Source organism: Paracholeplasma vituli (genome assembly GCF_025446935.1).
GTDB classification, from domain to species: domain Bacteria; phylum Bacillota_I; class Bacilli_A; order Acholeplasmatales; family UBA5453; genus Paracholeplasma; species Paracholeplasma vituli.
In genome coordinates this window covers 1-57671 of the sequence record NZ_JAOEGN010000004.1, presented here as the reverse complement: position 1 = coordinate 57671, position 57671 = coordinate 1, and the positions used below count along the sequence as shown (strand labels likewise).

42 protein-coding genes and 1 other annotated feature (1 of these 43 running past the window's edge) are annotated in these 57671 nt (G+C 35.6%); of the genes, 6 read left to right on the top strand and 36 right to left on the bottom strand.

The genetic code is table 11. The features are described from left to right. The 3 genes from N7603_RS03000 to N7603_RS02990 form a co-directional block, all read right to left on the bottom strand. Positions 1-83 carry the start of a guanylate kinase gene (locus N7603_RS03000; protein WP_262095858.1) on the bottom strand. The gene continues 451 nt to the left of window position 1, outside the view, so only the first 83 of its 534 coding nucleotides appear in the window; the start codon lies at positions 81-83; its stop codon lies beyond the left edge, outside the window. Between the two features lie 64 nt (positions 84-147). Continuing rightward, positions 148-1464 carry a F390 synthetase-related protein gene (locus tag N7603_RS02995; protein ID WP_262095857.1) on the bottom strand — a complete coding sequence of 439 codons (1317 nt, stop codon included), beginning with the start codon at positions 1462-1464 and terminating at the stop codon, positions 148-150. Next, on the bottom strand, positions 1451-2662 hold the full coding sequence (locus tag N7603_RS02990; protein ID WP_262095856.1) for a heparan-alpha-glucosaminide N-acetyltransferase domain-containing protein: 1212 nt from the start codon (positions 2660-2662) through the stop codon (positions 1451-1453). Before N7603_RS02990 ends, N7603_RS02995 begins: the two co-directional genes overlap by 14 nt. 49 nt (positions 2663-2711) lie before the next feature. Between N7603_RS02990 and thpR the strand changes: the two genes are divergently transcribed. Further along, a complete protein-coding gene (thpR, locus tag N7603_RS02985) occupies positions 2712-3230 on the top strand; it encodes an RNA 2',3'-cyclic phosphodiesterase (protein ID WP_262095855.1) in 519 nt (172 codons plus the stop codon). 23 nt (positions 3231-3253) lie between these two features. Here the strand turns inward: thpR and N7603_RS02980 are convergent, their stop codons facing one another. The 7 genes from N7603_RS02980 to N7603_RS02950 all read right to left on the bottom strand — a co-directional run bounded on the left by N7603_RS02980 (position 3254) and on the right by N7603_RS02950 (position 15566). Beyond that, positions 3254-5920, bottom strand: a complete 2667-nt coding sequence (locus tag N7603_RS02980) for a hypothetical protein (RefSeq protein WP_262095854.1) — start codon at positions 5918-5920, stop codon at positions 3254-3256. A gap of 107 nt (positions 5921-6027) precedes the next feature. Beyond that, a complete protein-coding gene (locus N7603_RS02975; protein WP_262095853.1) occupies positions 6028-7647 on the bottom strand; it encodes an ABC-F family ATP-binding cassette domain-containing protein in 1620 nt (539 codons plus the stop codon). Positions 7648-7778: 131 nt separating this feature from the next. Then, the gene (locus N7603_RS02970) at positions 7779-9137 is read right to left on the bottom strand and encodes a uracil-xanthine permease family protein (RefSeq protein ID WP_262095852.1); all 1359 of its coding nucleotides are present in this window, start codon (positions 9135-9137) and stop codon (positions 7779-7781) included. A 166-nt stretch (positions 9138-9303) separates the two neighbouring features. Then, positions 9304-10602, bottom strand: a complete 1299-nt coding sequence (locus N7603_RS02965) for a hemolysin family protein (RefSeq protein WP_262095851.1) — start codon at positions 10600-10602, stop codon at positions 9304-9306. A gap of 127 nt (positions 10603-10729) precedes the next feature. Further along, on the bottom strand, positions 10730-11206 hold the full coding sequence (locus tag N7603_RS02960) for a HugZ family pyridoxamine 5'-phosphate oxidase (RefSeq protein WP_262095850.1): 477 nt from the start codon (positions 11204-11206) through the stop codon (positions 10730-10732). A gap of 10 nt (positions 11207-11216) precedes the next feature. Continuing rightward, positions 11217-14918 (bottom strand): AAA domain-containing protein, encoded by a 3702-nt coding sequence (locus tag N7603_RS02955; protein ID WP_262095849.1) that lies wholly within the window; start codon positions 14916-14918, stop codon positions 11217-11219. Between the two features lie 135 nt (positions 14919-15053). Next, complete coding sequence (locus N7603_RS02950; protein ID WP_262095848.1) at positions 15054-15566, bottom strand: GNAT family N-acetyltransferase; 513 nt, start codon at positions 15564-15566, stop codon at positions 15054-15056. Between the two features lie 367 nt (positions 15567-15933). Between N7603_RS02950 and N7603_RS02945 the strand changes: the two genes are divergently transcribed. Further along, a complete protein-coding gene (locus tag N7603_RS02945; RefSeq protein ID WP_262095847.1) occupies positions 15934-16557 on the top strand; it encodes an IS1634 family transposase in 624 nt (207 codons plus the stop codon). Positions 16558-16743: 186 nt separating this feature from the next. On the opposite strand, the gene N7603_RS02940 is transcribed toward N7603_RS02945, so the two are convergent. The 8 genes from N7603_RS02940 to N7603_RS02905 form a co-directional block, all read right to left on the bottom strand. Then, positions 16744-17925: an endonuclease gene (locus N7603_RS02940; protein WP_262095846.1), complete on the bottom strand. Its 1182-nt coding sequence runs from the start codon at positions 17923-17925 to the stop codon at positions 16744-16746. Between the two features lie 8 nt (positions 17926-17933). Then, complete coding sequence (locus tag N7603_RS02935; RefSeq protein ID WP_262095845.1) at positions 17934-22727, bottom strand: RecQ family ATP-dependent DNA helicase; 4794 nt, start codon at positions 22725-22727, stop codon at positions 17934-17936. A gap of 140 nt (positions 22728-22867) precedes the next feature. After that, entirely contained in the window at positions 22868-23452 is a 585-nt protein-coding gene (locus tag N7603_RS02930; protein WP_262095844.1) for a GIY-YIG nuclease family protein, read from the bottom strand. A 17-nt stretch (positions 23453-23469) separates the two neighbouring features. After that, positions 23470-24429 (bottom strand): HNH endonuclease domain-containing protein, encoded by a 960-nt coding sequence (locus N7603_RS02925; protein ID WP_262095843.1) that lies wholly within the window; start codon positions 24427-24429, stop codon positions 23470-23472. Next, positions 24429-24794: an HIT family protein gene (locus N7603_RS02920; RefSeq protein ID WP_262095842.1), complete on the bottom strand. Its 366-nt coding sequence runs from the start codon at positions 24792-24794 to the stop codon at positions 24429-24431. Before N7603_RS02920 ends, N7603_RS02925 begins: the two co-directional genes overlap by 1 nt. Positions 24795-24955: 161 nt before the next feature. Then, a complete protein-coding gene (locus N7603_RS02915) occupies positions 24956-27034 on the bottom strand; it encodes a hypothetical protein (RefSeq protein WP_262095841.1) in 2079 nt (692 codons plus the stop codon). Positions 27035-27172: 138 nt separating this feature from the next. Beyond that, positions 27173-27499 carry a PadR family transcriptional regulator gene (locus N7603_RS02910; protein ID WP_262095840.1) on the bottom strand — a complete coding sequence of 109 codons (327 nt, stop codon included), beginning with the start codon at positions 27497-27499 and terminating at the stop codon, positions 27173-27175. Beyond that, the gene (locus N7603_RS02905) at positions 27499-29112 is read right to left on the bottom strand and encodes a hypothetical protein (RefSeq protein ID WP_262095839.1); all 1614 of its coding nucleotides are present in this window, start codon (positions 29110-29112) and stop codon (positions 27499-27501) included. Before N7603_RS02905 ends, N7603_RS02910 begins: the two co-directional genes overlap by 1 nt. A gap of 216 nt (positions 29113-29328) precedes the next feature. Here N7603_RS02905 and pdhA point away from each other — a divergent pair, with 216 nt between their 5' ends. From pdhA to lpdA, 4 genes are read left to right on the top strand one after another with little or no spacing between them, the layout of a single operon-like run. Beyond that, a complete protein-coding gene (gene pdhA / locus N7603_RS02900) occupies positions 29329-30411 on the top strand; it encodes a pyruvate dehydrogenase (acetyl-transferring) E1 component subunit alpha (RefSeq protein ID WP_262095838.1) in 1083 nt (360 codons plus the stop codon). After that, the gene (locus N7603_RS02895; protein WP_262095837.1) at positions 30412-31395 is read left to right on the top strand and encodes an alpha-ketoacid dehydrogenase subunit beta; all 984 of its coding nucleotides are present in this window, start codon (positions 30412-30414) and stop codon (positions 31393-31395) included. A 10-nt stretch (positions 31396-31405) separates the two neighbouring features. Continuing rightward, positions 31406-32668, top strand: a complete 1263-nt coding sequence (locus N7603_RS02890; protein ID WP_262095836.1) for a dihydrolipoamide acetyltransferase family protein — start codon at positions 31406-31408, stop codon at positions 32666-32668. Next, complete coding sequence (lpdA, locus tag N7603_RS02885) at positions 32668-34038, top strand: dihydrolipoyl dehydrogenase (protein WP_262095835.1); 1371 nt, start codon at positions 32668-32670, stop codon at positions 34036-34038. Before N7603_RS02890 ends, lpdA begins: the two co-directional genes overlap by 1 nt. Before the next feature lie 31 nt (positions 34039-34069). Here lpdA and lplA read toward each other — a convergent pair whose 3' ends face one another. The 18 genes from lplA to brnQ form a co-directional block, all read right to left on the bottom strand. Continuing rightward, positions 34070-35026: a lipoate--protein ligase gene (gene lplA / locus N7603_RS02880; RefSeq protein WP_262095834.1), complete on the bottom strand. Its 957-nt coding sequence runs from the start codon at positions 35024-35026 to the stop codon at positions 34070-34072. A gap of 11 nt (positions 35027-35037) precedes the next feature. Beyond that, complete coding sequence (pepF, locus tag N7603_RS02875; RefSeq protein ID WP_262095833.1) at positions 35038-36837, bottom strand: oligoendopeptidase F; 1800 nt, start codon at positions 36835-36837, stop codon at positions 35038-35040. A gap of 129 nt (positions 36838-36966) precedes the next feature. Continuing rightward, on the bottom strand, positions 36967-37524 hold the full coding sequence (locus N7603_RS02870) for a hypothetical protein (RefSeq protein ID WP_262095832.1): 558 nt from the start codon (positions 37522-37524) through the stop codon (positions 36967-36969). Positions 37525-37640: 116 nt separating this feature from the next. Continuing rightward, positions 37641-41606 (bottom strand): InlB B-repeat-containing protein, encoded by a 3966-nt coding sequence (locus N7603_RS02865; protein WP_262095831.1) that lies wholly within the window; start codon positions 41604-41606, stop codon positions 37641-37643. Next, entirely contained in the window at positions 41603-41809 is a 207-nt protein-coding gene (locus tag N7603_RS02860; protein WP_262095830.1) for a hypothetical protein, read from the bottom strand. Before N7603_RS02860 ends, N7603_RS02865 begins: the two co-directional genes overlap by 4 nt. Positions 41810-41929: 120 nt before the next feature. After that, on the bottom strand, positions 41930-43225 hold the full coding sequence (locus N7603_RS02855) for a sensor histidine kinase (RefSeq protein ID WP_262095829.1): 1296 nt from the start codon (positions 43223-43225) through the stop codon (positions 41930-41932). A 2-nt stretch (positions 43226-43227) separates the two neighbouring features. After that, positions 43228-43956 carry a LytR/AlgR family response regulator transcription factor gene (locus N7603_RS02850; protein ID WP_262095828.1) on the bottom strand — a complete coding sequence of 243 codons (729 nt, stop codon included), beginning with the start codon at positions 43954-43956 and terminating at the stop codon, positions 43228-43230. A 179-nt stretch (positions 43957-44135) separates the two neighbouring features. Continuing rightward, positions 44136-44591 carry a hypothetical protein gene (locus N7603_RS02845; protein ID WP_262095827.1) on the bottom strand — a complete coding sequence of 152 codons (456 nt, stop codon included), beginning with the start codon at positions 44589-44591 and terminating at the stop codon, positions 44136-44138. 49 nt (positions 44592-44640) lie between these two features. Then, on the bottom strand, positions 44641-45447 hold the full coding sequence (locus N7603_RS02840; RefSeq protein WP_262095826.1) for a hypothetical protein: 807 nt from the start codon (positions 45445-45447) through the stop codon (positions 44641-44643). A 552-nt stretch (positions 45448-45999) separates the two neighbouring features. After that, positions 46000-47610, bottom strand: a complete 1611-nt coding sequence (gene groL / locus N7603_RS02835) for a chaperonin GroEL (protein ID WP_262095825.1) — start codon at positions 47608-47610, stop codon at positions 46000-46002. Between the two features lie 25 nt (positions 47611-47635). Continuing rightward, positions 47636-47896: a co-chaperone GroES gene (locus N7603_RS02830; protein WP_262095823.1), complete on the bottom strand. Its 261-nt coding sequence runs from the start codon at positions 47894-47896 to the stop codon at positions 47636-47638. Positions 47897-48788: 892 nt separating this feature from the next. Next, a complete protein-coding gene (locus N7603_RS02825) occupies positions 48789-50138 on the bottom strand; it encodes an ATP-binding protein (RefSeq protein ID WP_262095822.1) in 1350 nt (449 codons plus the stop codon). Between the two features lie 492 nt (positions 50139-50630). Further along, positions 50631-52478 (bottom strand): AAA family ATPase, encoded by a 1848-nt coding sequence (locus N7603_RS02820; RefSeq protein ID WP_262095821.1) that lies wholly within the window; start codon positions 52476-52478, stop codon positions 50631-50633. 1 nt (position 52479) lies between these two features. Beyond that, complete coding sequence (locus N7603_RS02815) at positions 52480-52854, bottom strand: hypothetical protein (RefSeq protein WP_262095819.1); 375 nt, start codon at positions 52852-52854, stop codon at positions 52480-52482. Positions 52855-53038: 184 nt separating this feature from the next. After that, the gene (locus N7603_RS02810; protein ID WP_262095818.1) at positions 53039-53257 is read right to left on the bottom strand and encodes a hypothetical protein; all 219 of its coding nucleotides are present in this window, start codon (positions 53255-53257) and stop codon (positions 53039-53041) included. Between the two features lie 263 nt (positions 53258-53520). Continuing rightward, the gene (locus N7603_RS02805) at positions 53521-53916 is read right to left on the bottom strand and encodes a hypothetical protein (protein WP_262095817.1); all 396 of its coding nucleotides are present in this window, start codon (positions 53914-53916) and stop codon (positions 53521-53523) included. A gap of 729 nt (positions 53917-54645) precedes the next feature. After that, positions 54646-55323, bottom strand: a complete 678-nt coding sequence (locus tag N7603_RS02800; RefSeq protein ID WP_262095816.1) for a hypothetical protein — start codon at positions 55321-55323, stop codon at positions 54646-54648. 304 nt (positions 55324-55627) lie between these two features. Continuing rightward, complete coding sequence (gene brnQ, locus N7603_RS02795; protein ID WP_262095815.1) at positions 55628-56947, bottom strand: branched-chain amino acid transport system II carrier protein; 1320 nt, start codon at positions 56945-56947, stop codon at positions 55628-55630. 129 nt (positions 56948-57076) lie between these two features. Next, positions 57077-57328 (bottom strand) — a binding site (T-box leader). Positions 57329-57671 lie beyond the last annotated feature (343 nt).

Sequence of the window (57671 nt, the reverse complement as noted above, 5' to 3'; positions counted from 1 at the left end):
CATTTTTTATACCCATAATCACGGTATAAGAGTTTAGCCAATTCAGTTTTCCCACTGGCACTTGCGCCAACTAATACAATCATACGACACTTCCTTCGAAACGATTATAACACGGCTTTTAGAAAAATGCGTGGGCTTTTAAACAGTTCATGGGTTTTTAATTAGGCTTACGAATCGCTTGTATTTATTAAAGTGTGTCGGTAAACTTAAAGGGTTTATTGAAAAGTGAATTTCTACACTTAATCCGAGCTCATTAAGTTCTTTTAAGAGTCTTCTTTCTAATTGTTTTGGATCAAAATCACCGATGAGGTCTAATGTAATTTCAAGTTTTGAAATTGCCTTTTGGGTAACTTGAAATTCTCTAATTTGGTCACTTTCTGTGATAATCCATCGTGAAAATAGATCCGAATAAACGATTCGTGGTTCGTGATTTTGATCATAAAACCATAGATTGTCATCACTTCTACCAATGATTTGTTTAATTTTTCGGAAATGAGACCCACAAGGACATGGGCTATCTAATACAATCATATCGTTCATCTCATAACGAATGAGCGGTTGAGCGAAATTGATTAAGTTCGTAACAATCATTTTATGACCCACCACATTTGGGGTCGTTATCAATCTATTGTTTTGGTCATAAAGTTCGATATAAACCATATCTTCATTGATATGTAAATGACCTAACTTACAAGGAGAAGCCATTTGTCCTTCTGAAGCTTGGTAGATTTCGACTACTTTCGTATTAAATGCAGCTTCAAACTGTGCCTTATCAGCTGCACTTAAGACCTCTGCGTAGGTAATAATCTTCTTGAGTTTTATCCTGATTTGGTCTTTAAATGGTAAGACTTGTCGAATGAATGATGGCGGTGCCATCCAAAGATTGATGTTGTCTTGATTCATCTTTTGAATAACGTCTAGAACTGGTGTCATCGTCGAAATGTATTTGAGTTTGAGTAACGGTGCGTTGATGTCATCAAATCCTTGTGAGAACACTCTTAAGCAAAAAAGTATTCGTAAAGGCAGTTCTTTAAGTTCAATACCACCCCGTGCTAAGAAAACACCCGGTAAGCGTTTGGTCATCGATTTGGGTGTGATGTATAACCCTTTATTCCCTGAAGTACCTGATGATAACCCTACTACATACTTATCTTGATAATACCCTAGATAATCCTTATTAAGTTCCTTTTGAACTGCATAATTCATGACATCTTCTTTATTTAAACCACAGGTGTTAAGGTCTGTAAAATGTTCCATCATAATTTGCTTGTTAATCGTTGGAAGTTTTTGAAAATCTTCAAGTGTTACTATATCTATATTTTGGTATTGATTTTGATAATATGGGCTGTTTGCTTTCGCATACTCTAACATCTTTTGGATTGCTTTCCACTGTAATTGATTAATCGCTTCTTGTGACCTTCTTCGGTTTTTCTTTAAGTAAAAATAGTCTTTAATGAATCCCATCTTTACCCTCTAATGCTTGAAGCTTTGAAGATACTGAGATACGATTAATCATTTGTGAAAATCCCCATTCGAGGCTGTACTTGTAACCTTTAGTTGACCAATACTTTAAAACAAATCCCCAGAGTGTAACATGAATGACTCCAAATATAATTGCTAGAGGAATATCTAGTTTCAAATCGAAAAATAGTGTGATTACACCAAAGATTAAGGCACTCGTAATCTGTTCGAAGAAAAACGGTGTTAAGCCCGCAACGCCAAAACGTTGGATGAATCGTGACACTGGGTTCAGTTTACGTTTTTTAACATCATATAGATAATAAGCGCCTAAAATCATAGCTAAGAATAACCCAATTTGAATGACCATAATGAAATACCATGTTGGGTCAATGGCGCGCTCTAGCATCGTTTCAGGTGCTAGAATGTAGCCAGTTACGCCAATCACGATGTAAAACAGCGCTACCGGAATCATCCATTTACGCATATGGGTATCGTCTTTACGGTTAATGAGTAAGCCCACCCATACGCCAAAGAGCGCGAACGCGAAAAATGGGAAGATTGGATTGTTTTTGGAAACAAAGTAGTTCAATAATACCCATAACACATAATTATTGGAATCTCTCGCATCGAGATAAACGTTATAGAGTGGAATTCTGATATACGATAGCCCCATGAAGAGGGTCGCACCAACTAGAATATAGAGGGCTGCTTTTTCATGGTAGATCCATTTCTTTATTAAATGAAATAAAAGGGTCAATAGCCATATGTTTAACGCAATCATGACCAAACTATCGACATAAAAGAGTCTTTCAAGTGTTAAGGTTTGAAACTTACCATCACGTATTAACGAGACTAAAAGCGATTCGTCCATACTACGGGTATCGAAGTTGATGATGCCAGGACCTGTAAATATAAAATACAGATAAGCAATCACCATCATCAAAGCCCCAGATAAACCCATATGTTTAATGCGTTGTTTTTGGTCTTTAGTATGTAAGAATTGTAGCGTATAAGACGCGCCAGATAACATCGCGAACAAACCCGCAAACATGAGTAAAAAACCGATGAGTGTAATGATTAAACTTGGGTTATCCATATCCACATCATAAATGCCATCAAAATAGTAAAACGCAGTATGCAGGATAATAACAAAGAACACCCCTAAGCCTCTTAATAGGTCAATCGATTGAATTCGTTTCATAGACTACCTCCTTTGATTAAGATACTGTTATAATATAAATGGTGATTCTATGAGACTATTTATTGGTTTAGCACTCAATACAGATTTAAAACAAAAACTGTATACCTTAAGTCAAAATCTAGTGAAAGACACGATGGGTCGTGCAACTAGCGTTGATAACTACCACATCACCCTCGCTTATTTAGGTGAGGTGGATGAAGCCCAATGTGAATTGATAAAGACATCACTTCAAACCCTTGATTACCCACGATTTGAACTCTATACAGACCAAACCAGTTACTTTCAAAAAGGCGAACGCTACATATACTTTACATCCTTAAAACCAAGCGCTGCTTTACATGAACTTTATCAGAAAGTTATCGAACACATCAAACCTTTAAGTTTAACAGTGAGTGGCGCGTTTCATCCTCACATCACGCTCATCCGTCAAGGAAGAGCTCTGCCTTTTTTTAAACTTACATCCCTTGATGAAAGTCTCATTGAAGTATCTAGTATTACATTATTTGAAAGTCATTCCATAGACGGGGTTCTCACATATACCCCCATCTTACACCATAATCTCATTTAAACAAATGCCAGCCTTTCGTTTTTTTATTGTTTTATCTGAATCCATACCTTTTTGAACTTGAATAAATGCTTATACAAGATGACTTCAAAAGTTGAAACACCTGAGGATTGGATGTATCCTGTAGATTTGATGATACTAGGGTCTTTTGATATGAAGAAACACGCCCAAATGGGTTTAAGTTGAAAAGTCGGTAATACGATATGAGTGAGTGCGAACGCACTATTAGTATTGAGTGCTTCTTCTAAGTGCTTGCGTTCAAATTCATAGGTGTAAGCCTCATACCTATGGTCTTTTATTATAAATGTTTCGCTATATGTATTAAAATCTTGTGTATATGAACCGACAAATCGATGGTAAGGTATGATTTCTAAGGACTCGAGTGAAACATCCGATTCAACTTTTTGATTATCGATTGTCCACTTAATATCTACCACAAACCGGTTCACAACACTTTGAGTTTGTAGTTTAAACCTTTTTGTTTGGACGTCATAATTTGGTTTTTGGATTGTGTTCTTAACTAACAATCCGCTTATTGGGTTATTGATAGTTTTAAGTGGTAAAGTGTAGATATGATCGAGACCTAAGACTTTAAACTGGACTTCAAACTGAGGTTCTTTTGAACATACCTTTGTATTATTTAAGTATGGGTTCTCTAAGAATGTATATTTGAGTTTAGGATCAAGTAACGATAATACCGTTTGATTTTGATAAATTTGATAGTAGTCTTGAAAGAATAATACATCTAAACGCTGTGTGTTGATCTTAACAACTTCAAATGTACGTTCGTAATATCGTCTTTCACTTAACTGTATTTTTACTGTAAGGTCTGTCTTGTTCGAATAATCACGAATCGTGAGTACATTGTCATAAAGAATGTCTGCTTGATGGGTTTTCTGATAAATTACCGTAAAGCCTTCTAATATTGGTAACTCTATCCTTGGTAACTTATCTTTTTGAATCTCAACTTCTAAGTTTAAAAACGCATAAAGGAGCTCTGTTTTTGGATTGCCTTGGATACGAATCGATTGGCTATGAGCAGCCACACCATCGATTTCAATGGTAAGATGGGTGTTCGAGCATGTATTCGATACTACATAGACAAAGAGTTCAGAATCATAATACGCATCACTGACGTTAATCGTGACTTTATGTCCAAAAAGTATTAGTGGTTTACCTTCAATGATGCCAGGATACTCGGTCTTAATGGTTAGGAAATCTGCTATATTAGACGTTAGATAATCTCGGTTCATGCCATATCTTAGAAGATAAAATAGTCCCGTTAGAATCGTTATGGGTAACAAAATAATCGCTATTATCCATCTTATAATGAAACAGAGTGGCCAAAGAATCGTTACCATTAAACCATGGGCATTACGCCATTTTTGATTGTATCCTAAGGATAACTTCACTTTTCTAATGTATAAATCGGCTTCTTTAAAAAGATTGATACTTGGTAAATAAGGTAACTTGATGAAGGTGTTTGGTTTAGTAAACAGTGCTTTCAACGTTAATCCTAAATGAATGAACAGTACCTCAATTAAAACACCCCCCAAAAAAAGGATAAATACAGGTAAAAGGATGGGTAACAATAACAATATATAATAATAATCTTTAAAGTCATGGACCAAATCCTTTATGATTCGACTTAGTGGGTAAAGTGCATACCTCAGTTTCGTTAAGCTGTTAGATAGTAAGACAAATCCTTCTAAAATGAGCTCAAATAGTTTAAAGACTAAATGTCTTAATACAATCCAAAGTTTGGTAAATATCCACTTAGGTACTGTATATAGTAGTGTTTTCGGAATCATCCAAAAGATAAAATGAATCCCAAGTGCTGTATAAATAACCATCACTTTTAAACCTAAGTAAAGACTTTCAGGCATTTTACGGTATAGTCTGACTAAAGCATCGATAAGGTAACGAGTGCCTTGGAAGCATTTCTTAAATATCCAAATGATGAAATCAATAGGTTTGCTAATTAAGTATTCTAACCCTTCATAAAGCCATTTGAGAAGCTTGCCGATTTTGCGTAATACGAACCGAATCCCCTTTAAAATAAAGATAAACCCGCCGTATATGAACTTTAGTATCGGCTTAATGAAGCGCCAAAGCATTCTACCAAGTAGAACCATCCAATGGTAGATTTGAATCAAGATATCGATCAGTTTTTCAACTTGTTTAACGAACCCTTTAATAAGCCATTTTAAGATCTTATACATTGGCTTCAAAATATAGAGATACAAATAATGACTAAACTTCGAAAGGACCCAGCTAAGGCCTTGATATATCTTTTTAAGTACCCAATAAATCGGTTTTATGAATACCTTGTAAAAACCGATTGAAAGCCATTTAACCACTTCGTATGACCATAAAGTAATGGTCTTTAAGCCTTTGGATACCGGTATTAAGAGATAGTTATAAAAGAATAATACGATGGCTTTAGCCATAAGATAACCCCATTCGGATAGTTTCTTAAACACTAAATAAATTGGATAGATCAATACCCGATAAATCCCAATCGAAAGCCATTTAACACCTTTAATAATACCTAATATCATAGATTTAAAAAGATGATAAAGCGGAATAAAAACCGCCTTTAAAGCGTGGTACACTCCTTTGGCTAGTACTTTAAAAGGGATCAATAAAGAAATAACTACTTTACCAATGGATTTCGCGATTGTCTTAAGCATAATGCCTCCTAAATGTGGATCGTTTTATTACTTAACATTTTAGCACGTTTTATCTTTATTCAAACGAAAAAAAAATACCTAATGCTTGTGACATTAGGTATAAACTATTATTTTGCAGAGTATAATGCTTTTTGACGTTCTTTTAAGTTTGGATTTGAGATATATTCATCTAATGTACCTTGATACATCATTGACCCTAAATCACCAATTTCAACAATCTTATTACATACGGTATCTAAAAGACGGTGGTCATGTGAGGATAGAATAATCGCACCTTGGTAGTTGGATAAACCGTTATTGACAGCTTCAATTGATTCTAAGTCTAAGTGGTTGGTAGGTGAGTCCACAATGAGCGTATTCGCATTCGACATCATGAGTTTCGAAAACATGCATCGCATCTTTTCGCCCCCACTTAGGTACTTCACTTCTTTTAAAGGTTGATCCCCTGTAAAAAGCATTCTACCTAAGAAGCCGCGAATATAGGATTCAGCCGGGTCCTTCGAGAAACGTCTCAACCAATCGATTAAGTTCATGTTGCTTTGGAAGTAAGGTTCATTATCTGCAGGGAAATACGCTTTTTGAACGGTTTGTCCCCATTTGATTGAACCGGAATCAGGTTCTAGTTCACCCGCTAAAATACGGAGTAATGCAGTCTTCGCTAAGTCGTTTTCACCAAGTAGAGCAACTTTATCGCCTCTAGTCATGACGAACGATACATTCTTTAATAAGGTTTTACCTTCATACGTATAGTTTATGTTTTCCACTTCAATGACGTCTTTACCAAGTTGTTTTTCGATATCGAATCCAATAAATGGGTATTTACGTAAAGAGGGTACGATATCTTCAAGTTGAATCTTTTCAAGGGATTTCTTACGTGAAGTCGCTTGTCTAGATTTGGATAAGTTCGCACTAAAGCGCGCAATGAAGGCTTTAAGTTCTTCCATGCGTTCTTCTTTTTTCTTATTTCTGTCATTCATTAATTTTTGAATGAGTTGTGAGGATTCCATCCAGAAATCATAGTTCCCTGGGTAAAGTTTAGCTTGATAGTAATCGATATCGACCATGTGTGTGCACACGTTGTTTAAGAAGTGACGGTCATGTGACACGGTAATGACGGTATTGTCATAGTTGATTAGGAATTCTTCTAACCAGTGGATCGCTTCGAAGTCAAGGTGGTTGGTCGGTTCATCTAGTAATAAAATATCTGGATTACCAAATAGGGCTTGAGCGAGTAAAACTTTGACTTTGTTCTTAGGTAGGACATCCGACATCATCGCGTAGAAATCTGATTGTGGGACATTCAATCCGTTTAAAAGCTTTTCAACTTCAACTTCAGCATTCCAACCATCGAGTTCTGCGAATCTCACTTCAAGGTCAGCGAGTAAAAAGCCTTCTTCTTCGGTAAAGTCGGTTTTTGAATAAAGTACTTCTTTTTGTTTCATGATATCATAAAGCTCTTTATGACCCATGATTACGGTTTCCATAACCGTAAAATCGTCATAGGCGTTGTGGTTTTGTTTTAGGGTTGCTAAACGCTTGCCCTTATCGATGATGACTTCCCCTTTAGTAGAGTCTTTTTCACCTGCTAAAATCTTGAGGAATGTGGACTTACCAGCCCCATTCGCTCCAATGACACCATAGCAGTTACCTGCTGTAAATTTTATATTGACGTCTTCAAACAATTTTTTATCCGGGAAGACTAAGGATAGGTTACTTACTGTAATCATAGGGTACTCCTTTATTATTTATATAATAACTGTTGACAGCCTTATCAAGTTTAATGCATTTACACCCTTTTGTCAATGTAAAAGGTGACACGGGGTCACCTTTTGCCTTTTAAAAGATTCTTTTATGTAGTTTACTCAGATTTGGTCGAGAAGCGTTCTGCAAGATTTAAAACGAGGTGTAAGACAATCCCGACAATCGCAGCAGTCGCGATGGCTGGTAATTCTAAATTTAAGAATGGAATGTTTCCATTAGGGAATGCATAGTGTCCACCCAGACCTATAATGAGAATAACCGCGATAATCCCTAGGTTTTTGGAGTTAAACATATCGACTTTTTTCTCGATTAGGATTGCAATCCCTTGAGCACCAATGACACCGAATAGGTAGATGGATGCACCACCAATAACAGGGGCTGGAATGGTATATAAAAGGTTCGCAATTGGGCTGATGAAGGCGAGTACCATCGTGATGATGGCAGCACCGATTAGTACGAATACCGAGAAGTTTTTGGTAATCGCCATGGTCGAAATGTTTTCGCCATAGTTGGTCCCTGCAGGGCCCCCAATGAGGGCAGAAACCATATCGCCGACACCATCCCCGATGAGGTTTTGACCTAAGCGGTTTTCAATGTCGTAATGAGGTTTGCCTTTTTGATCGGCAAGTTTATTCACATATAAGTCTAATTGATACAAATGGGCTGTTGATTCTGGAATGGTTGCGAGTGCAATCGGCATAATCGCGATGACTGCTGTCCAGGATGGGACTGGTAACGTGAAGTGTGGGGCTGAAATCACCGCACCACTAAATAAGTCTTGGAACTGTAAGAGGTTATAGCCAAATCCAAAGTCAAGAATCATAGCGAATACATAACCGATTAAGATTCCAAATAGGATTGGCAGTTGTGATAAGACACCTTTTTTGAAGATGACTGTGGAGAGTAAAATCGAGATGAGGGTAATCAGTGCGACCGCCCAGTATCCACCTAAATCAGATGGATTTGACCCACTGAAGCCGGACGCTTGTTGCATCGCAGACCCGGCTAGTGATAACCCGATGATCATCGCGATGGGTCCTGTTACCACTGGGGGTAAGACTTTTTCAATTTTGTTCGCACCGAATTTGTCGATCAAGAACCCGGCTGCGATGGAGACCAAACCAGACATGATGATCCCAAATTGGGCTTGTCCGATTAAAGCATCCGAAGCAGGCACACCAAACTCAGCACCAGTAATGCCGACAATCGCAGCGATGTATGAAAAGCTTGATCCGTAGTATAGCGGGATTTTGCCTTTCGTAACTAAAATGAAACATAAAGTCGCGAAACCACTGGCGAAGATGGTGGTTGAAATGTGAAACCCTGTCAATAAGGCAACCAAAACGGTTGCTGGAAACATAACCATAATGTGTTGTAGTGAGAACAACACCAACTTGCCCAAAGATGGGCGTTCGTCTGGCAAATAGCCAACAAGTACTTCTTTTAACTTATTCATTCTTTATCCCTTTCCGTTAGGTCTTTAACAAAAAAGACACCTATGGGTGTCCTTAACGTTATGGGTATGGGATTGATGCTTATACCTTCTTTTGCTCACAGGCAAACGTTAAAGGACCTAAACTGTTAACAGTATAGTACATCTGTTTTTGAAAAGCAATACCCTTTTACTTTTTTATTTTTAGGATGACTTCATCGATCCAAGTCATCCCGAGTTTCGAAACTGTAAGGACTAAATTGCCCACTTCAATCGTTTCATGAAGCTTAGGCATATGGTCGAGCTGTGCCAATACGAGACCAGCTACCGTATGGAACGGTTGGTCTTCTGAAATTTCTAAATCAAGATAGTCATTCAATTCACGAATGGTTGTGGTCGCGTCGATACGGTATGTATCCTCATCGATTTTTTCAACCTTAACGGTCTTTTCATCGTATTCGTCGTCGATTTCACCCACGAGTTCTTCTAGGATATCTTCAATCGTAACAATCCCTAAGAATCCACCGTATTCATCGACTAAACACGCCATATGGTTACGGGTTGCTTGTAAGTCTTTTAAGACATCATCGATCATCTTATTACCAGGAATGAAGAACGGCTTACGCATAATCATATCGAGTTTGATTTGATTCAAACCGACTTTTTTAGATGCACTTAAAATCGATTTGGTATATATAATCCCAATGATGTTATCAATCGAATCTAAATAGACAGGCACTCTTGAATAATTCTCATCGATGATTTTATGTAAAACTTCAAGATTAAACTGTTTATAATCGACCATGAATACATCCCGTCTAGGAATCATCACTTCAGAGGCTTTGATGTCATTGAAATCCAAGACAGCTGAAACCATCTTCTGTTCATCAGGTTCAATGTCGCCACTTTCCATACTCGCTTCTAAGAGCGCGATGATTTCGGATTTGGTTAAACGGTCTTCGGTTTCTTTGGTTTCCACTCTAAGCAGTTTAAGTACTAGATTGGTGGAAGTCGAGAGTAATTTCACAAACGGTTTAAATACAACCATGATGGTTTTAATCGGCTTAACCGTCCATCGAGATATTTTTTCAGGGTATTTTAAAGCGATTCGTTTCGGAACGAGTTCGCCAAATATCAAGGTTAAAAAGGATAAAACAAATGTAACTAGGATGAAGGCGATGGTTCCACCAATCGCTGGGTCAATCCAGTCTATTTTGCTAATTAAAGCACCTAAATCATCGGTGATATATTTCGCAGCAGACCCTGAGGAGAAAAATCCTGCTAAGGTTATACCAACCTGAATGGTCGATAAAAAGCGGCTAGAATCCTTCGAAATGTCTAAAACCATTTGAGCTTTATCATCCCCTGATTCGCTCAGTGTTCTGAGTTTATTCGGATTCGATGACACCAAGGCCATTTCTGCCGCAGCGAAATACGCATTCACTAAAACCAGTAAAATCAATACTATCGATATCGTAACTATGTCCATATAAGACAAACCACACTCCTTGTTTAAATAGATATCTGAAACGAAACTATTCTATCATAAAATAGAAATAATTCAAATAATTACCGTATGAATAACATAAAAGGGGCTTCAATTTCGCCCCTTTGTGTTATTTACTTTGATGACTGACGCCTTTGATATGACTTACAGTATCCCCTTCGATTTTGAATGCTTGGCCTGGACCTAAGATCAGTTGGCCTTCTTTAGCTTCAAATTCGACAATGGTGAAATCCATTGTGAGGAATGTCGTTACTACTTCACCAAAACGGGCTTTCATCGCTTCTAAGATGTCTTTCGATAGCGTATCTAAAGTCGCTTTAACCTGTAATGAAAGTCGTTTTCTGAAGAAAATGTTTTTTGCTTTCGACTCGTCCTCAATAAATAATAATCCAGCGTTCGGATTGGTTCTTAAGTACTGCGTATGTCTCGCACCATTCGATACCATAACATAAAACTTACCTTCATGTTCGATAAAGGGTGCGTAAGATACATAGGGATAATTGTATTCATCGAGTGTCGATAAAACCACGGTTTTAACGCTCTCAATCAAAAGTGCTTTTTCTGTATTAATTTCAATAATATCCATTTTTAATCTCCTATAAATTATTATTCTTGATACGGTCTTTGATGTCTTTAATAACACTAGTCGGGTTATTATACCAATTCGATTCAAAGATTCGGTAAACTTGCCAACCACGTGATTTCAAGAACCGTTCTTGGTGAAGTAAGTCTCTTCTCGAGTTAAAGTCTTTAGGGTCTAATGCAGTTAATAAGCCCATCAAAAAAAGGTTATTCTCAGAATCCTTTATGGCGAGGTCGACTTTATAGTTGCCAATTCCAACTTTCGCTTCGATCGTGAAACCTTGTTTTTCGAGTTTATCTTTGATGTCTTGTTCAAACTTCGATAAAACTGCTTCACCCGTAGGAATCTCATGTAACTCACTGAGTACAGTTTTCGCTAAGAGGGTATCCTTCTTAGATACCGCGTAACAATAACGCATGAATGATTTTAAGTACCTTGGTCCTAACCCAGCGAGGTCTTCAACTTTGAATTCTTCGGGTAATAACGATGAAACGAAATAAATCTTTTGTTTCGCTCGTGTAATCGCGACATTTAATCGGTTTTGTCCGCCTTCATGGTTTAGCCAACCAAAACGGCGTTCAACAATCCCCGATTCGTTTTTCGCATAACCCATCGAGAAGATGATGATGTCGCGTTCATCGCCTTGAACGTTTTCAATGTTCTTCACGAATAAACTTTGGTCTTCACCGTCTTCTTTTCTAAAGAGTTCCTTTTCAAAACGCGATTGATACACGCCCTGTTTAAAGAGTTCTTGGTCGATGAGATCCATGATTTGATCACGCTGTGCACTGTTAAAGGTAATGACCCCAATCGTTTCGTTATTTGTTCTATCCTTGAGTATTTTCTTTAAAAGATTGATAACCGATTTGGCTTCTTCGAGGTTTCTTCGTTTCTCAAAGGTCCCCTCTTTTACATATACGTATTCAATCGGTGGGATGATTGTGGGTTTCGCGTTTGGCGAAACAAACAACTTCCCATCATAGAAAGCGTGGTTTGAGAAAGCGATGAGTTCTTCATAGGTCGATCGGTAATGGTAGTTAAGAATCGTTTCTTTGTATTTATATCTGGCTAAATCGAGTAAGCTTTTCGCATCCAATCTAATATCTTTAAACACTTCCTGTTCGAAGAGTTCATCGTCATCGGTAATTCGACCAAAACCTAAGGCACTCGGTCTTAATTGTTTTGGATCCCCGGCGATGACTACCTTCTTCGCACGGTAAATTGAAGGAATGCCTTTTTCAACATAAAGCTGTGAAGCTTCATCGAATATGACTAAGTCAAAAATACCGTATTGAAGCGGTAATAACGCCGATACCAATTCCGGGGTCATCATCCAGACTTTAACGTGATTTAAGAGTTCGACTTGATAAGTTGAAATGAAGGTTTTCAAACTTGGTTTATGGTCAAGTTCTAAGATGCGTTTGATTTCCATAATACGTTTCGTATTGGAGAAATCTAACGCGTGTTTGTAGAGTTCCATTTCAAAGGATTCAATTGAAAGCACACGTTTATCTTCAATACGCGATTGAAGAACGGCTTGTTTTTGATGGAATTCATCAATGATGTATAAGTATTTCGAATTCTTCGCTTTAAAGATTTCTAAGAAGCCCGTGTATAACGCATCAAAGATATAAATACGGAGTTTATGGATGTCTTCAATGTCTCTAAATAGCGGGTCATTCAGTAACATACTTAGATAAGACCGTTCGTTTTTGGATAAGTGGTCATGCTTGGTTTGAAGTTTATTTAAATCCTTCAGACTACTTTGCATGAAATTCATAAATTCACTCGATTTAAAGAGCGTATCGATGAAGCGGTACGCCACACGTTTCTTTTTGGATAAAAAGCTTAAGCGTTCGAAATGCGTTTGTTTAAATGTCTTTAAGAGGCGTCGTTTCCGCCAAGCGCCTGCTTTTTCATAAAGCGCTAGGGTTTCAGTTAAGGCATCGTTAAACGCTTGATACTCATTCAAACTACTTCTTGAGATGGCTTTTTCTAATGAATTGATGACTGGATAGTTTTGAAGCATCTTCTCATAGTTTAAATAACTCTTCAGTTGTGTATCCTTATTAAAAGCCACTTCAAGTGACTTGATGATGTTAAAGTCTAAGACTGTGAAGGCTTTTGTGAACGCAGCTGTCACGGCTTTCGGTGAGAGATGATTTAAGACATCTTTATCTTTAATAAAGCGTTCATACATCTGATAAATCGGAATGTCTTGAACCGATTGGTGATACATCAAGTCGAGGGCTTGATCCATCGTTTGTAAAAGTTGATTGATCTCAGTTTCTAATCGGTATATATCATTTTCTACCGTACGCTTTGGCGCAGTGGTATCGAGGATTTGACTGATTTTTTGATAGAAATAGGGTTTATTCTCGATATCATCAATGAACATTACATACTTAGAAGCACTCTTTAAACGCTTGTAAATGACGTCTAAAGCGACTTTCTTCTCAGAGACGATTAAGACATTCTCTCCTTTTAAAACGGAGGAGGCGATTAAACTGGTGATGGTTTGTGACTTACCGGTGCCCGGTGGGCCCCAAACCACGAGTTTTTTCTCCTGGTTTAAGAGATCGATGACCTTTTCTTGAGCATAGTTCAAATCATTGATATAGGATAGTTTTTCTTCTTTGATTGAGGTATTAGAAAGGGCGTAATTGAGGGCTTTTTCAGGCTTATCTAAACCTGACTCTTCAATAAGGCCTTCTAAGAGGCTATTGTATTTGTGTTGTTTTAGGATTAAAGCCATATCCTTTTGAAGTTCAGATGAGAACAAACGGTATCTCCCTAATAAAAGGTAGTTTTGGGTTTCAAAGACACCCTTCTTACGTTTCATGAAGACATCTTTGAGTTCACTCTTAAAGGGTTGATAAGTATATAAATCAACAGCAGATACATCTAACCCATGTTTCTTATAAAAAGGGATGACCACTTCTTTAACGACTTTATCCGAATATTCCTTGATTTCAACAGAATCAACTTGAGTATTCGAAGCATCCATCTTAGAGGCTGCGAGGATTAAATCCTTATTGAGAAGGATATCTTTATCAAAGTCTTTAATGAGTTTAAAAGTACGTTTTTCCCGTTCGAGTTTAACCGGAATGAATAATAAAGGTGCTTTAATCGCGAAGAGGTCTTTTTTATAAATCCCTTCAAGAAATAATGTCGCGATATAAAGATCATAAGACCCGGTCTCTTTAAACGTTTTATTGACTTCACGGTATAGTGTAGTCAAATGATTTAAGTGGGTTTCGGATTCGATTTTAATATGAAATGTCGTCTTTTTAGGAGATTGTAAGAAATAGTGTAATTCTTCATTTAGGATTGAGGTTAAATCAAACGCATTCGATTTTTCAAGTCGACCAATGTACAAGTTTGGATTAGTCTTCGAGATATTGGTTAATCGGTCTTTATAATGGTCTAACACTTTAAAAGCTTCTTTTGAAACTTCCTTTTCTTCAGAGACCACTGTTTGATATAGTTTAATCACATTTAAGAACCGAGTTGCATACCTACTCATAAAGTCTTCATTAATGCCAGCAATCCCTAGAAAATCCGATACTTTCAAAGGCTTTTTAGCAGCAATTTCTTTTAGGACTTCATCACTACAAATAAGTGGGGTTTCACCGGATGGCGTTTTAAATTCAGTTCGTAGTTGTTCACGGGTGCGGTCTAAGGCTTCTAATAATACATTCTTCTTCAGTGCCATGTCTGTGTCCTCCAATCTATGTATCTATTCTAACATTAAGGGGGTGTTTTCCAAAGAATTTATGATTGATTCTTAGAATCTACTTTACTAAACAAAAGAACCCGCTGTTTTGCGGGGTCTAAGTATCGTCTTTTTCTAAATTTCCATTTCGTAATAGACTTGGTCTAAGTCTTTTTGTTGAGTAACTTTGTTGAAACGAACTTGATAATCGTTTCTCACATGGTGCATTCCGAGTTTCTCCATAAGTTTATATGAAGCAACATTTCTTGAATCCGCAGTCGCATAAATGGTTTTGATCTTTAATGTTTTAGCGAATTCGATCATTTGTAGTGCTGCTTGATACATGAGGCCTCGTCTTTGATAGTCTTTATGGATAATCCATCCGATTTCTGCTTTCAAGTTTTCATAATCAACGATTAAAGCAATCCCACCAATGATCTTACCCTCAAATTCTACGCCATACTCATAATGAGTGATTGGGTTCTTTTGATAACAGGATAAGACATAGTTTAAAAAGTCTTGGGTATCTTCTAAGGTATTTGGACCCCATAACATGTATTTGGTGGTATCTTCATCCGAAGCGTAGGCGTGGATGTTTGAAAGGTCTTCAGTTTTAAAGGGGCGTATAGTCAGATTTGAATATACCATATTTATTCCTTTTTCCTCAATTCTAGTGACTGGTAAGAAAACAGTAAGTTATTTGGAAAAATCTATAGATTCATTGTAATAACATTATAAATAGTATTATGTTGAACATCAAGATATAATCGTAATTAAAAAGTGTTTTATTGTAATATTTTGATCAGGTAGCAAACCCAGTGAGTGTGCCAATAACTGGACCCGCTGGTATTCAAGTAGCAAAAATTTACAGGGTAGCAAAACTAGAATGGTCGTTATGTTTATGTGTCACTAGTATTCAAGTAGCAAAAATTTAGAGGGTAGCAAAACATGGACATACAGTCTATTCAAATGCAAGAGGTATTCAAGAACTAAAATCTTAAGTCTCTATTCTATTTTGGAACAACTTATGGGGCAGTGCAGCGCCCTAGATTATGCGCGAAAACTGACTCATCCTGAACTATTTAGACAAACGACAAAAAAGGGTGGGAAGAAATACTTAGAAATCCAGTATAAGGACAAAAAGACGGGAGAACTAAAACCCTTTAATCCCTTAATCACGATTGATGAAGATAAAGTTACATTCGATGAACAGTTTGACGGAATCAATGTGATAGTGACGAGTGAAACCCAAATGAGTGATGAAGAAATCATTGGATATTACGGACAATTATATAAAATCGAAGACTGTTTCAAGGTTACGAAAACAGAGTTCAACGCAAAACCTATTTATGTAAGACTTGAGGAGCATATTGAAGCACACTTTTTGACATGTTTTCTCGCTTTAGTACTGATTAGAGTACTTCAACATAAAACGAACTGGGTGTATAGTGCAGGGCGAATAATTGAAGCGATGAATAGTGCACAAGCGTTTGAGCTCGCGACAGGCTTTTATAAAGTCACAGCAAATGAAGATTTAAAGTCCATATTCAAACTACTTCAAATTGATTTTGATAAAGATATCGTTAGGTATGAAACATTAAATCAGTTCAATAATTTCTGGTGTACTACAAAAAAATAGTGATTAAAAAGAGACGATGTTGGCTATAGTAGGCCGATATCCTCTCTTATTCTTTAATTGAACTGAGAAACTCAGGATTATATCAATTAAAACTAATGTATACAATAAACAGATTTAAATTTAACATATATAAATATCTATAATGTAAGTCGTATTTAAACGGTAAAAAACACCCAAACAGGTGTTTTACTTAACAAACGCTGCCATCCAGTAATAATCAATGAAAATGTTTCGACCGTTTTGACCATTATCAAACTTTTCTATTGCATCATTTCTTCTTTTCTCACCAGCATCAGGTGGGTCTAATAAGTTCCATTGTTTCATGAGTTCAATATTTATTTTATTAGTTTTTCTCACTTCTGGATAGGTCACATACATGTACAAGAGAACTCTAGCTATATTACCTTTATATTTGTTATCGGGTTCAAATTGATTTTTACCATATCCAAACTCCATGTTTCCGCGATTATTGTTAATTGTTTTGTTCGAAAGATAGAGGTTATGTAGATCATTGACATACCTTGCACCGTTACCCCAAGAAACTGCGAACACATGCTCTGTATCTAGATTATTTGTATTTGTCCTATCATATATATAATAGCCTTGATGAATTCTTACTATATGATCAAACTTGTAATCGGATCTAGGAAAACCTTTTGAGTTATTTATGGATATAGTTGCATTTCCAACGATAAATACTAAAGAAACTAACGCTAATATTATCATTATAAAGCCACGTTTTATTGATTTGATTGAATTTAAAAAGTCCATATAGGATTTAGTAAAATATACAATAAAGCCAATTAATATGATAGGCAATATATACACCCAACTTACTGCAATCATTAAGGTTAAGAATATTAGGATTGCTGCAGTCCAGGAGGCTACCAAGTATTCCCCTTTTTGAGAGAACATGTTCTTATGATAAACCAATGTTCCACAGTAGACTACAATTAATATCAAATACCATGGGCTGAGCATCAAGGACGCACCAACGATATAAAGTAATAATGCCTCTGAATACAATCTTGTCTTGACACTATTATCTTCTATGAGAGTGGATAAGAATATCCCCATTAATGATAACCATGTAATCCTAAAAGGGTAAAGGTACGCTAAAAAAATTGAATACGTAAAAATAAAAATTGTAATCAAATAAAGGATTATTTTCTCATAATCCTTTAGGGTAATTTCGTTTTTTCTTTGATAATAAATAAAACCCATTATAGGTATCGTACCGATTATGCTCAAAGGAATATAGAATGTTCTAATCCATAAGCCTAACAATAAAACTATAGTGATGATCGATAAAAGGACTATTTTGTATATATTGGACAAATTCTTGTCCATGAGTTTATCAATAAACATCTATGACCTCACTCTTCTACTGTAGTCTCAACTGTAACACTATGACTCCAGTTAAATTGCAATTCTGGTAATACAATCAAATATTCTTGATTTTCATCCTTATCTTTCCAGTACACCAAGTATTTCACTGTAGCATTAGATAATACATACCCTGATTTGAGTAATTCAGATATTTGATCACTATATTTTTTTGAGAACTTAAGGACCTTCCGATCCTCTTTTTTCAATACATCCTCTTGAATCGTTAACTCATCGCCAGATTTGAGTTTGAGGATTGCAGGTTGAACCAATTTAAAATACCCTAATGCGACATCTTCATAGGAGACTTGATAAATCAAACGTTCTGGTTTTTGGTAAATGTTGTCATCCGTTTTGTGGGTAAGATTCTTCATTTTGTAATAACTGAAGAGATTATTTAGACTATGAATGATTAGATATTGACGAGCTCTGGTAATGCCTACATATAAAGCGCGTTTTTGTTCATCATTTAATCGATTACTATCATCTAATATGTAGACATTGTCGAATTCTTTACCCTTGGTTTTGTGGAATGTTGAGATGAATATTGGGGATTCCTCAATGAAATCCGATAGATTCGATTCGTAGATAAAGTTATCCAAATCCGACTTATAGAATGCTTGAGGATACTCGCTTCTAAAGTTTCTGAACATTTTAATGAAAATGGCATAATTCGAAGTGTTTTTGAACTCATCGCTGAATCTTATAATGGCATTCTTCCAAATTTCATTGGATATCATGAAACGTGAGTTGTCATCATCAAAATAGCTCATAAAAGTGCGCATTTCTACCATTTGATAAATTTTGATTCTGTCATTATCTTGAATTAATGTCGCATTAATCTGGTGCAAATTTAATAGACCTAGCGCATATAGAGCCTGTTCGTTAGTCCACGTCACTATGCATGTTTTTCCTGGTAAATTGTCAGCAATTACTTGATTAACAACTCCAACAATGAGATTTTCATTAGTTGTATGTCTGATAACCTCTATTTGTCCTAGTTCCACTGTATTTGAATGAATCGGTTCATTTTTGATTCGATTGGGTATATTTGAAAGATATTGATTGGCAAATTCGACTAAATTTTGCTTACTTCGATAATTGGTTAAAAGTTGATAGAGTTTTTGACCATTATCCAACAATTCTAATAGATACTTCGAGTTAGATCCTCTAAATTCATAGATGTTTTGATCATCATCTCCGACTGCGATCACACGTAAATTGTCATTGTGTTTAATGATTTCCATAATCAGATCAAATTCATCTTGAACCATATCTTGGGCCTCATCGATGACAAGTATCATTTTCGTGATTTTGGAATTATCGACATCGCCTGACCGTATTAATTCTACTGCTTTCTTAACACTATCTTTAGTTTCTTCAAGATTACCAATGCGTCCTAAAATATCAAAACAAAATGAATGGAATGTTTTAATATCAATAAAATAAGCAGCCTCTCCAATGAGATTGACCAGTCTTTGTTTGAATTCACTAACTGCTGCACGAGAGAATGTAAGCATGAGTAACTGCTCTGTACGAATATCTTCAGTATACAAGATGGATGCGAGTTTATGAACCAATAAACGTGTTTTTCCACTACCAGGACCTGCTGCAACCACAATGCGATCGTGTTCATTGTCACGGACAATTTCAGATTGTTCAGGAGATAAAGCCCCAAAAATTGCATTAAATTTGGCCGGAGTCATGCTGCGTTCTATTTCTTTTTTACGGTTGCCTTTAAAGTATTTACTTAAAAAATCATTGAACTCGTATTGGAAATAATCGTCAACAAAGATTAACGCAGATTGATAATTTTCAATCATTTTGGTAGCATACTCACCAACCACATGTACCTGTTCAAGTTTGTTTTTATAGAACGTATCCAGCTTATCATAGTCTTGTTTCGTAAATTGTTTTGATGGATTCATTTCTATGCGTTCAATATTGAGTGGACTGTAAATTACCATGAAACCACCTTCAATGGTTAGAATGCCACTGCGTTGCATAAAGTATAAGGCATCTTCTATGTCATCTAGGGTGACTGAGTCATCCATGATGCCTTTTTCTTTTTCGTAAAGTCGCTTTAATTCAACAATTGAGAAATCTACAGAGACAAACTCTGTCGATTTATTTTGGTTTTGCATCAATTGATAGAGGTATTCAATGATGACATGTGATATAACAGCGTAGTGTTCGATTCGGCCCAAAATTGTATTAGACGATTCTATGTAAAGGATGTTTACGTTATCTTTTCCATTTTTCTTGAGATCAATCCATTTCATAATTGCGAAATAATTGATTATATTACGTACCTGTTTTAAGTTTGTATCGATGCCATTTTGGATGACATCATCATTGAGCTGTTTAATGTTGTAGTAATGCGTTTTATCATCGATTAAAGAAATCAACATTCGCATCGTTTTCAGGGATAAATCCAGTGTTTTTTGAATGGTGTTTAGGGTTTTTGAGCGTTTTAAAAACACAGATAAATCTTTGTCATCTGCTAAAATTTGAATGTCTCTTAATTGATTGATGGCTTTGATGACTAAATGCTTTTCAATACCTAAACTCTCAGCAATATAGTCTACCCTAGATTCTGCTTCATCGTCCTGAGCCAATGATTTACGTTTGCTCGATATGAGGAGTTTAATGATTCGTTTGGCTGTTGGCTTTTCTTCTATAGCGATGAGATCACTGGCGTCGATTTGTGTGACTGCATCAGCCATTGTTTTGGATAGAATACTGTTCGCGAATACACGTGGTGTGTTTTGCCCTCGCAGTAAATAACCTGCTTCCTCCAATGTGGATATGGCGGTAGTAACTCGCGTTTCTAAACCATATATGCTTTCGTCCCATCCTGCAATACGCGCAATTTCTAATGCAGATTGAGAAACACTTTGACGTACTTTGGTCAAATCTTTCACCGCTTTCCAAACTTGTTGGATTTCTTTAAGATGCAGTTTACTTTGATTGAGTAATTCGAAGTGTGTATTTAAATCATTTTCGTTGTATAGAATATAGCATTGTGCATGAATGCTGAAATCTCGTCCTGCACGTCCAGATTCTTGGACATAGTCTTCTAAGGAACTCGAGATTTGATAATGAACAACACAAGCAATGTCTTTCTTATCCACACCCATACCAAATGCACTAGTTGCGACCATGATGGGCGTAATCCCTTTCATGAACTTGTCTTGTTCTGCAACTTTATCTTCTTTTTCCATCTTTCCATGAAACTTAGATACAGCGAAATTGTCTTTTTTTAGTTTTTCATATATGCTATCTACTAATTTTGTCCGGGACGCATAAATGATAGTTGGACAGTTTTCCTGTTCAATGATGAATCTAAGTTTATTATATTTGTCCTCTTCGTCACTAACATTGATAACTTTGTAATCTAGATTAGTCCTACGCGAAGAAGTTTGATAGACTTTCATGTCCAAATCGAGATGACGCTTAAAATAACCTAAGATGTCTTCAACCACATTTTTCTTTGCTGTTGCCGTAAAACAAGATACAGGAATTCTAACATGATTCCCTTTAATCTTTTGAATGTGACTAATAAACTTTCCAATGTAGAGATAGTCTACTCTAAAATCATGACCCCACGATGAAAAACAGTGTGCCTCATCGATAACAAAACGTGTAATTTGACGTTTTACCAGCATTTTCTCAATCTTTTTAGATCGTAGGGATTCTGGAGCAATATATAAAATCGCAGCAGAGCCATCTTCTACTCTTTCGATGACTTTAGCACGTTCAATTGGATCTAAGAGACCATTGATATAAACTGCTGAGACAATCGAATTTTCTTCCAGATTATCGACTTGGTCTTTCATTAGCGACTGTAGTGGCGAAATGACAACTGTCAGTCCTCTAGTCGTTTCTTTTGCAACCAATGCAGGAATTTGGTAGGTTATGGATTTACCTCCACCTGTAGGGAAAACTGCAATTAAGGACTCACTATCCATCGCAGCCTTAACTGCCATTTCTTGTAAGGGTTGGTCATTATATTCTCTGTACTTGTCGTATCCAAAAAATCTTTTAAGAGCAGCTACTGGACTTAAGTTGATTTCACAATATGGGCAGTTCCCACAGGATGTATTTCTAAGCTTATTCATGATAGACTCGACTTTTGGGTAGGTCAAAATAATCCACGGTGGCATGAGTGCGCCTTGATCGTTATGGGTTGTACTAAGTGCTAAGCAATAAGCTAACTCTATTGGAGATTCCCTTATTAGATTGGTTAAATTGACATGTCCACAGATTCTATCTTTGAAATATGTCAAAATCAATGTTTCTATGTTCTTAACTTTAGGACCAAATTTTATATACTTAAAAAAACCTGAGAACCCGGGTATATCTTTAAGCAATCTATAATATATCTCTTTTAATTCATCCTCTAATTTCCTAAATGCGTCGATTTCATCCATTAATAATAGTTGTGCATGTTTAGCATCATTCAACGGATTATTTTCACCATCAATATCGAGTTTATCGTCTTTGACAAGTTTATGATAAGGTTTTTCTGGAAATAACAGCGCCGATAGAAACAATGTATCAATCGCGTAGTCGGGATGAATAAACTTACGCGGAAGGTATTTTTCTAGAAAAACCATATCGTGTTTTATGATATTATGTCCACAAAAATAATCGACTTTTTTGGCAAAGCGTACAAACTCGTCAATTTTTTTAGTATGTATCTGATCCCCATTTTCTTTAAGGCATCCAATATCCGATATGATTTTGTTTTTTTGAACCTCGATATCAATAAAACCTAACATATGATTGCTCCTAAAAGTAATATATTGATAAAAATGATTTCTTATAATTAATTATAGCATTAATTTGAGGCTAACTCTATCCAATTTCAAGCGTATAGTGAATTAAAAAACGCTCAGCCAGAGCGTTTTACAAAATGTGATTATAGATTTTGAGGAATAGCCATAATTTGAGATACCAGTTGAAATATATATTTACCTTGTTCAGGTGTCAGTTTAAAGAATTCTCTTTTGCTGGCATCTGTGTTTTTTCTTAAATCTGGGTTAATTGTATCAATGATATTATGTATGCTTTTCTCAAGAATAGTAGAATTTACTTTGCTGGTTGTAGAAATTAACTGTACTACTCTAAAAGGCAATGGTACCGAAGTATTGTATAGTTTTAACAGTCTCTCATCAATTGATTTAGTTCGACCAATCTTTACCCAACCAGGTATACTTTCATTAGACAATAAATACACGACCTCATGAGGGAATGTTTCCTTTGCAGATTCTTTAATTTTTTGCATTAACTGGTACTGTCCACGTGATTGAAATTCAATTAATCCTTTGTCACGAAGATTTTGCAATATTTGCCTTATTTTATCTTTAACATGTAAATTTGCAGGATATACTTTCTGAAAATAAGATTCAAAACGATATAGTTCGTCAAGTGTGAATGGTTCATTCTTGAAATTATTCTTTATTAATGTATATACTATGTAATTCCATCCTGTTAAATCCTTCATATGTAAATATCCTTTCGCTATGAAATTAATGATTGATAAAACTTAGTAATGTAATGGTGTTCTAAAGACTCCATCAATTCTGCTTTATGATTACTATCTTGAATAACTTCTAATAATTTTCTATTGCGTTCTTCAAGTTTTTGAATGTATTCCTTGGTAGGTGGTCGGTTTGATTTAGAACTATTACGGCTTTTGGATGTTATGACCAAATTCCATAAATCATCTGAATACATGTAAGACCAAGGAATAAAGTGATCAATGGATATATCTTCAAAATTTAAGGTTTCATCGGTGTAAAAATCTTTAATCTCGTCTTTATACAGTAATAATAATATATCTTTATATTTCGATAGATTATTACGCTTTAATTGGTTATCTGACGAACCTTTAATCTTTGATACAATACGTGGTTGTATGTTGTATTTTTCAAGTAATTGAGCCCATTTATAGTTAAATAATTGAATAAGAATTTCATGATATGATTTTATACTCTCAACATCTTCTAATGAAAGTTCAATATAGCGCTCTTTGTTGTTTAAGACGTAAATCTCGACGGTTTCATCTTCAATTTTCAAAAATCTCCAAGATACATTTTGAGTCAAAACTGTGCTGATTTGATGAACTTTATTTTGAAGTATTTCATTGTTAATCGTCGATTTAACCTTATCAAACCAAACAGGGATATTTGAAACTTTGCTTTTGTAATAATCGATTAATGTATCGGTAAGTTGAACAACAACTGGAGGATTTGATTGACGAGCACTTTGTTTAAGATTGAAAAAGAACGATTGATTCCAGTAATACTTTAGAATATGCATAGAGATCCTATCAAAATGGATACGATAGTGATCATCGATAATTGATCCTTCGTTGAATACAATTGCTTCAATGATGGCTCTACCCCAAGCGAGTTTGTATGTGTTATCGTTTGACATCCCATTTAAAATGTCAAACCATTTCTTGATATAGTTATCCATTAGTATTTTTGTTTCCCAGGAATAACACCACGAACGCCACCTCTAGGGTTAGGCATGTCACCTTTATATCTAGGTATTAAGTGCACATGTAAATGCATGACTGTTTGACCTGCTGCTTCTCCGTTATTAATACCGATGTTATAACCATCAGGATGATACAAATCATCTAATTGATTTTTCATATGTTTAAGGGCTTCGTCGATTGATTTTAGTTCATCACTGTTTAAGCTAAAGTAATTGCCGACATGTCTTTTTGTGATGATTAAAGTATGACCTTTATTGACAGGAAACCCATCTAATATCGCGTAAACATGGTTATTTTCATATATTTTACGTTTTGAATCCATTTGACAAAATATACACATGATGAATCTCTCCAGTCTATTAAACTATGTTAATTTCATTATACAGTTTTTAGTAGATATTGCCTAATTATTTTCATTAATTATTAATAAGTTTATAAAAACATTTTGCCTCAAGTATAATTAAAAGAGCCTTTTTCAAGGGCTCTTTTTGAAATTAGCATTTAGTATTTTGTAAATGTATTTTGAACAATATAATAAGACTGCTTAAGACGTTCATGATAAGTAGGCATACCCCAGTTTTCCCATGTATACGGGTTTAATAAAACGGATTCGCCTGCATACCCAAAGCCAATTTGAATTGAATCAAAATGTTCACCAGTAAAGCTTGTTTGGCCTTTAAAATTCGCCATTCTCGTTTTGGTCGATGGGTCCATGATATTCAGTAGTAAATATGGGATTCTAATCTCAACAAATTCATTCGTATCAAAATAATCTGATAAGGAATCATAACTTGTTGAATTTGGGTCCGAATTGCCTTTTCTTAATAATCCAGCCTCATACCTTGAAAAGCCTATATATTCATTTGTAATCGGAATGGTTAAAGCTTTAGATAAAGCGTGGTAGAGCCCTGTGAATAAACCACTACTGATGGTATCCATACCTAGAGATTTATCTACCATCTTTAAGACTTCACCATACAAATGACTGAATGCGTCGTAATATGGGTCTACTTCGATTTTAGAGGTCTGATCCATTGTTATCAAGAAATCCGCACCACTACTAAAGCTTATATTCTTTTTACTATGCGTCATGTTTCCTTGATTAGGAATCGTATCAATGCCGATGTATAACGGTTCTTGACTTCTTTTTTCAATGTATAAATAGAGATAACGCTCATCTTGAGTGGCTTTTAAGTTTTCACCTATATAAGGGATTAAATCCCAATCGCTTGCATTACCATCTAGTTTAATTTTTAAAGATTCGCCTGGTTCAAAGGATAATAAACCAAACATCTGTTCATTCGTTTCTACATTACTCCAGAATGGACGTTGCCATTCGAGGTCAAAATCCATTGTATTCCAGGTCCGTTTGAACCATTCATCTTGCCACGCAAAGATGAGAGCTCCGATATTGCCTGTATCGTAAATATCTTTAATCATTGAAGCTAAAATCTCACCTTGACGCTGTTCGGTATGCTGTCCTTGATTAAATCCGGAATAACGTGCATCATGGGCTTTACCACGTGAGGCTGGAACGCCAAATTCAGCAACCAAAACAGGCATACTGTGAAACTTGTTTAGCTTTTTTAAATAGGCTTTATAGGTATTAACTGGGTCATATACTTTTACTAATTCTTCTGAAAAGTTCATAAACTCTGGATAATAAGGGTAAACGTGATAGGAAGCGAACTGTCCAGCAAATGCTTTTTTGGATAGTTTGATATGTTCGACATTCACACTCACCAGATCTTCTTTAGGGTCTGGTTCATTAGGGTGATCAAGTGGGTCAGTCGTTAACCAGTTTGTGAAAGATAACGGTCTCGTATTTTGATAAGTATTCGCTTCATATTCTAAAATCGCTTCACCCACTCTTGCTAAAAAGACTTCGAATGGAGTAGCATTATGAGTATGTAAATAGGTGCCTTCAAAAGTTTGAATATCCTCATGGAGCTCATTGGTATTTTTAACAAACTCAGGGTCCCATTCAACGCCTAAAATCCAGCCAATGATATATTGGCTAACATCTTTCGTGTAAACCCCATTTGCGAATCCAGGACGACTCTCTAAGGTTTTATTACCGTGAAAAATATCGACTAAATCTTTTCCATCGGATATGAATTCATTTAACAACCTTTCCTCTTCTGCATACGGGTCCATCAATGCTTTCATTAGATCCTCATTGACCCAAACCCCATGCATGACATAGAGTTTTTCATCACTTTCAAGATTGAATTCATATAAGGCATCATAAAAGGCTGGTTTCAACGTGGTATAGACTCGAATGGTATTCGCATTCATTTTAGTGATTTGATCAAACCATCTCAAGTAATCTTCTTTTGTAATGCCTAATTCACCAGGGAAATACCCTGGCTTAGTCGCGCCAATATTAACGCCTTTAATGAATATTTTTTTAGGTTTATTGTTATTAAAAATATAAAAATCCCCATCGTGGATGGTGGCAGAGGTTGTAATCCCATTTTGAATTTGAACGATGGGTTTTTTCTTGATTAAACCTGCGATCATAATGGATAAAAACCCCACTAATATCACAATAAAACCCAACAAAAGCCATTTCTTCATATTAAGTCCTCACTAACATTATACTGTATTACTTTATAAATTCAGTAAAATATTCTCAAATTCACATATTTACTATAAATGAAATCCCACTTTCATCTAACCAAGAGGGATGGGTTATTAGAAAGTTGGATTCATGCGTTATTTCTTATAAAATTTTTCTAAGATTTCGGTGGTTTCAATGAAGGTTTTACGTTTTTCTTCTAAGTGTTTTTTTCCACTATCGGTAATACTATAATACTTTCTTTTGACTTGATTAATGCCTTCTGTCCAATAGGATTCAATGAAGTATGCGGCTTCAAGTCTTTTAAAGGCCGTGTAGAGTGTTGCTTCAGTTAGAATAAATTTCTCATCGGTTCTTTTTGAAATGGTTTGATTGATTAGATAACCATAAGAATCGCCTTCCGCTAAAATCGATAAGATGATGGCGTCGGTGTGACCTCGCAAAGCGTCTCCGAATAAGTCCATTATTTCACCTCTTTTACTATAGGTTTACGCGAACTCCAAATCCAGTACAGGATTGTTGATAGGCATGCAATTATAATTACGATCCATTCTCGATTGCTTAATGGATAGATAATGATACTTGAATCTGTGGATGGGGTTGGTAATAAGACTATGAGAGTAATTAAATTTACTATCCAGATGATTTTTTTCTTGATGACATTCAAAAGCACCAACGGTGAGACGATGAATAAATTGATGATTATGCTAATTACGCTTAATGAACCAAAGAAGGATGAACCAAACATATTTCTTAATTGTTCGGATAAAAATCCAAATTCTCGATGTATTTCAACGTTACTTTCATTTAAATAAACTATTTCAAGTGGTGTACCCAAATAGAGGATGATTGGTAATATCGAAAGGAATATCCACATCAAACGCATACTCATGTATTTTTGACAAAATGCTTTCAGTTGTTGTTTTTTCTTCAACCTAAACACTTGGATTAAGAGGTATATTGCCATAATTGAAGCACTAACCATCAAAATCAAAATTGTATACCATTCAGTAATGTCTACATTGAAATGAACTAAACTAACTTGAATATAGATATGTAATAAGACAAATGATATGATGCCGATGACAAGGAAATTGATGTGAATTTTCTTTATATGGTATACGATAAATAACCCAATTAGACTAATGTAACTCAACAAAATGAAAATTGTTATAAACGGGAATTCAATGATACCCGTTTGGAAAAACCATACGATTAAGCGACCTTGATCGTAAATATCCCAAAACGGCATGAGTAGGATTGGTACTAAACCAAAAACATATAAGAAACCTAACAACCACTTTTCGCTATTACCGTAAGTCGCTTTGACATTTAAATAATCTAAGGAAGTTTTCACTTTGCCTTTAAGATTCGGTTCACCGGTTAATAAAACATATTTTGTTAAAAGCTTACGATAAATGACGTAAGATAACATTAACAATAAGATTAAAGCAACAAAGAATAAGATGATGGATGCGATTAATGTGGTATCCATGAAGTTCTTTAACTCTTGTGGGTCTGATTCAATGCTCGGTCTAAACCATAAAATGACTCTGGTTAAGACTGATTGTGCAATTAGGGCGAGAATATAGGATAGATTCAGTGACCAAAACACAAACGCTGTTTTCATGTAAGTGAATATTTTAGCCAAGTACGTTTTATGCAACTCAATGTCGAGTTGTGCTGATTTCACATGCATTGCTTTCGCATATAGATAATAGCTACCTACTGCATATAAGATGATACTAACGGCTGTTGAAATCCCACCTAAAAGGGTGTTAAAGAAAATAAAGATTACAGCGAAAATGCTTAATATCGCAGAACTCGGTAGACTATATTCTGGCCAAGCAGGGAGTTCATTAAATTCGGGGGATACTTTGTCATCCATTTGTGGGTTAAAATCCCCCATGGATTTGATTGTATCGATGTAAGCTTGTTGAGGGTCTTTACCCGCTTCTACCATCGCGTCATATTTATCGGATAGGTTTGCGATAATCTCTTGTTTTAAACTTTCTAAATCACTTCTTTGATCGAACCGGAAATAATGGTCGACATACTGCTTAATTTTTTCTTTCATAAAAATCCTCCATACCTAATCTGTTTATGTATCTAGTCTACCATGGTCATACCTAACCTGTCAAGGTATGATTTTTGTTTTTTGATAAATTGCCAAATCATTTGAATCTCAAAAGGTTTATAAGCGTTTCATTTGGGTATAGGTACTATACACGGTATACTTAGGCTGAAAAGGTTAAACATATGTTTAATGCTTTTACTATCCAAGGAGGCAATTATGCTATTTGAAACGTACGATCCACTCAAGAAAAAAGTATTTCAAATACTCGATTCAGAAGGTCATGTTGTAAATCCAAGTGGGGAACCAACCATTTCTAAAGAAACATTACTTAAAATGTATGAAACCATGACACTCGGGCGTATCGCTGATATCAAAGCTATTCAATTCCAAAGACAAGGCCGTTTATTGACTTACGCACCTAACATGGGTCAGGAAGCGGCTCAAATTGGTCCTATGGCTGCGACAACAAAAAACGACTGGCTTGTTTTAGCATTCCGTGAGTTTAACGCGATGCTTTATAAAGGGGTTACCCTTGAACAATATTTTTTGTACTGGTATGGGAATGAAAAAGGTAGTCACTTTGACGAATGCGTAAAAGTACTACCAGTGAACGTCCCGATTGGTTCACAAATCTCTCACGCTGCAGGCCTTGCATACGCAGCGAAAATCCAAAAGAAAGATGAAGTCGCGATTGTCTACATTGGCGATGGAGGTACTTCTCACGGCGAGTTTCATGAAGGCTTAAACTTCGGTTCTGTTTTCCAAGTTCCAATGATTGTAATTGTCCAAAATAACCACTGGGCGATTTCAACCCCTCGTGAAAAAGCGACTAAAGCGGAAACTTTAGCTCAAAAGGCCATCGGGTATGGTATTCCTGGGATTCAAGTGGATGGGAATGATGTATTAGCGATGTATGTTGCGACACAAGAGGCGATCAAATGGGCGAAATCAGGAAAAGGTCCAGTTTTAATTGAAGCGGTGACATACCGTATGGGACCACATACCACTTCTGATAATCCAAAAATATATCGATCTGATGAAGAGGTTGAAGCGTGGTCACATAAAGACCCACTCAAACGCTTTAAGAATTACTTACTGAATAAAAAACTCATCACTGAAGACAGTGATCAAGCATTAAATGAATCATCAAATCAATTGGTATTAGATACTTTTAAGAAGGTTGAAGAAAGCGGCTTTGTTTCATTAGAAGAAATCTTTGAACATACCTATGAAACCATGACCCCTAAGCTTAAAGAACAATATAACAAACTTAAACAAACCGAACAGGAGGGACAATAAATGGCTTTAATCAACATTCTAGAGGCTGTGAATAAAGCCTTACAAACCGAGATGCAAAAAGACCCTACTATCGTGGTTTATGGTGAAGATGCTGGTTTTGAAGGCGGTGTCTTTAGAGCAACAGCAGGTTTACAAAAAGAATTTGGTGTCGACCGTGTGTTCGATACCCCAATCGCTGAAGCTGCCATCATTGGTTCTGCTGTTGGAATGGCCATCAATGGTTTAAAACCTGTGGTTGAAATGCAGTTTTCAGGATTTATGTTTCCCGGATATAACCAAATTGTTACCCATGTTGCGAGATACCGTAACCGCTCGAGAGGTAAATATACACTCCCATTGGTCATTCGCATGCCTTATGGGGGTGGGGTTAAAGCCTTAGAACACCACTCAGAAAGCTTAGAAACCCTCTTCGCACACATTCCTGGATTAAAATTAGTGATCCCTTCGACACCTTATGATGCTTTAGGCTTATTAAGAAGTGCGATGCGTGACCCAGACCCAGTGATTTTTATGGAACCTAAACGTATTTACCGTGCCTTTAAACAAGAGGTTCCAGATACCGATTATGTCGTACCGATTGGCAAAGCTCGCATCGTTCAAAAAGGCGATGACATCACAGTTGTCGCGTGGGGTGCGTTAGTTCGAGAAGTCGAACAAGCGTTAACTTTGATTCAAGATGACCATATTTCTGTTGAACTGATTGATTTAAGAACCATCGCGCCATTTGATGTTGAAACGTTAGTCACTTCTGTTAAAAAGACTGGTCGACTCTTGGTCGTTCATGAGGCGGTTGAATCATTTGGTCCAGCTGCAGAAATCATTCAATCAATCACCGAACGTGCGTTTTATCATTTAGAAGCGGCACCTAGACGCTTAACAGCGCCAGACATCACCGTACCACTGCCACGTGGTGAACACCATTTTATGATTCATCCAAAACAGATTGCGAACGAAATCAAAGCCTTATTCGAAGTGAAGGCTTAGGGGGTATTCTATGTATAATTTTAAATTCCCAGATATTGGTGAAGGCATCCATGAAGGACGATTGCTCAAATGGTTTTTTAAGGTTGGCGACTCTGTTAAAGAAGGCGAAACCCTCTGTATTGTTGAAACCGATAAGGTAAACGCTGAACTGCCAAGCCCAGTCAACGGAATTGTTGAAAAACTTGGGGTCTCAATCGGAGAAATCATCCATGTTGGGGAAACCCTGATTTTGATTCAAGATGATTTGAATGCTAAACCCACTGTGGCATCAGAACCTAAAAAATCTGTTGAAACCGTTAGTGAAGGCGAAAATGCCGGTGTTGTCGGTGAATTAGAAGTTTCTAGTGAGGTTATCGCACCTGCTTTTGTTGAAGAAAATTCTACCAAACAAACGAGTAGAGTCCTCGCTTCGCCGCTTGCAAGAATGCTTGCGAAAGACCATCAAATTGAAATCCAATCCGTCAAAGGGACGGGTGAATTCGGTCGAGTTCTTAAAACAGATGTCGAACGCGCAATCGAAACCAAATCAACCCCTAAAGTTGAAGTTCCTAAAGTGTCTCCAAATGATCCTAATTCGAAAATCCGACGCGTTCCGGTTACACAACTCCGTAAAGCGATTGTAAACGCGATGACTGTATCCAAACAAATCATCCCGCATACCATTTTAATGGATGAAATTGATGTGACAGAACTCGTAAATTTGAGAAATGCCCAAAAGGATTTAGCAAAATCCGAAGGGATTCATTTAACCTATATGCCTTTTATCATCAAAGCGATTACTAAAACCATTAAACAGTTCCCAATCTTTAACGCTTCTTTCGATCACGAAAAAGGGGAAATCATCTATAAAGACTTCATGAATATCGGTTTCGCAACCGATACCAAAGAAGGTTTAGTCGTTCCAAACATTAAAGATGCAGATACCTTAAGTGTTTACGAATTAGCTAAGAAACTTAAAGACCTCCAAACCAAAGCGATTGACCGTACCTTACAATTAAAAGACATTCAAAATGGTACTTTTACCATCACCAATTATGGTGCATTCGATGCTTTATATGGTACACCAATCATCAAATACCCTGAGGTCGCGATCATGGGTATTGGTAAAATCATTCAAAAACCTGTGGTTAAAAATAATGCAATAGTCATCGCCCATGTGATGCCAATCTCATTTGCTGTAGACCACAGAATCATTGATGGCGCGGATGCCGGCCGCTTCGTCATGATGTTTAAATCCTTACTGAATAACCCAGTATTCATGTTGTTATCCTAATGAATTTTGATATCATCATCTTAGGTGGCGGTCCCGGCGGATATGTTGCGGCCATCAAAGGCGCTCAACTGGGTTTTAAAGTAGCCTTAATTGAAAAAGACACCGTTGGCGGTGTCTGCTTGAATGAAGGCTGTATTCCAACAAAAACACTTTTAAAAAGTGCGAAAGTTTTAAGACTAATTAAAAACAGCGCTTCTTACGGAATCAAAGTCGATGTTGCTACAATTTCTTATGATTATCAAGACGTATTATCGAGAAAATCGAAAGTAGTTAAAACGCTCACTGAAGGCGTAAAAGGCTTATTGAAGAAAAATGGCGTCACCGTCATTTCAGGGTTTGGTGAAGTGATCAATAGAACTACAGTGGTCGTAAACAATGAAACTTATACTACCAAACACCTAATCCTCGCGACGGGTGCTTCTCCAATCATCCCTCCAATCAAAGGTTTAACGGAAAATCTAGAATCTAAATATGTGCTCACTTATAAAGGCTTACTCGATTATCCAACTATTCCTAAGTCATTAGTCATCATCGGTGGTGGTGTGATTGGTGTTGAATTTGCTCAACTGTTTTCAAGTTTCGGAACGAAAGTCACAATTCTAGAAAAGCAAGATCAAATCCTTTCTACCATTGACGATGAAGTTCGCCAAACCTATCAGCGCTATTTGAAAAAAGATGGCATTGAAATCATCACAAAAGCTCAAGTTACCGAAATCAAAGACCATCAAGTGTCCTATACATTAGACTCAGAAACCAAAATACTAGAAAGTGAGATTGTCCTGCTTTCTGCTGGGATGAAACCCAATCTTTCAGCATTTAAAGCTTTAAACTTGGAAACCTCAAAACAAGGGATTCGAGTCGATGATCAACTAAAAACGAGTTTACCCAATGTGTATGCGATTGGTGATGTAACAGGCCAAATGATGCTCGCACATGCAGCCTCAGCAGCTGGGATTGTTGCGGTTGAAGCGATTGCTGGAAAGTCTACAAAATTCTCATTTAATGATGTCCCAGCAGCGATTTATGGATTCCCTGAAATTGCTTCAATAGGATACACAGAACAAAGTTTAAAAATGAGTAATAGCTTGTATAAATCGAGTAAATTCCCACTTCTGGCGAACGGAAGGTCTCTCGCTGAAGGCAATACCGATGGCTTTGTGAAGCTTTTATTCAATCCTGAAACGGGTGAGATTTTGGGCGCGCACATCCTTGCTTCAAACGCATCTGATCTAATCGCTGAAGTGATTGTTGCGATGAAATCTGAAGCAACCATTGCTGAAATTGCGAATGCGATTCACTTACACCCTTCCGTGTCGGAAACGGTGATGGAATCCGCCATTGGTGCGATTCATAAAGCCATTCATATATAAGAAAAAGGCATTCACGCGAATGCCTTTTTGCTTATTTAAATAAGATGTCTTTGAATGATTCAAGTTGTTTTTTATGTTCATTATCAAACTGTGCAATTGCAGTTTGGTAGGCACTTACATCAAAAGGAATGCCTTTAAGCGCAGTGATGATTTGAGATTTTAATTCATTGGTATACAAACATTTTTCAATGAAGCCCTCAGTCACTTTGACTTGAATCTGATTAATTCCAATTTCTTTATGAATCTCAAAAGCAGGTGATTCACCATAATTCCAAGCCCAACTGTGGTATTTAGATTGTTTAAGTTGTTCGATCGCTTGAAAGTCTAATACGGAAAGTTCAAGAGAACTTTCTTGAATCGTTTTAGGGTAGACCCAGTGTGCTTGTAAGTTGTAAAGAAAATCATGAAATGACATTTTTGTTTTTAAATGATCATAGACATTAGTTACCATCGAGCGATTAGAAGGTACACCGATCGAAATGATATCTTTTGTTTCTAACTTAATAACCTGATTTAATCGGTTTAAATCAGATTCTAATAGCAATGTGCCATGGTGCAACATTCGATTTTGATGATAAATCTGCGCATTGCCACTGATTTTCTGATTGCCGATTTTAAGATCACTTTTGCCACTGAATGTCGCATGGATCCCAAGATTATTCAAAAATGTGAGGATTGGTTTTGTGAAATAGGCATAATTACTGATGACATCCTTGTATTGTTTGGTAATGACTGAGTAATTGAGATTACCTAAATCATGATAGACAGTCCCACCCCCTGAAATCCGTCTAATAATAGGGATATTATGGGTTTTACAATAAGCCACTTCGACTTCCCCATAGATGATTTGATTACGCCCAACGATCACAGAAGGCGCATTACGCCATAGTAAAAGGATATCTTCATCACATTCAATATGTTTAAAGATATACTCTTCCCAGGCTAAATTGAAATAGGGGTCAGTAGAATGACTGATGAGGGTTTTCATAAAACACCTAATTATGCTTTGGTTTTTTCAGCGATGATGTCATCGATGATATTCGAGATTTCATCAATAACTTCATTTAAGGTTTGGTCCGTCGTTAAGTCGACACCGACCATTTTCGCCAGTTCTAATGGGGACTTTGTGCCTCCAGCTTTAAGTACTTCAATCCAAGCCTGAGGTGTAATGGTTTTGTTTTCAATCATCTTGGAAACTTTAGTCCCTAAAGTTAAGCCTGCTGAATACGTATATGGATACAAGCCCATAAAGTAGTGTGGTTGTCTCATCCAAGTTAACCCAGCCCATTCTGGAATATCAACCGCTTCTCCCCAAAACTTTTTCAAAACATCAAGTTTGATGTTCTTTAAGATATTGGCAGACAAGGGTTGTTTTTGGTCCACTTTCGTATAGACTTCTCTTTGGAAAGCAGCTTCTAATAAATGGGTGACGAAGTTGTGATAATACGTTCTTGAAATCATCACCGAACGAATCCAGGTTTTTTCGCGGCTGGATTGTGCTTTTTGGATTAAATGATTTGCCATTAATAATTCGTTTGTGGTTGAAGGCGCTTCAATGAAATACATCGAAGGTCGTGTATTGAGAATACTTTGATGGGCATTTGCGTATTGGAAATGGCCAGCATGTCCGATTTCATGGGCTAAGACCATGACTTCATCCATTTGTCCATTCCAGTTGATCAGTATGTAGGATGGTGCGCCATAAGGGGATGAACAAAACCCACCAGTGGATTTACCTTGATTTTGCGGGAAATCAATCCAGCGTTCATCAAATGCACGTCTGACAATCTCATTATACTCACTGCCTAAAACGGATAACCCTTCAATCAAGAGGGCTTTGGATTCTTCAATTGATACTTTCGGTTCAAAACTTGGGTCGACAGCAATCTTTAAGTCAGCATAAGTCATATTGTCTAAACCGTGAATTTGTTGTAAGAGTTTCGCATATCGACGCATTGCAGGTGCTAGTTTTGTCATAATTGAATCAATTTGACGGTCCATAAAATCTCTCGATACTTTTTGACCATCTAGCAAGTAATCAAAGACGCTTGGATAGCCCCTAAGTTCGGATAGGATTTTTTCTTTTTGAACATGGGCTTGGTAGTTGCTAGCAAAGCCATGTTGATATTCTGCTAATTTTTGATAGAAAGTTTCATATGCACGTCTTCTGACCGCTGTTTGTTCTTCATATTCATATTCATTCTCAAATAATGTGAATGAATTCGGATAGTTAACCCCAGCCACTTCAAAATCATTGAATTTCATATCAGCCAATTTAAAACGATTATAATGGCCATAGGAGGCATTTAATACAGGGGATAAAGCCACCAGTGTCTTTTCGATTTCTGGGGATAAGGTGTGTTTCTTATCTTCAATGATTTCAAGTAGATAATCATGGTTATCGACGTTTAATTGGGCTGCTTCTAATAATAATGCATCGTCAATTTGCTTGAGTTCATTAATAAAGAAGGCCATTTGTTTAGAGATGGCTTGAAAACGCATCATGGCTTTGCCAGAACGCATTTGATTTTCTTCAGAAATCGAATCTGTGCTGGCTTGTAGTGATGCATATGCACCAATTCTTGTCAATCTAGATTGAATATCCTGAAATGTTGTTAATGCCTCATTAATACGTTCTTTAGTCGTTAACTGCTGCTCAAACTTTTGACAAAATGTGACTACATCTTGTTCTGCTGTGTCAAATGCTGCTTGGTATAACGCTTCACTCTTAAATAGATTTGCCATATCCCATGTGTATTTCACATCGATTTCATGGCGTTTTGGTAATTGTTTCTTCAATCCCATCAACTCCTTTGTTATGATTATAACACAATTATAAAATCCAAAATTTCAATTTTTAGTCTAAGTTATAACAAATCACCCTCAACCATTTGGTTAAGGGCGATAATCCTATTTATGTATAAAACATTAGCACTCAAAGAGTTGATCGATGATGTCATCTATTTGCGTCATGACATCCTCGATTTCAATGTATACTTGATGAAACTGTTGACACGATTGTTCAAGTTTAATGCTTTCTTTTTGAAGATAATGAGTCAGTTTTAGCAAATCGGGTTCATCCATGTTCATATACCATGGGTTATCGATATTGTGGGCATTTTTGACTAGTTCTTTGGCTTTTTGTTCAGGATGAACGGTTTTATAGCCTAGAAAAACAGCTTTGATTCGATTAGGAAAAGCAGCCATTAATTTGCTAGCGAATGCTGGCTGAATATGAACCCCTTCTATCAAGATATCCTTTTTTGAAGATACCAATGCTTTGATTAAATCTTCTAAATAGGGTTCAAGTTGGCGACTCACTGAGATATCGCTCTTATGAACATCAATGCCAAGGTTTGGATTTCCGTGGTAAAGCATCATCATAATCCAATCTGTTGATAGGACCTGAATATGTTTAGTTTCGAGTACTTTTTTCGCAATCAGTGATTTACCTGATTTTGCGAGTCCTGCTAGGATATAAATCATGAGTTCCTCCACATTTAGTCATTGCTTGATAGAATTATTATACAGTATAAATCACATGTATGCCGACTCTCCACTACAGAAAAAGCGATGAATCATTGGACTCATCGCTTTTATCCTTAGTTTTGTTTTTTGTTAATCAGGGATAACCAGTTATTTCGATACTTATAGGCTACAAAACCGATTGGAATCAATAGTATTAAGAACCACCAACCCCATTGTTGGCTATTAGTTTGATAAACAATCGCGAACGTTGAGAATTGATCTGTTTCAAAAGTAATGGTCTTATCTTCTGCATTATATACACTGTCAATCACTTTAGCCTGACCATTGTGAACCGCTATAATTTGATAATTTTTATGGCCTTGTTCTGCTTTTGATAACACCAATGTTATTGAGATTTTTTCATTTAATTCATTGATTTCAATATCTGATTGTCCTTGTGCCTTTAAAATGACACGAATATCCATGATCGCGTATTTTTGATTTTGTTTAAGGAGGGATTCAATGCTAGATTTAACAGTTTCACTGATGTTTGTAGGGAGTTTTCGTTCAAAAACGATACTGACTTCAACATCTTTTTGGACAACTAATGCCGGATCAATCGCATTGATTAAGTCAAGTGAATTAGATGACCCGTGTTCACTTGACGTATCTGAAACTTTTAGCCAAAAGGCTACTAAAACGATATCCTCTGCCGGCATGACCGCTGGTAATAATTGGTTCCATCCATTGAAGATAAATCCTGATTTTGTTGGAATATTGGGTTCATCAATGGCTTCACCAAACTCTAATGATACTGTTTGTATCACTGATCCACCTTTTGTGTCAAAAGTAATGGTATAGGTATTAACAGTCCATTTCGCGTAAAGTGTTATATCTACTGCTGGCATGGTATTGAAAACATACGCTGTTGTTAAAGTACTATCTAAGTACCAACCACCAAATGTGTGTCCTAGTTTAGTTGGATCAACTGGTTTTGTCACGACTGTATCAAAGTTTTGAGTAATGGTTGTTACTGCACTACCACCGTTTGATTCGAACTGGATATTATACGCATTAATACTCCATTTCGCATAAAATGTTATATCTACTGCTGGCATAGTATTGAAAACATACGCTGTTGTTAAAGTACTATCGGAATACCAACCACCAAATGTGTGTCCTAGTTTAGTTGGATCAACTGGTTTTGTCACGACTGTATCAAAGTTTTGAGTGATGGTTGTTACCGCACTTCCTCCATTTGATTCGAACTGGATATTATATGCATTAATAGTCCATTTTGCGTAAAGTGTAACATCTGATGCTGGCATGGTATTGAAAACATACGCTGTTGTTAAAGTACTATCTAAGTACCAACCACCAAATGTGTGTCCTAGTTTAGTTGGATCAACTGGTTTTGTCACTACTGTATCAAAGTTTTGAGTGATGGTTGTTACCGCACTTCCGCCGTTTGATTCGAAATGGATATTATACGCATTAACAATCCATTTTGCGTAAAGTGTCATACTTTCAGCTGGCATAGTATTGAAAACGTACGCTGTTGTTAAAGTACTATCGGAATACCAACCAGCAAATGTGTATCCTATTTTAGTTGGAGGATTTGGTGCATCTATGTTTGTACCTTCGACTTGTTGGATTGCTGCTACTGCATCGCCCCCGTTAGATTCAAATGTAATTGTCGTTGAATCTTTAACCCATTTTGCCCAGTAAGTTTGTTCCCCTGTATCTGATACTGCTATATAGGTTGAAGGTGTCCCATTTAGGGATTCATTGTCGAACCAACCAGCAAATGTGTGATTGGCTTTACTGAGTTCTGAGGCTGATGGCAACTGTAATCCCAAACCTTCTGTATAGGTGGATGGTAATACATAAATACCCATAAATTGACCACCATTTAAATTAAAGGAAACCGGCGATTGAATGATGGTATTGAGTGGTGAAAACTCAACTATAATCGACTGTGTTGAAGTGATGTTCGATAATGTATAGGATGAAACCGCTCCGACACTAACGCCATTCACTTTCACATCACTGATTCGATAGCCTGGATTAGGTGTCATATAGTAGGTGATTGACTGTCCAATACCGGCAACACTAAAGCCATTGGGTGTAATTGAACCTTGTTGTCCACTAGAAGCGAACACAGTGATATCAGTGGTTGCTATTTTTTCGAAGGTTACCTCAATATTTACATCACTTGTGACACCTGAAACAACGTACTTGTTGTTTGAAATAGCTGAGCGTTTATCCACACCATCGACGGTAAATGTACCAATCTTATAACCATTTGCTGGAATCACCCAGTAATCTTGACTTGTGCCATTATATATAATACTGCCGGATGGATAAATCGATCCATTTAAGCCTGCTGCTGATGTGATGGTGTGCTGACTCACGCCACTCCATTTAGCGTATAAAGTGAGATTACCTACAGTTGTTTCTTCGATTTGTGTGAGTGGTGATCCGGTTAATAAAGCATTGTCAAACCACCCTTCAAATGTTTTACCTGTCCAAACTGGGATAGGTAAAGCTTGTGTTGTTGAGTAAGTATAACTTTGTGGTACACCAGCATTGAATCTTCCACCATTGGTTTGATAAGAAAGGGTGTATGTTGCTGGTGTCCAGATTGCATACAATGCTTGATTGTTACTAAGTGTAAGGATGTCATCTGGTTCATAGCGAGTACCAGTATCATCTGCTATAGTGTTCCAATGTGAAAAGATGTGGCCTATCTTTGAAAACATATTCATACTGATGCTAATTTTATCGACCACAGATATACTTGAAGTTTGAAGTAATCCATTGTTCGAGTGATAAGTCAAGGTATTGAGGTTTGAAACTACATATCTCAATTCACCATTTGACGTATTATAAGCAACCGCTTGAGCTGGATTATCTGAAAAGAATATTTTGTTCACATCTTCATGGGTGTTCCCATTGAGCGTATAATTTGAGGTTAATTGTTCTCCTGCACCGCCCCATAGACCTATACTGGCATACGTTTTAACGCCTGCTTGTTCAGTGTATAATTTATCCAAAATCTTGATTGAATTCACTGATTCGGTGGAATAATTCAAGTTTGTGGATATGTATTGATTTGATGCAAAATCATAAGCCTTATTGTTTATGATTTTTGGTGAACCTGACAAGGATAGTATCGAAGCCCCATTACCCACATTGTCGGTTGCAATCCCCCCGCCACCAATAAACATGCTACTTGTGTTTTGAAAGTTATAGGCTGTATCATGTGAATAATTGTCTTCAATGATTCCGCCATAAATGTTAACTCTCGCTGGCATATAGCTAGAACCGAATAAATAAATCCCAGCGCCACCATAACGGCTACTATTCCCGATAATTTGACCTTGATAGAAATTGAATGTACCACCATCCATGACTCCAACTGTACCACTTCGTTCGCGTTTGCCACCCCATTGGGATAGCGTTGTACTTGTATTTCCGCTGAGGGTACCACCATAAAAATTCACAACACCGCCTGAATTACCGATGAGGATTGCTGATCCACCACCGGCATAGTTGTAATTAGATTTCAGATCTGTTTTAGTTGAAAACTTATGCCCACCTGTAATAATACCACCCTCAATAATGCCATCTCCAACCTCCGAGAAATCGTAATAGCGTTGAAATAATTTATTGGAATAGGCAAGTTGATTCGTATATATATCTTGAGTTAAGTCACCTTCAACAGATTTGATTTTGTAGTTGTGAACTTTTTTTACAGCACTACAATCATAAATATTCAAAGTACCATTGGTAACCCTGAAAATGCTTTGGTCTGACCCGAATGCACCGGTCAATATATTACTATTTAAATTAAGATTAATGGTTCCATTACTAATCGTGATGTTATTTTGTAATGTCACATCATTTGGTAAATAATAATTACCCGCACTGAGCTGACCGCCGGTTTGTGATAACGCCACCCAGTTGGTCAATTCACCACAGTCTGGTGCGGTATTTTCTGCTTGTACTTTCATGACAGGACTTGTAAAACCCCAGATGGTTAAAACCATCACACACATGAAAAAAAGTTGTAAAAGCTTGTTTTGAAGATGTTTCATTCTTTTGCCTCCTTGGCCTCTCTAGGATACTGACATAAACCATAGCGATTTTGTGCTTCAAACTGTCCGTACTGACAAAATGCACACATTTTTACGACAAGTAGACTACCTGGTTTGGGTTTATAGTGGTCACAGCCATCTAGAATCGTAATGGGTGTCGCTTCGTCTTTTCTGCTTACACTTTTGGTGTTGTCCACCTGCATGTTTAAAATCTCCTATCTGAATGGTTTCTTTCAGCCTTATTGTAATTGACTACGATATTAAATTATTCAAACTTGAATGACTGGTCGGTTTTTATGCATGAAAAAACGCCAACCTAAGGGTTAAGCGTTTTGTTGTGGCGTTTCAATTGGGAATATCATTTGTACAATCACCCGATTAATACTTTGTTGGATGGTAATCATGCCTGGATAGTTTTCAACCATTCGGACCACACTTTTTAGTCCAGTCCCTCCACCCGGTTTGGTGGTTTTAGGTAAGCCATTTTCAAATTCTAAATTGCCTTCAAAACTGTTTTCGATTTCGACTAATAAACTACCATTTTGAAGGGTAGAACGATAGACGATGATTTTTTCTATTGAGTGACAGGCTTGACAAGCTGAAAGGGCATTCTCCAATAGGTTTGATAGCATTATTCCAACATCAGCCCCATCAGAATGGTAGTAATGATCGGCTTCTGCCTGAATACTGAATTTGATCCCTTTTTGACGTGCTCTTCGCTCAAATAATCTAAATACAGCATTGGTTGTGGGATGTTTGGAGTAATTTTTTATGGGTTGTTCTTGTAAATTGGACTCGTAAAGTGCCAAATAGTCCAAGGCACCTTTGAGATCTTCGCTATTTAAATACTCTGCGATAATCGCGTTATGATGGCGGATGTCATGCCGTGTTTGTTTCGCTGCGATAACCGTACTCTCATAACTCGCGATTTCGCTTTTTAACAACCATTCATTCGCTTGTCTCCGTATATTTTCTTCTCTTAATAAGAATTTCCCTCTTAAACTCTTTAATGATAATAAAATTGCTGAATACGTTAAAAGTGTAATCAGGATTAAAAGGTAGAAATACCCCGAATGCTGATTCATTGAAGACTCGACATCGTCTAGTGCTGTTAATATGTATAAATAGCCAACTAAAATACCTGAAGTTGGTAATAAGAACGCACCCCAGTTTTCAGATACTTCTAAGTACAAAGGTCTAAGTATTTTTTTGAAAAAAACGATTGCAAGTGCAAATAAAACTAACCGAATTGCTGTATTGGCGTAAGCAGGTTGTGGAAATAGATAACATAAATAAAAACTAGCTATTACAATGATGGCATAGGTATTTAATACCGTAACACTATTGAAAAGCCATTGAAGATAAGTATCTTTTAATAGCATTTTAAGTCCAACAATGAAGACAACATAAAAGGCTAAAGAATAATAAAGAACCCCTGTATAATTTCTCGTCATATACAACTGTGCACAAATCACTACATCGACGAGGATAATCATTGGCATTAAAGTCCAAGTAATCAGTGGTTTCAGTTTGTTTCTGGATAATATCGGTAATAAAATCAACAAACAGAATGTGGAGGTACTTCCCCTCAATAAATCTGGCAAAATATCGATCCACATAGTCACGGTCTCCCTTTGAACATGTACTCAAAATAGCTTTTTTTGAGCGTATTAAACGTTCTTCTTGGAATCGGAATACAGGTCTGATTTTTAAGGACAATTTGTTGAGGTTCAATGCGTACAATGAATTGTTGATTGACAATATAACCTTTATACGGCTGAATGAATTGTCCTAGTGACAGGGCTTCAAGATTTTGATGGAGTTCAATCAACGTCTGAACCGTTTCAATCGTAGTTTCATCTAAAAGATAGACTTGTTGCCGGTGAGCACGACTCTCGATGTAAGATATTTGGTCAATATCCACCATTTGATAAATACCCTTTGGACATTTCAATTGAATCATTTGAGTCAGTTTTTCTTGCATATTGAACATCGCACGGTCCATAGCAGCATTAAACTGGGTTTCAGTGAATGGCTTTATGATATAGTGAATGGCATTCAATGCGAAAGCTTCGACAGCAAACTCTGGTGAAGTGGTTACGAATATAACCGCTGTATGTTGGTTTTTATGACGAATCTCTTTGGCAACTTCTGTACCTAAAAGTCCTGGCATACAGATGTCTAGCAAGACCAAATCAAAAGGCTGTTTGGATTGGATATCTAAAAAATCGAATGCATGTTGAAACGACTCGATTTTTACAAATTTGGGATTGAGTTTAAAATAAGCTTTTAGGGCTGCTTCTAAAATGTTCAGTTGTTCGACTAAATCGTCACATATCGCAATACGCATCGGTTATCTCCCACTCGCTAGGTACCTTCATTATACAATAACCCACATGTTCTATGTATGGTTTATCGATAAATTTAGGATTAAGTAATCAGATAACAAGTTTCCTTTTTATGGATTACCTAATGCACTTGTGAATAATCGAACCCTACCTTTCACTAATAGACCATTTCCTTGATATTCTAATAATGTCGAAACGTCTTAGTCGTTTCAATATTATGTTCTGCAAACAACTTTTTCATTGCTTTATAAACCCGAACCTGATGGCAAATAAAGCTTGCGATAACCACTGTATGTCCATCTTTTTTATGAAGTTCACACACAAAAGCAATCGCTAGATAAGGCACATTCAAATTGAACGCGACTTTTTTGATATCGACTAAATCATGGGTTTGAATCGTATGATTCGTATAAATATTTATCTTTTGATGATCCATTTCAAATGCGACTTTGGGTACACGCATGTAATATATAAACGTATGGACCAAAATCCCGCCAATTAGAAAACAAAACACGACTGACAATACCGATAGAATTACGTTGAAATCAAACCATAACGACCAGATACCAAGCCCAAAAAACATGAAACCAAATAACAATATCCAGGATGCTGCCATTTTTGAATGATACGCTACCATATACATCTCTCCTAAGTACTGACTATTTTGAGTAAATCCAATTCAATGATTAGGCTATGATGCCCATCAATCCCAATAGACTTAACAATAATGAGACTAATCCTAAGCCCATAAATAGCATTGGAATGCCATAAAGATCTTTTTTCGGAATCGTGTTCCAGTAAATATCATTGGGCGTCATCCGTTCGCGTTTTAGATTTTGATGCATACAATAGATGTGTCTAAATCGATAAATTGTGCCAATAGTCAAATAAATCGCCATCATCAATAGACCACATGCGATGCCAAGCACTAAGCCATATTCAGTATCAAACATACTACGTCCCACTAAGGCTAATCCAGCAATGATAACAAGAAATCCATAGGTGGCAAAATAGGCTAGCAGTTTTACCCTTTTGACTTGTTGATCATCGAATACGATTTGATCTTGTTCAGATTGATATATCATTTTTACAGAATATTTTTCTAACCCGTGAATTTCAAGTGGCAAATCTTGATCCAGAATCACCTGATTGAGCACAACCCCTAATTCAGCAATTTCCTTCGGTTTCAACTCAATGACTTCAGGATAATCCCACAAACATCCCTCGAGATTAAACTCAAAATGTTCTATTTCTTTGAAGATATAGGTCATCATCAAGCGATTTTGCTTACGATAAAGTAAAAACGCAGCTGGTATTTCATTAGATTCGTCCTCAAAAACCAATCGAATTTCGTTTTCTTCTAATTGATCAAATACAGTTTCATATACCAGATTAATATCCGCTTCGTTATCCAAAATGGCCATGATGTTGGTATAATACTGTCCGTTTTTTTGATAAAAAGCTTCTAAAATCTGTTGTGTTGTCAATGGCATAATTTTCTCCTGTTCTATGCGGTATTCATAATGTTTGGGTTTAAGTTTACGTGACTGTATATTGTTGTGTCAATCCATATTCATTCATCTTTGAACGTTTGATAGACTTAAAGATGATACTTATTATCAAAATATCCTCACAGTTACTGTGCGGATGCTTCAATCTATCTTGATATTTATATTAGATTTGAAACCCATTTTGCATACAGTGTAATGCCTGTATAGTTTGTAATACTTTGTGCACTAAAACTGATTTCAACTGCGGTTATATCCTCACTAAAATCCCATTGATGAATGAGTTTTGGTTCACGAAACCAGCCTTCAAACTGAGGCTTGCTCTTCTCGGTGCTTCCGGGATATAACTGATTCAACTGCTAAAATATACTATACAATCTGACACTCGGGAGTGCATGAAACAACTAAAGAGAGTTCCAATACTTTAATTCATTTCATTAACACAAAGTTCTTGACACTACCAATGCTAGAAATGATGAAAAATATAGGGTATCTACACATCGATACCCTAAATCATTCATTTAATTACAATTTATTCTAATACATCGCTGGATTTGGCATTGGAGTTTCTTTTTCTTTAATCTCAACAACAGCAGCTTCTGATGTAATCATGAGTGCTCCAATACTAGATGCATTTAATATTGCATTTCGTGTTACTTTAGTGGGGTCAATGATACCTTCTTTCATCATGTTAACCCATTTACCTTCTTTTGCATCAAATCCATAATCTTTATGTTGTTTACGTTGTTCTTCTAAGATATCTTGTCCATCATAACCAGCATTTTCAGCGATTTGATATAGTGGTTGAGATAGTGAATCTAGAACTGCTAATATTCCTTTATAAACATCAATATTACTGTCTTTCAATGTTTGTTTAAGTTCTGTTTGAATATTGACTAGAATTGAACCTCCACCCGTGACAATACCTTCTAAAATAGCGGCTTTAGTAGCATTTAGTGCGTCTTCAATACGTAATTTCTTTTCTTTAAGCTCCGATTCTGTAGCTGCACCGACTTTAATAATCGCAACTCCACCAGCAAGCTTAGCTAAACGCTCTTGAAGTCGTTTTTTGTCATACTCTGCAGATGAAACGTTGATTTGTGCTTGGATTTCGTTGATGCGTTCATCAAGCGATGCCTTATCTCCTTGACCACCAATTAAAGTCGTTGTGTCTTTCTTAACAACTGCTTTATGAACTAAACCGAGATCTTCAAGTTTTAAATCTTGTAGTTTCATCTGTAAATCTTTAGCATAGAAGGTTGCTCCGGTTAATATGGCAATATCATTTAACATATCTTTTTGATTGTCACCAAAACCTGGAGCTTTTGTAGCAACAACATTAAATGTTCCTCTAAGTTTGTTTAATATTAATGTCGATGTAACTTCATTTTCAATATCATCAGCAATAATTAATAATGGTTTATTAGCTTTAACAACTTGTTCTAAGATGGGAAGTATATCTTGAATTGTTGACACTTTTTGATCTGTCACTAAAACATATGGATTTTCAAGCTCAACTGTCATGGTTTCACGATCGTTTACGAAGTATGGTGAGATATAACCTTTATCATATTGCATACCTTCAACCACTTCGAGTTCTGTTTCAAATCCTTTAGATTCATCAACAGAAATAACACCATTTTTTGAGACTTTATCCATTGCTTCTGCAATGATTTTTCCAATTTCTCTTGATGATGCACTAATACTAGCAACATTTTCAATATCTTCTCTTGTTTCTACAGGTCTCGATTTTTCTAAGAGCTTCTTAGCTACTTCTTTTCCTGCACGTTCGATACGTTCCCTGACAAGAACAGGATTTGCTCCATTATCAACTGCTTTAAATCCTTTATGAATGATTGATTGTGCAAGAAGTGTTGCAGTGGTTGTTCCATCACCTGCAACATCGTTAGTTTTAGATGCTACTTCATAAAGTAGTTTAGCTCCCATGTTTTCATAAGGATCTTTAAGCTCAATTTCTTTAGCGATGGAAACACCATCGTTTGTAATTAAAGGTGAACCATATCCTTTATCTAGTACAACGTTTCTACCTTTTGGTCCTAGGGTGATCTTCACTGCATCAGCAAGTAAGTCGACCCCTTTTAGTAAAGATGATTTTGCATCTTTACCATAACGAATTTCTTTACTCATTGTAAGTACCCTCCTTTAAGATAATTTATTTTTCTAAAATAGCTAGAATGTTTTTTGATTGAACAAGTAAATATTCTGTTTGTTCAATCTTGACTTTAGTACCAGCATAAGATTGATAAATAACTTCGTCCTCTGCCTTGATATTCTCAACTTTAGGACCTACTGAAATCACTTTACCAATCGCTGGTCTGTCTTTTTCTTCAGTGGCAAGAATGATACCACTCGCTGTGGTTTTCTCTTCTTTTTTCACTGAAAGAACGACATAGTCTTCTAATGGTCTAATCACAATAATCCCTCCATTTCTGGCACTCGTTTATGTGTTGTGCCAATCCAGTTATTATTATATTCAAATGAAAAAAGTTGTCAAGTGCTGAATGTTAATAAATGATGATTTTATTTGGCTATTCATTAATTTATAATGCTCTTTTTTTTAATATGATAAAATAAGAATTTTTGCCTTTCTGCTGCATAAAGCGGCAGCAATATTTGGAGCTTCCTCTTCTTAGCTTCACTAATTGATAATCATTATTGTCACTCATAGAAAAAACGACTCAAATCAATTAAGAGTTGGGTCGCTTGAATCGATTTATTTTACTGCCAATACTATCATTTAAAAATCGCAACTCGTGACCAAGATATGATTTTATGCCACTAAAATACTCTCGTGTAAATTATTTATGACTTTAATCAAAACGTCTATTTTATCAATGAAAAGTCCAACGACATCAAAATCACTAAATGGTGACTTATCAAATCGTGTAGATTTTTTAGAACCCCCTCTTCATATCGTGTAGAAATCTTAGCACCCCTCACTTAAATCGTGTAAACCTGATGTTGTTGCTGCAAGTTGCTTGTTAGTTTCAACTCCTTAAATTGACCCGACTGTGCTAAAAAAGCTTGATAATCGACTAATAATTGGCATTTTTTCGATGTTTCGGCTTAATTTAAGCACAAAAAAGGCCTGATTAGTGTATCAGACCTATTCTAGTTAGATGTCTAAGTTAAAGGAGGTTAATACGATTTAGCACCCTACTAAATTTTTAACACACCCCTTAAATAACTAATATTTAATAATAAAGCGTAACGTGATTATTAATCTATTAGAGGAAAATCATCGATTCTCTAAAAAACTAATATCCCGTTTTCTAACAATAAATAACCTGCTATTGTCCCGTTTTCTAAAGTGATAATTCACTCAGTTTGAGCGGTTCCCTCTTTTTAATCACTTCATTCTTTTCGATGAACATAATCATATATATCGGTAGATAAATGATTCTATCTTTTTCGCTAACGTTGAAATTAGATAGCACGATTGCGCTATTAAACTGACGTGTTGACATAAAATAGGACAAAGCAGAATGCTTTTGATAATCCTTACCACTTTTTACTTCGATCGGAAGCAGTTCATTGTTATGTTCGATAAGAAAATCTACTTCTCCATGTTTTTTGCTGTTGAAATAGTAATTTTTATAGCCGTGAGCCGTTAGTTCTTGTGCAATGGCATTTTCAAACATTGAGCCACAATTGATATCTTTACCTTTTTCAAGAAGCCTTAAAATGGTCGCTGACCCATATGCGCTAGTTAACATCCCAACATCTGAAAGAAATAATTTAAAAAGATTACTTTTTTTACTTGCTTCCAAAGGAATTTCGAATTCTGTTACGTTATAAACAGGTAATGATACACCTGCATCAATTAACCAATTAAAACTGTTTTCATAACGATCAAAACGAAGCTCCTTATCAAGGTTAGTAAAAATGTAACGTTTGTTTTTGGTGTTCAACTCAGCTGGAATTAAATCATACGTTTTAATGAGTTTCAGTTTCTTTGACTGTTCATATCTTGTGAAGTCTTTTCGATACTCCCTTTGAATTTTCACATGAACTTTTGAAACTTGAACAAAATCATTGGAATCAAGGTAGGTTTGAACAGCTTCAGGCATTCCGCCAACGATTAAATACGTGTAGAATGCTTCAATGATTTTATCATGAACAAAATCATCAACAGGAGTTAATTGCGTGTAACATTGTTTCAAATGACTGATTACATCATCTCCAAGTCCATTTGCGATTAAGAATTCTTCAAAATCCATTGGATACATATCGATGGTTGTAAGATAGCCAACGGGAGCGGAACGTAAATCCACCAGTTCTACTCCGAGCAGTGATCCACTTAATACATACTTAAACTTCCCTTGTTCAACTAGGAATTTTATGATTGTAACGATTTCTTTGCATTCTTGGACTTCATCAAAAAAGATTACCGTTCCGTCTTTGAGTTGTTTATTCGCTGCAACTCGTAAAGCCATTAAGAACTTGTCGGCATCTTCTTCAATGGCGGATTTAAATATCTCTAGTAATTTGGTTTGCTTAATAAAATTAAATTCAATGAAGTCCTCCGCTTTCTCTTTTAAAGTTTCACGAATGATGAATGACTTTCCAACTTGTCGAGCACCTGTGATTAATAGTGCGTCATTCCCATTCAGAATCCAATCATCAATTTGCTTCTTAATTTTTCTAAATAACACATTAACCACCTCGATAATCATATTATACAACTGTTTGTCCCGTTTTACAATGTGTTTTATGAATATTTTGTCCCGTTTTCTAATATCACCAAAATAAATTGACTCCAAAAGATATGCTTTGAAATAGTTCCATTATTTGTTTAAATTCATGAATAAAGTTCTCAATAGGTTTCATTGATTTTACCTCCAACTGCTTCATTTGTCTCAATAATGTCATTGATGTCACTATTTGTCACCATTTGCAAAACTTTTGATCTCATTTCCATTGTTTAGTTTAAAAGTTATGCTTTTATCTCTATGGACAACAGCACTTTTTACTAAAAGCATCCATATCGGTTCATTCCATTCCGAGAGTTTATCATCGACACGATTTAAGTTGGATATAAAGGCTTTCATATTGAGTACTTGAACTTTTTTGTTGTCTCTTTCTTTGATGATTTCATTTTTATCCGCTTTTTTATAGAATATTAATAAAATACTTAAATATTTAAGTTAAACGGTAATATAGTCAAACAATTTCGCGAAATTGTCTTTTGTAACTTTGTTTAACTTCCCTTTTTTAATTCTTGCCTTGAAGTTTGCTGCATTGATAAATGATTTATCCAATCTATCGGTTGCATCGAACAACTGTTCAATATTCATGAATGTTTCGTCCACTTCTTTTAGTGAAATGACCTCTACATTTTTGTAAGCTTTTTTCAATACCATTTCTTTGAACTGAATTGCTGGTTTATCACCATCTACTAAGAATATTGGATTCTTATCAATTTTCAGAATGGTATCAACAAGATTCTTTTTACTTATGCCCTGTATTGGCATAAATAGGAACTTGTCTATCTTTAAGATACTTGCAAATGCTGTTAGATAAAGATAGTCTGTTATACCCTCAACATATATGGTAGGTACATTTGGGTCTACTAATATATGTCTTGGTACAGTTAAAGCATCTTTAATTGGTCTAATCGCATCTGTATCATCATTCTCACCATCTTCTACTAAATGGAATTTACTTTGAATGACTGAATGATCACCAACTCGATTTATGACTCTAACTTCTTCTAAATAGTTCACATCGATAAAGAATGGATTGTGCGTACTTAGTACAAATGTTAGTTCATTTCTTTCAGCATACTCTTTGATAAATTTACGTAGTTCAACAATACCTGAAACGTGCAGATTAGTAGCTGGTTCATCCATTACAATGATATCCCCACGATTTAATCCCGATTTAGCAACCATTGTAAAATAGAACTCAAAGAACCATTTGAAACCTAACGATTGTTTATCAAGGTGTAAAGGCGTTTCATTTAGCATAAGCGTTAGATAGATACTATTGGTTTCAAGTGTGATTTCAAATGTATATTTGTTTTTGTTCAAATGGAATAACTTATTGAACTGCTCGCTTAACTCTTCTAATTTAATGTTAATTGTCTTTGCGGTTTTCTTGAGAAGACCAGGCATATTTTGTTCTTTAACTTTTGTATAACAATTCTTCAATTCTTCAATATCGTAGTCTATTGCTTTAAAGATGTGTCTATAAAAGTTTGAAGTATCAATATTTCCAGGTTGAATTGTTAAATCTGAATTCTTGAAATTAACAGGTGAATACAAAATTACGTTAGGTAAAATACTAAAATTGTTTTTCTCTTCATAGTTTCTCAATACATCCAACTTTTCACTGTTGAAGCCAAACTCATTTATATATCCTTTTATTCTTTCATCTGTTAGACTACCATCAACATGACTTCTAAAAAAATTGTACCCGTAACTTTGATAGTTAACAACTTTATTGAGAATACTGTGTATTAATGTGGCATGATTCCGCATATTATTTTTATCGATAGTCTTTACAGTTTTCCATTCTGCACTAGTTATAATCCAGTTCTCATCATTAGGGTAATGTGAGTTTTTCATACTTATTAACCTACTAATAGTTGACATAGCTAGATTCATCGCATATTCGGTTATATCTTTATTATCGAAGAATAAATTGGCGCCATCTTCTTTCTTAACAAAATATTGATTCTTAGGTATCTTATTGGAGTATTTCTTGTTAAAGCCATACATTGCTTTTCCTTCATGTATGACTAAGCTAACTTCTAAATCACCCTGTGCATTATCGAAATCAGGTAAATCAACAGCTGTAAATGGTGCGAAATTAGGGTCACGCATAGCAGTCAATGCAGAAAGCACATTGGTTTTACCACTATTGTTTGGACCAATCAAAATAACCAATCCACCAAATTCACCCTTACTTGTACTAGCGTTAAGCAATAATTCTTGTTTCTCATCAATACCAACATTCTTATAATTCTTAATTTGCAAGACTCTGTGACCCATATTAGTTCATCCCTTTCTCTAAGTCATCTATGTTTTCTACTTCTATAATTCTCTTAATTAGCTCAATTTTAGACTTGTCTAGTTTCTTTTTTGACTTGAGTAAAATGGAGATTTTTTCAATAAGCTCATCTGGCTTATCTTCTTTAGATTCTTTGACATACTGATTAAATAGATAGTCTGTTAGAATCGGCTTTGTGATACCTCTTGTGGATTCTATATATTTGAACAAGTCATACGTCTTTTTGTCAATACTATCAAACTCTTGCTTTTCAAAGAGTTCTAAGTATTTATAAAGTGTGGGTCTGCTAATATCCAGATATATTGTTAGTTCATTTAAGCGGAATCCGATATTTCTTAGTTTATCTCTGACGTTCATTATATCCTCCCCTTACACTTTTGATTATAAACCATTTTTACATTTTATGTCAATATATTTTTACATTTTTTGTAAAATAGATTCAGATATATAAGGATATTTACACAAATAACGAAAAATGGAACCCCTCAATTGACGAAAGTTCCATTGATTTTTTTAATTTTGTTGGTATTTATAAAGAGAGTCAAATTGATGAATAGTAAGTTAAGTGTTTAATGACCCCAACAAAAGTGGGTATCATGACAAAACCCTCTTCTAGTTTGAATGATGATTGATTTAGTACATCTATCAAATACTGATCAAAATATGGTACGTGAATTAAAATCTTGTCGAATGCGTAATGACTGATAATGTACGCTTTAAAATAGTCTATCAGACTCGTTAAATCTTCGTTAGCTGTCAATAGCGTTTTGAAAATGTATTAAAAAGGCTTGATACTAGGGCGAATCACTCATTCGCCTATGTATCAAACCCATGCTTGTAATATGTGTGTGCTTTACCTTTTTGATACAATTCGTACGCCTAGTTGAAAAGTTCGCACCCCTGTTCATTTTTTCGTACCCATCCTTTTTAACATTGAAATGGGGAAAAACATTTTAACAAAATCGATAAATTGGAAGTTGTCGCTCGATTTATATTATCTAATTTTTCTTTCTATAAATTAGATTAGATATTTTGGATAACCTTACTGTAATCAATATTTGTTTTTTTAATTGAAACATAGTTAGTATTTGTGTTATCATTTCTAAAATATATAAAGTCATTTATAAAATAGAAAATTGTAGAATCACCATTGTTTGTATAAACATAAACAATTAATCTTGCATTCATTTTATCATTTATATTAGAATCAGTAATTTCATATAGAACATCTAAATGCTGATAAAATTTCCTATCAAATTCCCATGCATAAGATTGAACTAAAGAAGTGTTACAACCTGCGCTTTCTATGTTTCCTATTTCAAAGCCAGTAGCCTCATATAATGATATACCTTCTTTTTTACAAGCTGTCAATCCAAAAATCACAATAAAGATAATTAAAAACACAACGATTTTTTTCATTTCTAAACTCCTCTCAAAGTTACTCTTAATAGTACGACAAATTACTATTCACGGTTTCATACTATAAATTTTTTTCTCGTAACTTTCCTCAATCCTAAGGCACCAACTATAATTAAGCAAATACCAACGAAACCCAAAACTATTAAAATAGTATCTGAAACACAATTAACATTAAATATAATATTTTTTTTATACGTCTCATCCCCTTATAAATTAACAATTTTCCTTTTCAACTTTATCCCGACAACTTGAAAGTTTACACTGGATTTATCTAATATCCTATTTATAATATATAATTTAGATATTACTATTTAGTTAATATCCCTATAAATTTATACTATTTTTCTAAAGTATATTTTAATAGAAATTCACTAAAATCATCTGGTGTAAATAACTTTTTTTCGATTTGGTAAAATTATTGTTTATACTATACCGCATATTAACAATTGGAAATTATGTTAAGCTGCACCTTGATGATAATACCTTTAGGCAGTCTTTCTTGGTATACATATGCTATGACCTAATTTCTCAAGCACGTTACAACGGAATGTTTTACCACTTTTACCTTACTAAAGCTCAACATCTTGTGGATCATGCTACTGTTTAATATAAAGACAATGTATGATTAACTTTTAAAAACGGCGCAGAAATAGAAGCACAGTGTAGTGATGAAAAAAAACCCTACCATTCTTAATTCCGTGGTAAGGCTCTAGCTTTCATTAAAAACAACTATGACACTTTCTGTTTATTTAATCTTCTCATTTCGCTGAATCCAATATATATTGTCCAAACATAAGCTAATGTTTTGGGTATCATAAGCATTCCTATAAGAGGGTGAACATCGCCCCATAAAACTACAGGGATATAAAACGCAAAACTAAGAACGATGGTCAACCACATGTATTTAAAGGCAATATCATTTGTTTTCTTAGTACTTTGATAAAACAGCACAATAATTAGAATACCCATCGCGGCAAAAGGAATATTACGATAAATACCCCAAGCTAATGGCGGTGTATCGCTAGTCCATGCATTTTGCGGCATAAAGCTAAGTACAATCCTTATAATTGCTAATGCATAAACTGAAATAGTTAATGCACCCTTTTCATCAACCTTATAGCGTAAACGCCAAACATAATACAATATTATATAAAATACAGTCATTGTTATTGAGGTGATAAACTTGCCGGTTCCTAACGCAGCAGTGAAGTTTTCAAGCCCTGTTGTATTAAGTGCTAATGCTCTGGGTACAAGGTGGAAGGCATCACCTAAGCCTAAGGTTACTGCCATAATTCCAAATAGCTTATATTGCTTGTTACCGTTACTGTTTTTTATCATCATGATACCCATAATGATTACAGTAGATAGATATACAATGTCAAATAATGTTTCTATAATTGCTTGCATAATAATGCTCCTTTTCTAATAAGTTTTTTCTTTAAGACTGTGGGGATTAGTATTTACAGTACTTATATCTTTGATCAAGATTCTCAATCACCCCTTAAATGTTTCTACAAATTTTGCTATACCTCAGTCTCAAACAGACTGTTGTACAGTTCCGCATAGAAACCGTTCTTTTCAAGCAACTCTTTATGGCTGCCACTTTCGATAATATCGCCACCCTTCATTACAAGAATCACATCAGCATTCATGTTTATTTATATTTAAAAAGTGTCTTTTATATTTAAATTATTACCTTTAAATATAAGTTTTATCTTATATTGTTCTCAAATCTTTTCTTCTTTAGGCTTCCGTAAATCAATCCTGCTACTAAGCCAACAGCTGCTGGGATAATCCAGCCAAGTCCTTTAGAATAAAATGGTAGATTGTTTAGAATACCAACTTTTAATCCAAAATGTCCTAAGGCTTCTAAGATACTGACAAAGGAAGTGCATACCATTGTAAATAAATATACATAAGAATTCCCCTTGAATAAATTATGAAAGAATGCAAGGACCATAAGAACAATTGCCATTGGATATATAGCTATCAAAACTGGGAACGAAAATTTAAGTATTTGTGTCAATCCTACATTTGCAAATATCATACTTGATACAGAGAGTATTGTAATCCAAGCTTTATATGAAATCTTAGGCATTATCTTTGCAAAGTATTGACTACAGGAAGTTAAAAGTCCTACTGATGTTGTTAAACAAGCAAGAGAAAATATTAACCCTAATAATACAGATCCTTTTTGTCCAAATAAATAGAATACTACATTTGTAAGTGTTTGAGCTCCATTTTCAGTTGTGCCGAACTTTGACATTGAAGTAGCCCCCAAATATGAAAGCATTAAATATATGATTGTTAGAAATAAGCCTGCTATGGCTCCTGACTTTATAGTATTGGATACAAGCCTTTTCTCATCTGTTACTCCCATTTCTTTTAAAGCAATAGTAATTACAATCCCAAAATTAAGTGCAGCAATGGCATCCATGGTGTTATATCCTTCTACAAATCCTTTAAGCAAAGGAAAATGCACATAATCACCAATAGGAGCAGAAAATCCTCCTATGGGTTTAAATAAGCTAAATACAAATATACTAGTAATTAATACCAATAGTGTCGGAGTTAAAAATTTTCCGAATCTATCTACCAGCTTCGAAGGTGATAAGCATAACCAATAGGCTATTCCAAAAAAAACTAAGGAATATACAAATAAAGGGATTTTGCTTACACCTATAGAACTAGATAAAAATGGCGAAATGCCCATTTCAAAGGCTAAGCTGGCTGCTCTCGGTATGCCAAGGAAAGGTCCGATTGATAAATAAATCAAGACAGTAAATGCAAATGCAAATTTGGGATGTACACGACTTGCCAATATATGAAGTCCTCCTGTCTTAGCTACTACAGCAACTGCAAGTATAGGAAGACCCACTGCCGAAATTAAAAATCCTCCCATTGCTAATGGCATATTTGTTCCTGATAATTGTCCTAATTGTGGTGGAAATATTAAATTACCTGCACCAAAAAACATTGAAAATAGCATCAAACTAACAAAAAATAACCTCTTTTTTTTAAGATTCTCCATACTAAAACCTCCATTTTATTCTTTTTCTTTTATGGTCGCTAATCTTAATATCAATATCACTTTCCATTACCATTCCCCCTTGCTGCTTATTATAATATCATTTTAGAAATAAAAAAAACCCGTCCCTATAAAAGGGACGAGTTATACCCGCGTTACCACCCAAATTTTATAAATTAATATAATTAATTTATAACACTCATTATCGTACATTATAATACGTGTTCCTTTTAAAGGTGGACTACCTGCATTACTTACTATATAAATTTCAGTTCTGCTTCTCAGAGATGATTTTCAATTAATCTTTGAACATTGGCTCTCAGCATAACGCCAACTCTCTGTAGGACAAATAATTAGTTTACTCTTTCTCTTCATAGAATTTATATATTTAATTTCATCAAAATGATTATATCATACATAATTATTAATGTCAACCTTATAATAGCTTTCTTTTTAAAGTTCATACAAAAATTCTTTTAATAGCCCTATAACTTAACAATTTATCGAGCATTCTATATTCACAATTATATCACACCTAGTTTCTGATTAATATCAGTGTATTAGAAAGCCTTCTTCTTTCGTGTTTTTATTGACCTTTCGGTAAACGTCAAATAACTACACCCTAAGATTAAAAGAACGCCCAGCAGTTTGCACTGTTGGGCGTTTTCGTCACTGTTAGTCCATTCCCGCCATGTCGGCGATTGGAGCGTTCTTAGTCATTTTGTAG

Excerpts from the sequence above, each read along its gene's own strand:
- N7603_RS02980 (WP_262095854.1), bottom strand. The coding sequence starts at position 5,920 with ATGCTTAAGACAATCGCGAAATCCATTGGTAAAGTAGTTATTTCTTTA.
- N7603_RS02845 (WP_262095827.1), bottom strand. The coding sequence starts at position 44,591 with ATGGTAGCGTATCATTCAAAAATGGCAGCATCCTGGATATTGTTATTT.
- N7603_RS02950 (WP_262095848.1), bottom strand. The coding sequence starts at position 15,566 with ATGGTATATTCAAATCTGACTATACGCCCCTTTAAAACTGAAGACCTT.
- N7603_RS02920 (WP_262095842.1), bottom strand. The coding sequence starts at position 24,794 with ATGTGTATATTTTGTCAAATGGATTCAAAACGTAAAATATATGAAAAT.
- N7603_RS02905 (WP_262095839.1), bottom strand. The coding sequence starts at position 29,112 with ATGAAAGAAAAAATTAAGCAGTATGTCGACCATTATTTCCGGTTCGAT.
- N7603_RS02930 (WP_262095844.1), bottom strand. The coding sequence starts at position 23,452 with ATGAAGGATTTAACAGGATGGAATTACATAGTATATACATTAATAAAG.
- N7603_RS02855 (WP_262095829.1), bottom strand. The coding sequence starts at position 43,225 with ATGTGGATCGATATTTTGCCAGATTTATTGAGGGGAAGTACCTCCACA.
- lplA (WP_262095834.1), bottom strand. The coding sequence starts at position 35,026 with ATGAAAACCCTCATCAGTCATTCTACTGACCCCTATTTCAATTTAGCC.
- N7603_RS02925 (WP_262095843.1), bottom strand. The coding sequence starts at position 24,429 with ATGGATAACTATATCAAGAAATGGTTTGACATTTTAAATGGGATGTCA.
- N7603_RS02935 (WP_262095845.1), bottom strand. The coding sequence starts at position 22,727 with ATGTTAGGTTTTATTGATATCGAGGTTCAAAAAAACAAAATCATATCG.
- N7603_RS02970 (WP_262095852.1), bottom strand. The coding sequence starts at position 9,137 with ATGAATAAGTTAAAAGAAGTACTTGTTGGCTATTTGCCAGACGAACGC.
- N7603_RS02805 (WP_262095817.1), bottom strand. The coding sequence starts at position 53,916 with ATGAAAAAAATCGTTGTGTTTTTAATTATCTTTATTGTGATTTTTGGA.
- N7603_RS02895 (WP_262095837.1), top strand. The coding sequence starts at position 30,412 with ATGGCTTTAATCAACATTCTAGAGGCTGTGAATAAAGCCTTACAAACC.
- N7603_RS02915 (WP_262095841.1), bottom strand. The coding sequence starts at position 27,034 with ATGAAGAAATGGCTTTTGTTGGGTTTTATTGTGATATTAGTGGGGTTT.
- N7603_RS02800 (WP_262095816.1), bottom strand. The coding sequence starts at position 55,323 with ATGCAAGCAATTATAGAAACATTATTTGACATTGTATATCTATCTACT.
- N7603_RS02850 (WP_262095828.1), bottom strand. The coding sequence starts at position 43,956 with ATGCGTATTGCGATATGTGACGATTTAGTCGAACAACTGAACATTTTA.
- N7603_RS02960 (WP_262095850.1), bottom strand. The coding sequence starts at position 11,206 with ATGGATATTATTGAAATTAATACAGAAAAAGCACTTTTGATTGAGAGC.
- N7603_RS02860 (WP_262095830.1), bottom strand. The coding sequence starts at position 41,809 with ATGCAGGTGGACAACACCAAAAGTGTAAGCAGAAAAGACGAAGCGACA.
- N7603_RS02910 (WP_262095840.1), bottom strand. The coding sequence starts at position 27,499 with ATGGACTTATTCGGAGACGCTTTGCGAGGTCACACCGACGCCATCATC.
- N7603_RS02815 (WP_262095819.1), bottom strand. The coding sequence starts at position 52,854 with ATGAACGTCAGAGATAAACTAAGAAATATCGGATTCCGCTTAAATGAA.
- N7603_RS02865 (WP_262095831.1), bottom strand. The coding sequence starts at position 41,606 with ATGAAACATCTTCAAAACAAGCTTTTACAACTTTTTTTCATGTGTGTG.
- pdhA (WP_262095838.1), top strand. The coding sequence starts at position 29,329 with ATGCTATTTGAAACGTACGATCCACTCAAGAAAAAAGTATTTCAAATA.
- N7603_RS02870 (WP_262095832.1), bottom strand. The coding sequence starts at position 37,524 with ATGATTTATATCCTAGCAGGACTCGCAAAATCAGGTAAATCACTGATT.
- thpR (WP_262095855.1), top strand. The coding sequence starts at position 2,712 with ATGAGACTATTTATTGGTTTAGCACTCAATACAGATTTAAAACAAAAA.
- groL (WP_262095825.1), bottom strand. The coding sequence starts at position 47,610 with ATGAGTAAAGAAATTCGTTATGGTAAAGATGCAAAATCATCTTTACTA.
- N7603_RS02965 (WP_262095851.1), bottom strand. The coding sequence starts at position 10,602 with ATGGACATAGTTACGATATCGATAGTATTGATTTTACTGGTTTTAGTG.
- brnQ (WP_262095815.1), bottom strand. The coding sequence starts at position 56,947 with ATGGAGAATCTTAAAAAAAAGAGGTTATTTTTTGTTAGTTTGATGCTA.
- N7603_RS02890 (WP_262095836.1), top strand. The coding sequence starts at position 31,406 with ATGTATAATTTTAAATTCCCAGATATTGGTGAAGGCATCCATGAAGGA.
- N7603_RS02955 (WP_262095849.1), bottom strand. The coding sequence starts at position 14,918 with ATGGCACTGAAGAAGAATGTATTATTAGAAGCCTTAGACCGCACCCGT.
- N7603_RS02975 (WP_262095853.1), bottom strand. The coding sequence starts at position 7,647 with ATGATTACAGTAAGTAACCTATCCTTAGTCTTCCCGGATAAAAAATTG.
- N7603_RS02990 (WP_262095856.1), bottom strand. The coding sequence starts at position 2,662 with ATGAAACGAATTCAATCGATTGACCTATTAAGAGGCTTAGGGGTGTTC.
- lpdA (WP_262095835.1), top strand. The coding sequence starts at position 32,668 with ATGAATTTTGATATCATCATCTTAGGTGGCGGTCCCGGCGGATATGTT.
- N7603_RS02940 (WP_262095846.1), bottom strand. The coding sequence starts at position 17,925 with ATGTTTATTGATAAACTCATGGACAAGAATTTGTCCAATATATACAAA.
- N7603_RS02995 (WP_262095857.1), bottom strand. The coding sequence starts at position 1,464 with ATGGGATTCATTAAAGACTATTTTTACTTAAAGAAAAACCGAAGAAGG.
- N7603_RS02820 (WP_262095821.1), bottom strand. The coding sequence starts at position 52,478 with ATGGGTCACAGAGTCTTGCAAATTAAGAATTATAAGAATGTTGGTATT.
- N7603_RS02840 (WP_262095826.1), bottom strand. The coding sequence starts at position 45,447 with ATGCCATTGACAACACAACAGATTTTAGAAGCTTTTTATCAAAAAAAC.